General features: G+C 58.9%; 49 protein-coding genes and 3 pseudogenes (1 of these 52 running past the window's edge). 32 read left to right on the forward strand and 20 right to left on the reverse strand.

The annotated features are described in order from the left end of the window. Positions 1-467: 467 nt before the first annotated feature. A complete protein-coding gene (locus NKI25_RS26595) occupies positions 468-938 on the forward strand; it encodes a phospholipase D-like domain-containing protein (RefSeq protein ID WP_352827724.1) in 471 nt (156 codons plus the stop codon). A 727-nt stretch (positions 939-1665) separates the two neighbouring features. Here the strand turns inward: NKI25_RS26595 and NKI25_RS26600 are convergent. From NKI25_RS26600 to NKI25_RS26660, 13 genes are all read right to left on the reverse strand, one after another. After that, positions 1666-2784 carry an MBL fold metallo-hydrolase gene (locus NKI25_RS26600; protein WP_352827726.1) on the reverse strand — a complete coding sequence of 373 codons (1119 nt, stop codon included), beginning with the start codon at positions 2782-2784 and terminating at the stop codon, positions 1666-1668. Between the two features lie 28 nt (positions 2785-2812). Then, complete coding sequence (locus tag NKI25_RS26605; protein WP_352827729.1) at positions 2813-3934, reverse strand: hypothetical protein; 1122 nt, start codon at positions 3932-3934, stop codon at positions 2813-2815. Beyond that, positions 3927-4913 (reverse strand): AAA family ATPase, encoded by a 987-nt coding sequence (locus tag NKI25_RS26610; protein WP_352999847.1) that lies wholly within the window; start codon positions 4911-4913, stop codon positions 3927-3929. Before NKI25_RS26610 ends, NKI25_RS26605 begins: the two co-directional genes overlap by 8 nt. Before the next feature lie 2 nt (positions 4914-4915). Next, positions 4916-6814, reverse strand: coding sequence for a hypothetical protein (locus tag NKI25_RS26615; RefSeq protein ID WP_352999849.1), 1899 nt, complete (start codon positions 6812-6814; stop codon positions 4916-4918). Next, positions 6811-10002, reverse strand: coding sequence for a hypothetical protein (locus NKI25_RS26620; protein WP_352999851.1), 3192 nt, complete (start codon positions 10000-10002; stop codon positions 6811-6813). The genes NKI25_RS26615 and NKI25_RS26620 overlap by 4 nt, the downstream gene beginning before the upstream one ends. Positions 10003-10075: 73 nt before the next feature. After that, positions 10076-11275, reverse strand: coding sequence for a ComEC/Rec2 family competence protein (locus tag NKI25_RS26625; protein WP_352999853.1), 1200 nt, complete (start codon positions 11273-11275; stop codon positions 10076-10078). Position 11276: 1 nt separating this feature from the next. Next, a complete protein-coding gene (locus NKI25_RS26630; RefSeq protein ID WP_352999855.1) occupies positions 11277-13022 on the reverse strand; it encodes a gluzincin family metallopeptidase in 1746 nt (581 codons plus the stop codon). A gap of 12 nt (positions 13023-13034) precedes the next feature. Continuing rightward, complete coding sequence (locus NKI25_RS26635; protein WP_352827742.1) at positions 13035-14348, reverse strand: alpha/beta hydrolase; 1314 nt, start codon at positions 14346-14348, stop codon at positions 13035-13037. Positions 14349-14445: 97 nt separating this feature from the next. Next, positions 14446-15678 carry a hypothetical protein gene (locus NKI25_RS26640; protein WP_352827745.1) on the reverse strand — a complete coding sequence of 411 codons (1233 nt, stop codon included), beginning with the start codon at positions 15676-15678 and terminating at the stop codon, positions 14446-14448. Positions 15679-15734: 56 nt separating this feature from the next. After that, positions 15735-17090 carry a hypothetical protein gene (locus NKI25_RS26645; protein WP_352999858.1) on the reverse strand — a complete coding sequence of 452 codons (1356 nt, stop codon included), beginning with the start codon at positions 17088-17090 and terminating at the stop codon, positions 15735-15737. Between the two features lie 22 nt (positions 17091-17112). Then, a complete protein-coding gene (locus NKI25_RS26650) occupies positions 17113-18300 on the reverse strand; it encodes a DegT/DnrJ/EryC1/StrS family aminotransferase (protein WP_352827749.1) in 1188 nt (395 codons plus the stop codon). Positions 18301-18600: 300 nt separating this feature from the next. Then, positions 18601-20229 (reverse strand): AfsR/SARP family transcriptional regulator, encoded by a 1629-nt coding sequence (locus NKI25_RS26655; protein ID WP_352827752.1) that lies wholly within the window; start codon positions 20227-20229, stop codon positions 18601-18603. An 85-nt stretch (positions 20230-20314) separates the two neighbouring features. Continuing rightward, positions 20315-20683, reverse strand: coding sequence for a hypothetical protein (locus NKI25_RS26660; protein WP_352999889.1), 369 nt, complete (start codon positions 20681-20683; stop codon positions 20315-20317). Between the two features lie 10 nt (positions 20684-20693). On the opposite strand from NKI25_RS26660, the gene NKI25_RS26665 reads away from it, so the two are divergent. The 8 genes and pseudogenes from NKI25_RS26665 to NKI25_RS26700 form a co-directional block, all read left to right on the forward strand. Further along, positions 20694-22667: an N-acetylmuramoyl-L-alanine amidase gene (locus NKI25_RS26665; protein WP_352999884.1), complete on the forward strand. Its 1974-nt coding sequence runs from the start codon at positions 20694-20696 to the stop codon at positions 22665-22667. A 300-nt stretch (positions 22668-22967) separates the two neighbouring features. Continuing rightward, entirely contained in the window at positions 22968-23420 is a 453-nt protein-coding gene (locus tag NKI25_RS26670; RefSeq protein ID WP_352999861.1) for a hypothetical protein, read from the forward strand. An 11-nt stretch (positions 23421-23431) separates the two neighbouring features. Beyond that, positions 23432-24133 (forward strand): M12 family metallopeptidase, encoded by a 702-nt coding sequence (locus tag NKI25_RS26675; protein WP_352827758.1) that lies wholly within the window; start codon positions 23432-23434, stop codon positions 24131-24133. 3 nt (positions 24134-24136) lie between these two features. Then, positions 24137-26743 carry a hypothetical protein gene (locus NKI25_RS26680; protein WP_352999863.1) on the forward strand — a complete coding sequence of 869 codons (2607 nt, stop codon included), beginning with the start codon at positions 24137-24139 and terminating at the stop codon, positions 26741-26743. Then, complete coding sequence (locus NKI25_RS26685) at positions 26744-27292, forward strand: hypothetical protein (protein ID WP_352827762.1); 549 nt, start codon at positions 26744-26746, stop codon at positions 27290-27292. It abuts the gene before it with no gap. 176 nt (positions 27293-27468) lie between these two features. Next, entirely contained in the window at positions 27469-27804 is a 336-nt protein-coding gene (locus NKI25_RS26690; RefSeq protein ID WP_352827763.1) for a hypothetical protein, read from the forward strand. Between the two features lie 577 nt (positions 27805-28381). Continuing rightward, a pseudogene (locus tag NKI25_RS26695) lies at positions 28382-28563 on the forward strand (aminoglycoside adenylyltransferase domain-containing protein); the annotation flags it as partial. A gap of 33 nt (positions 28564-28596) precedes the next feature. Beyond that, positions 28597-28817: pseudogene (locus NKI25_RS26700) on the forward strand (transposase); the annotation flags it as partial. Positions 28818-28966: 149 nt separating this feature from the next. Here the strand turns inward: NKI25_RS26700 and NKI25_RS26710 are convergent. Both NKI25_RS26710 and NKI25_RS26715 read right to left on the reverse strand, forming a co-directional pair. Further along, the gene (locus NKI25_RS26710) at positions 28967-29323 is read right to left on the reverse strand and encodes a hypothetical protein (protein WP_352642639.1); all 357 of its coding nucleotides are present in this window, start codon (positions 29321-29323) and stop codon (positions 28967-28969) included. Positions 29324-29406: 83 nt separating this feature from the next. Beyond that, complete coding sequence (locus NKI25_RS26715) at positions 29407-29643, reverse strand: hypothetical protein (protein WP_352827765.1); 237 nt, start codon at positions 29641-29643, stop codon at positions 29407-29409. 297 nt (positions 29644-29940) lie between these two features. On the opposite strand from NKI25_RS26715, the gene NKI25_RS26720 reads away from it, so the two are divergent. Next, on the forward strand, positions 29941-30192 hold the full coding sequence (locus tag NKI25_RS26720; protein ID WP_352827768.1) for a DUF982 domain-containing protein: 252 nt from the start codon (positions 29941-29943) through the stop codon (positions 30190-30192). A 361-nt stretch (positions 30193-30553) separates the two neighbouring features. Here the strand turns inward: NKI25_RS26720 and NKI25_RS26725 are convergent, their stop codons facing one another. Continuing rightward, entirely contained in the window at positions 30554-30733 is a 180-nt protein-coding gene (locus tag NKI25_RS26725; RefSeq protein WP_352847902.1) for an IS3 family transposase, read from the reverse strand. A gap of 1121 nt (positions 30734-31854) precedes the next feature. Here NKI25_RS26725 and NKI25_RS26730 point away from each other — a divergent pair. Further along, entirely contained in the window at positions 31855-33072 is a 1218-nt protein-coding gene (locus NKI25_RS26730; protein ID WP_352642647.1) for a D-arabinono-1,4-lactone oxidase, read from the forward strand. On the opposite strand, the gene NKI25_RS26735 is transcribed toward NKI25_RS26730, so the two are convergent. Next, complete coding sequence (locus tag NKI25_RS26735) at positions 33069-33896, reverse strand: MurR/RpiR family transcriptional regulator (protein WP_352642649.1); 828 nt, start codon at positions 33894-33896, stop codon at positions 33069-33071. The two genes, NKI25_RS26730 and NKI25_RS26735, sit on opposite strands and share 4 nt — an antisense overlap. A gap of 365 nt (positions 33897-34261) precedes the next feature. Between NKI25_RS26735 and NKI25_RS26740 the strand changes: the two genes are divergently transcribed. From NKI25_RS26740 to NKI25_RS26805, 14 genes and pseudogenes are all read left to right on the forward strand, one after another. Next, a complete protein-coding gene (locus NKI25_RS26740) occupies positions 34262-35134 on the forward strand; it encodes an N-acetylglucosamine kinase (protein WP_352798488.1) in 873 nt (290 codons plus the stop codon). Continuing rightward, positions 35131-36144, forward strand: a complete 1014-nt coding sequence (locus tag NKI25_RS26745) for an SIS domain-containing protein (protein WP_352827773.1) — start codon at positions 35131-35133, stop codon at positions 36142-36144. The genes NKI25_RS26740 and NKI25_RS26745 overlap by 4 nt, the downstream gene beginning before the upstream one ends. Before the next feature lie 138 nt (positions 36145-36282). Further along, complete coding sequence (locus NKI25_RS26750; protein ID WP_352999868.1) at positions 36283-37161, forward strand: carbohydrate ABC transporter permease; 879 nt, start codon at positions 36283-36285, stop codon at positions 37159-37161. A 121-nt stretch (positions 37162-37282) separates the two neighbouring features. Then, on the forward strand, positions 37283-37990 hold the full coding sequence (locus NKI25_RS26755) for a carbohydrate ABC transporter permease (protein ID WP_352827774.1): 708 nt from the start codon (positions 37283-37285) through the stop codon (positions 37988-37990). Between the two features lie 24 nt (positions 37991-38014). Then, a complete protein-coding gene (locus NKI25_RS26760; RefSeq protein WP_352827777.1) occupies positions 38015-39316 on the forward strand; it encodes an ABC transporter substrate-binding protein in 1302 nt (433 codons plus the stop codon). Positions 39317-39396: 80 nt separating this feature from the next. After that, positions 39397-40875 carry a sulfatase family protein gene (locus NKI25_RS26765; protein WP_352999870.1) on the forward strand — a complete coding sequence of 493 codons (1479 nt, stop codon included), beginning with the start codon at positions 39397-39399 and terminating at the stop codon, positions 40873-40875. Between the two features lie 145 nt (positions 40876-41020). Then, on the forward strand, positions 41021-41851 hold the full coding sequence (locus NKI25_RS26770) for a MurR/RpiR family transcriptional regulator (RefSeq protein ID WP_352530973.1): 831 nt from the start codon (positions 41021-41023) through the stop codon (positions 41849-41851). A 74-nt stretch (positions 41852-41925) separates the two neighbouring features. Then, entirely contained in the window at positions 41926-43074 is a 1149-nt protein-coding gene (locus tag NKI25_RS26775) for an ABC transporter ATP-binding protein (RefSeq protein WP_352827781.1), read from the forward strand. 1 nt (position 43075) lies between these two features. Beyond that, positions 43076-44026: a carbohydrate ABC transporter permease gene (locus tag NKI25_RS26780; protein ID WP_352530969.1), complete on the forward strand. Its 951-nt coding sequence runs from the start codon at positions 43076-43078 to the stop codon at positions 44024-44026. A 2-nt stretch (positions 44027-44028) separates the two neighbouring features. Next, a complete protein-coding gene (locus NKI25_RS26785) occupies positions 44029-44862 on the forward strand; it encodes a carbohydrate ABC transporter permease (RefSeq protein ID WP_352827785.1) in 834 nt (277 codons plus the stop codon). A 40-nt stretch (positions 44863-44902) separates the two neighbouring features. Further along, complete coding sequence (locus NKI25_RS26790; RefSeq protein WP_352530967.1) at positions 44903-46159, forward strand: ABC transporter substrate-binding protein; 1257 nt, start codon at positions 44903-44905, stop codon at positions 46157-46159. 60 nt (positions 46160-46219) lie between these two features. Further along, entirely contained in the window at positions 46220-47029 is an 810-nt protein-coding gene (locus NKI25_RS26795) for a phosphodiesterase (protein ID WP_352625356.1), read from the forward strand. Then, positions 47026-47736, forward strand: a complete 711-nt coding sequence (locus NKI25_RS26800) for an HAD-IA family hydrolase (protein WP_352530963.1) — start codon at positions 47026-47028, stop codon at positions 47734-47736. Before NKI25_RS26795 ends, NKI25_RS26800 begins: the two co-directional genes overlap by 4 nt. Positions 47737-48362: 626 nt before the next feature. Further along, positions 48363-48736 (forward strand): annotated as a pseudogene (locus NKI25_RS26805) (IS630 transposase-related protein); the annotation flags it as partial. Between the two features lie 502 nt (positions 48737-49238). On the opposite strand, the gene NKI25_RS26810 reads toward NKI25_RS26805, so the two are convergent. Beyond that, positions 49239-50096 (reverse strand): sulfotransferase domain-containing protein, encoded by an 858-nt coding sequence (locus tag NKI25_RS26810; RefSeq protein WP_352529071.1) that lies wholly within the window; start codon positions 50094-50096, stop codon positions 49239-49241. A 521-nt stretch (positions 50097-50617) separates the two neighbouring features. On the opposite strand from NKI25_RS26810, the gene NKI25_RS26815 reads away from it, so the two are divergent. The 7 genes from NKI25_RS26815 (at position 50618) to NKI25_RS26845 (ending at position 56166) form a co-directional block, all read left to right on the forward strand. After that, on the forward strand, positions 50618-50998 hold the full coding sequence (locus tag NKI25_RS26815) for a hypothetical protein (protein ID WP_352529069.1): 381 nt from the start codon (positions 50618-50620) through the stop codon (positions 50996-50998). Beyond that, entirely contained in the window at positions 50947-51546 is a 600-nt protein-coding gene (locus NKI25_RS26820; RefSeq protein WP_352529067.1) for a transposase, read from the forward strand. The genes NKI25_RS26815 and NKI25_RS26820 overlap by 52 nt, the downstream gene beginning before the upstream one ends. 465 nt (positions 51547-52011) lie before the next feature. Continuing rightward, a complete protein-coding gene (locus tag NKI25_RS26825) occupies positions 52012-53280 on the forward strand; it encodes a DegT/DnrJ/EryC1/StrS family aminotransferase (protein ID WP_352529065.1) in 1269 nt (422 codons plus the stop codon). A 36-nt stretch (positions 53281-53316) separates the two neighbouring features. Further along, complete coding sequence (locus NKI25_RS26830) at positions 53317-54072, forward strand: amino acid kinase family protein (RefSeq protein WP_352529063.1); 756 nt, start codon at positions 53317-53319, stop codon at positions 54070-54072. Further along, positions 54069-54899, forward strand: a complete 831-nt coding sequence (locus tag NKI25_RS26835; protein ID WP_352999875.1) for a nucleoside-diphosphate kinase — start codon at positions 54069-54071, stop codon at positions 54897-54899. The genes NKI25_RS26830 and NKI25_RS26835 overlap by 4 nt, the downstream gene beginning before the upstream one ends. Continuing rightward, on the forward strand, positions 54896-55576 hold the full coding sequence (locus NKI25_RS26840; protein WP_352529059.1) for a methyltransferase: 681 nt from the start codon (positions 54896-54898) through the stop codon (positions 55574-55576). The genes NKI25_RS26835 and NKI25_RS26840 overlap by 4 nt, the downstream gene beginning before the upstream one ends. Next, on the forward strand, positions 55573-56166 hold the full coding sequence (locus NKI25_RS26845; protein WP_352788744.1) for a hypothetical protein: 594 nt from the start codon (positions 55573-55575) through the stop codon (positions 56164-56166). The genes NKI25_RS26840 and NKI25_RS26845 overlap by 4 nt, the downstream gene beginning before the upstream one ends. Positions 56167-56441: 275 nt before the next feature. Here NKI25_RS26845 and NKI25_RS26850 read toward each other — a convergent pair whose 3' ends face one another. Next, positions 56442-56711: a DNA -binding domain-containing protein gene (locus NKI25_RS26850; protein ID WP_352579573.1), complete on the reverse strand. Its 270-nt coding sequence runs from the start codon at positions 56709-56711 to the stop codon at positions 56442-56444. 845 nt (positions 56712-57556) lie between these two features. Then, a protein-coding gene (locus tag NKI25_RS26855) for a MurR/RpiR family transcriptional regulator (protein ID WP_352529055.1) crosses the window boundary here: on the reverse strand, positions 57557-57671 show its 3' end. 659 nt of this gene lie beyond the right edge of the window; the window shows 115 of its 774 coding nt (coding positions 660-774); the start codon falls outside the window, past its right edge; it ends in the stop codon at positions 57557-57559.

The following is a 57671-nucleotide window of genomic DNA, read 5'->3' on the forward strand; positions in this document are numbered from 1 at the left end:
CGGCCTGTGACGAAAATCTCCCCGCCCGAACGTGGATGAAAGGCGTAACGGACAATCTTCTTTGCCTCGCCATCCTGATAACGGGCATTATGAGCCCAGTCCGACGTCAGTGTGAAATACCCATTTCACCTTGTTGGAGGCCTCGACGATTTTTGCCGGCCGGAGCGCTGACTCGAAGGAGGGGTGAACGGCGGCTTTGCGCCGCATGTCGGCCATAGAGGCAAACTCGCCTCCGCCCAGAAGTAGACATCACGGATGATGATGCTGCAGGTCCCCGCGCAGAGGCACGGCCAAGCCGGACGGTACCAACCGGGATTACTGCATTTATCATGCCGCGCACGGCGACTACACGTTCGCCTATGCATGGGTCGAGTATCTGGTCCATAAGATTGCACGGATACTGGATACGCTGAAATCCGAACCACTAAGCTCTAATCGGATCGGGGTGAGCAAGCGTAGCAAAAAGCATGAATGACAAGAACGAAGCCGAGCCTTCTATTTCCGACATAGTGCGAATGCGCCCTTGGAAGCATGCGCTCCTCACGACGTACACCCTGAGTCTTAGCTATTTTGAGTCAGAAATTCTGCGGCCCCTGCTGCGTGGAGGCTGCTCGGACATTTGGCTAGTCGCTGACGCGGAAGGCTATCGATCGTCACTGCTAGAGCGCCGTTCCATGCGCGTCGGGCAGGAGTACCGGCTCATCCCCGTCGCTCTGCCGAACGGGGTGTTTCATGCAAAATGCATTTACCTTGCGGGCGATGAGGGCGATCTGCTCCTGGTCGGCAGCGGCAATCTGACCTTCGGCGGACATGGCAAGAACGCTGAAGTGTTCGAGGCCCTTTCGCCGGGTTCTGCGGCGAGCGCCTTCCGCGATTTCGCCGACTTTCTGGAAGCTATCGGTTCGCTTCGCGACATCAAAATCGCACGGTCAGAATGAGTTGAAGACTTTGCCGGCCGCGCCAGAGCTGCGGCGGATCAAGGGACCGATCAGGGTGGCTCTCCCCCGCTACGGCTCGTGCATCCCGTCGATGTGCCCGGGATCAGTTGCCGGGCCTACTGGCTCCGTACGGTGCCTGCACCGAAGCTGTTATCATGTCTCCTTATCCCGACCACGACGGACTTGCGGTGCGGACCCTCGCCGATCGGTTGAGATTATCCTACACTGGCGTCGCGGTCACGAAGGCGGGCGGTAGCCCTTTTCCGTTTGCACAGACCGTTGCGTGGCCGCATCCGGTATCGCCCGTAAGACCGTCCCGCAAAGACAAATGCTTCGTCCACGCCAAGTGGTACGAGTTTCAGACGGAGACGGTCAGGCGAGAAGCAGCCTTCCTGAACTGACGTAGATAGGCGGCGAGCACTTAGAGGATGGCAATGCGCAGTGACTTCGGATGCCCAAGAGTCTAGGCTTAGCTTAGCTGAGTCTCGATGCCCTGATCGGTCACGAGGATAGGCCAATGGGTATAAGAAGGAGTGCTTAGACCGCAATAGCCGCCTCGACTGGCGACAGCACGGGATCAACCGATAACCGTAGGATAGACAGGACAAAAACGCCGCAAACTGACCTACAAAGCCTACAGCCACCGCAGCTCACAGCTAGCTAACGCGCTTCTGAGTGAGGACACCGTATTCATGGGACAATCGAATCCGAAGATATCTGGACCGCGTCAAACCCTGATCGTGATGGCGGTCTCACCGTCGCCATAACAGGTCGAATACTTGAACTTTTCCTTCAGGTCAGCCTTGTCCCAGTCCAAGTTGATTTTCGAAGGGTAATTGAAGATTAGCAGTTTTTCCTTGCTGAGCGTCAGCACGATGCGGGCGATAGCGGAGGAATCCGGATGGCCATGGCCGGATCCGTCGGTCGAGATCAGCCAGCGTGGCGATTGCAGCCTGTCGATCAGCACGGATATGTTGTTCTTGGCGCTGCCGTGATGCGCGACCTTCACGGCATCGAAGGACACACGGCCCTGACCGCCATAGCGCTCGACGCCGCTCGCCACGTCGGTGGGATGCGCGTCTGCGGTGAAGAGGATGCGTTTCTTTTCGCCGGCCTCCAACACGAAGGCGATGCTCGCGCCGTTCGGCCTGGTACGATCCGCTGTTTCCGCGTCCCCTGCCAGCTCACCGAGATTCTCCACGGTCGGCACGATCCGCGGTTCGGCCGAGAGGACCTTGTCGGCCTCGCGTTCTTCTTCAGCGGCGAACTCCCTGATACAGTCTTCCCAATCCGGATAGAAGTCGGCCAACTTCTGCCTGGGTGGGCCAAGCAGGACGAGATCGAGGCCGGGCGCCAGCGTCACGCGCGGCAGTTCGCCATCCGGCAGGACCATGACGGCCTCGCCCTTCAGTCTCGTGTTCCACGCTATGCCGAGTTCCTTGACGCGGGCATCGAACTGTAGCGCCTGCTTCACGCTGAGCGTCTTGAGGTCGTCAGGATCCGCGTCGGGTACATCCTCCGGCGACGGCGGCTTAACAAAAAAGTCCGCGGCGCGTGCGTGATGCTCGGCGCCGTTAAACCACACCTCGCCGATGGTCAACCCGCGAGGGTCGGCTAGAAAGGTCAGCACACCAGCTATGTGGTCGGCATCGACATGTGTCAGGATCATTAGGTCAATGGTTGGCTTGCCGGGGCGCGCAGGCAAGGAAGCGAGAAAGGCTGGCAGTACAGTCAGCCCGGTCTGCGGCCGCCCACCATCGACAAGAAGGCGGAACCCGGCCGCCTCGACGAACAGGCAGTCGCCGTCCCTGGCCGGCAGCATGGAAATCGAAACGGCGTCGATCATTTTCAGATTCCTTGAAAGCTGTTCGGATTTAGAAAGCCGCCGCCGGCGAGCGCGCTTCGGGTATCAGCAAGGGCAGGACGAGGATCGCCAGGTTGATGGCCAGCAGGAAGGCCAGCAACCTCGGGTCGAGCAACCAGCTTTCGATGCGCTGGTCCTCCAAATTGGCGATGAAGCGCTTCAGCTCTACGATGCGTTCACGCTGCTGGCGTGCTTTTTGCGCGGTCGCTCCCTGCCAAAGTACGAGATCGGCGTTCGCCTGCCGAATCTGCTCTTCCCTGGCGTGGCGGCCTGCAGTTCCGCCGCTAAGTTCGGCGACGCGTCGACGGAAGCTCCAGGCGGGCCAAATGCCGGCCGTGATGAAGAGGCTTATCGAGACAAGCGAGAGAACTAGGAACTGGGTTCGCCACATGCTTTCGTATTCGAGCCCGTAGCCCAGACCCCAGCTGATCCACCATCCGGCGAACCAGAAGCAGAGCACCGACAGTGCGATGATGGCGAAGGCATGGACGCTCTCCAATTCGCGCAAGGCCGCGCGCGCCTGCGGCGTCGAAAGGCCTGCCAGTGCGATGCCATTGCGGCTCATGATGCGGACGAACTGGCCGTAGCCGAGCAGCCGACCGAGTAATGTGCCGATGGGCAAAGCGATCGCCGGCACACCGACGATCAGCAGGAAGGAGATGAAAAGATGGGCGGAATCCAGATCGTTGATTGAGGTCAGGAGAATGACGCCCGTCAGCGAAATCAGGAAAATCACCGCCGAAATCAGCTTAGAGTACCAGCTGATCGTCCTTCTCAGGTCGCTCATGAACTTCTTCATGGCGCCGGCCTGGCCGGCGGGGAACACGAAAGCCGCACCGTCGTCGAAATTCCCGATCGCCTCTTCAAGTCGGCTTCCCAGCGCCACGGCCCGCCAGCCGACGATGATGATCGGTACGCCGGCGATGAGGGGCATGACATCGACGGGAAAAGGCGCGGCCTCGCCAAGGCCGGGTATTCTCTCCAGTGCGACGGTCAGAACATTCATGACAGCGTACCACACCAGTGCCCAGACAAAGGCGGCGAAGATGTAGGCCCATTTTCGGCGGGCGAAATGGCTCGCGACACGCCCCCACCAACTATCCGCCTGTGCAGGTTGGACGGGATCAGACACTGGAGATAACCCCCAGGTCGGCCGGTAGGAACAGGCTGTTGATGCGCGGCAACTTCGCTATATCCGCGCCACGTTTCTTCTTCAGCGTCTCGATCAGGTTCACCGTGGAGTCATCTGGAAATTCGCTAGCCAGGACCAGCCATTGCCAAAATTCGGCGACGGTAGGCTTGCGGCTGAACCTGCCCTCCAACTCTGTTAGTCCACTCCAGAACGCGCCGCCGGCCTCGATCAGCTGATTGTCCTGGGGATTGGCCGGCGCGTCGCCGCGATAGGCTTCCAGGCGCGCCTTGAGGATATCCAGGACGGTTTCCGGTTTGATCTCGATATGGTGCGTTACGCAACGGCGCAGGAACGGATCTGGCAGCCGCCGCTCGGAGTTCGAGGTGATCACGATGATCGGACGCTGCCTCGGCGGACCGATCGTCCTTCCGGTTTCGGCGATGGTGAACTTCATCTGGTCGAGTTCGAGCAGCAGATCATTGGGGAAATCACGCGGCGCCTTGTCAATTTCGTCGATCAGCACGACATGAGGCTTCGCATCCTCCTCGCCATTCCAGCCGAAGGCGATGCCCAACGCACGTGGGCTCAGGAAGGCTGATTTGTCGACCTCCTTCTGCGCGATCTGGCTCTGGCGGAACCAGGAAACCGCATCGAAATCATAGCAGATGTCGCGTGCCCGGGAATCAGAGCGCACCTGGTATTCGTGGAAGTGGCCGTCGTCCAACTCGAGCTGCTGGGCGAGCCAGAACGCGGCCAGCGTCTTGCCCGAGCCCGGTTCGCCGGTCAGCAGCAGCGGCCGGCCAAGGGTCAGCGCGACGTCCACGGCCGTTGTCAACTCGGGCGAAGCGACGTAGCTCCCGGCGCGGTCCTTGTTGGTGTCGAAGAAGCGGTTCACCCGCTTCTGGCGTTCGTCGAGTATAGCGGTTGCGCCGTCTGCCAGACGGTCGATCAGGCGAAATAGTTGCATGTCTGCCTCCAATCCTAGCGCCTGAAACCGGCTTTCTTTTCCAGCTTTTCAAGCAATGTCCTGAAACTTCCCTCGGTATCGCGTGCCAGCTTGAGGCTTTCGGTCTCCAGATCGGCGGGTGCGATATTATAGAAACGGCGGTAGCGGCCGAGATGCGTCTTGATCTCGGCCGGCGGGACAGCCCCAAGATGGACGACTTCATCCCCTTCCGACGCCTCAAACGTCTCGCCCTGTTCGGCATCGAAGCCGAAGGCCAAGGCGACGCGCGGCGAGTTGGGACTGTCTTTGAGGTCGTCGCAAAGGCTCTTCCAGATGCGCATATAGGCCTTCACCAGATCGGCATCGGATGCGGCGAGCGGACCGTGCAACAGCATCAGCACGCCGTTGCGGCCCGGCGACTTGTTGGCGATTAGCCGCCGGATGCGGCCAAATGAGGCATCTTCCACCGGAACGTCGGCATTGTTGCTCAACCCCTTGAAGATCGCCACGCGCAGTTGAGTGTCCAGCTCGTCAGGATCCTTCGGACGCGCAGCCGCCTGAAGTTCCACCTTCAACAGCACAGGCTTGTGGCCTGGAAAGCGCTCGACAACGACGTCGCGCACTCGCTCTTCGAAGATCGCCGGCATCTGGTCAGCCGCCCCGCTCCAGAACAGCACTGCCGGATCGTCAGAAGCCGCAGGCGCGACGAAGGAAGCGTTTAGCCGGCTTTCGATCATGCCAAGCGCATCGACGCGGTCGACACGGATCGGGAAGTTGCCGACAGCGTCGTCGTCCTCGGCCACGCGCTCGTCGTCGTTGCCGAGAGCGGTCCAGTCGGCAAACTGGGCGGCAACCACCGTGGACGCCCAGTGGCCGCTGCGCATCCAGTCTGTGGGGCAGTTACGCAGCACCTCGCGCACGGCGATAGGCGGCGAGAAGCGGTCGACGATAATCGCTTTCAACGCCCGTTCGGCCAGGATGCGGCTGGCGTCCATGCGCACGACCGTACGCATGGCGACGACGCAGGAGGCTGTTGCGGAGAAACTGCGCAACGCGCTGTCCTGGTTAGCGGCGGCGCCCAAGCAGGCATTGAACCAGATGAAGGGCGGATTGCCGTTGGCGTTGACGACCTGGGTGATGACGAAGGCGATGTCGCCGACATCCTGCCAGTCCTCCTTACCATTGTTATCGAACTGGAACTTGGTGCCCTTGGCGCCGGGCGTGGTGCCGTGTCCGTAAAAATAGATGATATGCGGATCGAATCGCTCCGTCAGCATGGCGCTTTCGAACTCAGCGAGACTGCGCACGCATTTGATGTTCTGCGGGGCCTTGCCGGCCTCGTAATGTGGCTCAAGGATCTTCTGCAACGCTTCCCGGTGTGAGGCCGCACCGGTGTTCTTGGCTGCGTCGGTGTGGTTGACCTCGGGCATGACGAGCAATAGGCGCGGGGTAGGCGGCTGGAGGATGTTGTAGTTTCCACGTCGCTCATCGGGTGCGACGGCACTGGCATCGACGGTGATGGCAACGGGATCACTGCGGTCTAGCGCCATGAACATCGGCTTGCCGAGCGCGCCGCGCGTGAGCATGGTCCACGGTACCTTGCATATGAAGTCGATGAAGTCCTCGCTCGACTCGCTGACTTCAGGAATGAAATGTAGCCACGAGCCGGGGTCGAAATCGACGCTTTTGCCGAACACGCTGTTCCAAAGTTCCGCGCCGATCTTCGATTGCTCAGTGACGCGCATGTCCCAGGTGTTGTTGGGCAAGTAGTCTTTGTCGAGATAGTTATCGAGCAGGGCTTTGATGTCGGGGATCGACCGATTGTCGAGCTTCATGTCCCGCGAGAGCGTCGTATCCTGCCAGGTCCTGGTAGCCGGATGCAGGATCTGGATGTTGTCCCCAGCCTGCTTGATGCGAATTTCGGTGCGCCTCATGCTGGCACCGTTTGCTGCTCTTCGCCGCTAAAGGCCGGTCCCTGCGCCGAGGGTGGCGCTTCTTGCTCCTGCGTGGCGGCCTTTGCCTCCTCGGGTTCAGGCAGGTCATACAGCAGGGGACGGACTTCGAGATAAATGCCATTGCGCACAACGACGCGGCGACGTTCGGCATTTATTGCAAGGATGGCGACGCCGTCGCGCGACGGGTCGACGCTTTCGCTGATCAGCGATTCCGCCCGGTATTGGTAGCCCTCGTTGTTGAGCGGAAACCCGGCAATGTCGAATTCGCCCTTCGAACCCGTCGCGGCCAAGGAAAAGCCGACGGGAGTGTTGTCGACCAGCGCGGCCTTGCGGTCCGGGAAGGGGGTGAGCCATCGCGGCCGCCACGGCAACGCCAGTTCGGCATTGCCGAGGGATAGCCCTTCGCCGAATATGATCCTCCCATCGGAGAGCGCGACGACGGTGGCGGTTCGATTGGAGTCTTCCGGGACGATTTCTGCCAGGGCGGTGATTTCAAGACCGAAGGACCCTATGCTTTCGGGCGAACCTGGGCCGGAGAGCGACTCGCTGGTAGAGGACGGTCCGAGTCCAGAAGGCGACGCCAGGTCGGCCACGCGGAAAATGTTGCCGTTTTCCAGACCGCACAGCACGGCGCCAGCCTGCGAGAAGGCGAGTGCGGTGATGGCGCCGGGCAAGCTGAAGTGCTGAGGCCTGTTTCCTTCGTTCAGATTGGTCACGATAAGGGTATCCGCGCGCCGGCCACAGCAGGCGATGCGGTTTCCCACTGTGCTCAGCGCGACCAGGGGCGAGCCGCCGATCTCTGTCGTCCCTAGCGGCACCTCCACCAAGGACAGGTTGGCCAGCGGTTCCGCAGTAGTCTTGCCGGCCTCTCCGGCTTGCTGGAACGAGAAAAGGCGTCCGGACCGGGTTGCCAGAACCCCGGCCTGGATGTTTGGGAAAACCATCATCTCCGAGAAATCGTGAGGCACGGTGTCGGCTCTGGACAGCGGTTCGCGAAGGCTGACCGGTTCACGGGTGCCAAGCACGGCGTCGATACGGCTGAAGATGGCCTGCGCGTTCGTAGCGTCCGGTTCCATCACGAGGACATTTCTGCCCCCGGGCAGGAAGGCGACAAGCGGGGTGGCATCAGCGCTCAGCCGGACGCGAACCTCGGAAAGGCCGAGCGACCAGGTTGCGGATGCAGTCTCCGGTTCCTCCGCGGTCTCCTCTTCCGGCCCGGGCTCGGTGTGCGGACGGCCGGTCAATGCGGGAACCCGGGTAGAGTGTTGCGGCAGGAGCATCGTTCCTTGTTCGGCGGATTGGCCGGGCTGGCGCAGCCGCTGGACAAAATCCACGAACTTGCGCTCGTCGATCAGCCCGCCCGCTTTGATGTCAGCGAGATCCTGCAGTGCGCGTACCTGGCGCGGTGTGAAAAGTTCGGCCTGAGCCCGCGTGTAGCGCCACAGTTCGGCGGCGGTGATCGATGTCGGCTCCTCTCCGAAAGCCCCGTCCAGCACGCTCAGGAAGGCGAACTGCTGATCGCGTGATGTGACCGAGGACCGCGATAGCAGCCGGCGGCGCATTTCGGCCGAAAAACGCAGGCCTTCCGGGCCGATCCAGCTTCCGGGCAGGCGCACGAGCAGGGAAAAGGCAAGTCCTTCCCCGTCGCCACCAAGCTGAGGATGCGCCCCTCGCAGTTTCTCAGCGAGCGCGAAGGAAACCGGCTCCACCATAGCGCAGGCCGAAGCCCATTGCGCGTGAGGCTCGGAAAGAGTCTCGAAGACGGCAACTGCGACCTTTGGAGCTCCAGCCTTACGGATCGCTGCGCGATCCGGCGCAAAGGCGGAGGCAAGAGCCCGCCGCAAAGCGTGTCCAGTCGCAGGATGCGGCCCGATGCCGAGACTTTCCAGCACTTCGTGGCGACTGTCCCATAACCGCGGGTCGTAGTAGTCGAAGGTCAGCACCGGCCCCTGCTCGCGTAGGTCGGCCAGCAGCGAGGCATCCCGGCGTGACAAGCGCCTCAGATCGCCGAAGACGGCGGTGAGCATCCAGCCACTGCCCTCGGCGATGGTCTCCAGCGCCGAGGCGACAGTGCCAGTTCGATACGGGTCCGACCGGTTGATCCCGGACAACGAACCGGAATAGACAAAGGTCTCTACAACAACGCCGCGCCGCTCAAGCGCGATCTGGAATTCCGCAGCAATCGTGTTCCAGTAGCTGGCGTCGCAGGCCCTATCGGTGAGTATGACGACGGTCGGCAACTCCTTGCGCTTCTCGAAAACGAGGCTGTCTATGGCACCGCGCACCCGGCGGTCGACGGTGGCGCGCAGATCCAGCTCCGGCCTGTCGCTCTCGGTCAAACGGTAGTTCAAAAGCTCGACGATTTCGGATGCGAGCTGCGGCGTGAGGAAGCGTGGCGGAGGCCCTCCAAGCGAGCCGACCCGAAATACCGAATTGTCACCCTTGGCTAGAGGCTGAGGGATTTGCGGCTTGTCCTTGGGAAGTTCGCTTTTGATGTCGGCCTTTTTCCTCAGCCCGAAAATGAGCAGGACGGCGACGACACTGGATGCGACCAGTGCCGCAACCGTGCCGTGGCGAACCAGAAGCGCGAAAGCCAGGCCCTGCGGGTCCTCGTGCTCGGCGATGAGTTCGCCTCCGACCGGGTCTGTGAAGACGCCGGACAAAGACATAACGACCAGCGCCAGCCTGTCTCCCAGATTCGAGAGAGCGTCCGGAAAAAGAATGATAAACGCTGTGAGCAGGAAGACAGCAACAAGCAGCCAAAGCACCCGCGACATCCATTTCGGATTGCGAGCGATTTCTAGGAAACGGACGATCCGGGCCTGGAGCTTTTGCCTGAAGCCCGGTTCCGCCTGCGGCGGCTCATCGGGCCTGGGATCCTTTATTTTGGGCTCGATCGGATCGACGTTTTCCCTGGCCGCCTGCCCGGATGGAGGGGAAGGCGGCGCCAGCAACTCATCGATCAGCGTCGAAACCAGTTCGCGCTGTTCTTGACGCTTGCAGAAGATGGGAAGCAGCGCCAGCCGCAGCTCCTCCTTCGTCCATGCTTCCTGAGTGGAAAGCACGGCTGCTGCCTGCTCGATCTCGAAGATGCCGGCCCGGATGCGCATGTCGCGTAGCCGCCAGGTCAGCGCTTGAACGAGGCTATTGGCGGCCGCTGCGTGCATACTGTTAGCCCCTTCCGCTCGCAGGGCCGGCTGGTAACAATCGGAGCATTTGCACCTCCTAACCAAAATCGCGTTATGGGCCTGGGTGTGATTCCGGCACGCCGCCGTCATCGGGAAACGTTACATCGAACCAGCCACCTTCATTCAGCGCGCGCGTATCCTCAAGCTTTGCTCGTCGCGCCACCAGGGTCAGCGTGTCGGTGTCGGGTACACCGGAGTAGGCGCCCTCGCGTGTTGACACGACGGCGAAGCGGGGGCGGCCGTCCGGCGCCTGCTCGGGCAGCACCTTGTCGAGTTGATGCAGCGGCGAGCCGTTCTTGCTGCCGTGATGGCTGACCTTCAGGAAATGCACCGGCTTCAATTCGTTTTCCCGATCCATCATCTCCCAGCTCTTCTCTTCCGCGTCGCCGGGGAAGAGCAGCCGCCAGCCGTTCCATTCGAGCTCGATGGCTATGCTCGAATTGTTGGCGGCCTTGTCGATCGTGCGCAGATTGGCGGCCATGCCGCTGGAACGAAACTCGATCAGATCGAAGAAGTCCCCTGCAGAGACGCCCGCCGGGGGCGTGATGGCTTTGGCGTCGAGCGACAGGGGTGCAGCGCCGTCGAACAGGGCACCCAGCGTGCGGGGCGGCAGCGCGCCGTAGTAGATCGACGTGTCCTCCTCCGGCGCGAGTAGCCGGACCTTCGTGCGGCGGAATGGGTGATGGCCCGAGACGTCGGTCGTTCGATGCACGTAGAGCGCCTTCACGCCGTCAAGCCCGAGTTCGCTGATATGCTTGACGCAGTCCTTGGTGGATCGCGGGTTGTTGATGTCGAGGAGGGCCTGGATCCCGAGCGGCACTGGTACGGCGCTCTTTGCGAGAAACGCAGCGACGCTGTCGTAGGCGGCGAGTGCAGCGAGTTGCTTCCGCTTCGCCTTTGGGAAGCGGTTGTAGTAGGACGCGCCTTCCGACGAGGCGGTCATCCACAGGTGTCTCGCCTTGAACTCGATACCGAGCTTCCTGGCGCCATGGAGAAGCCCTTGCACATGGTCCATGTGCTCATGAGTCATGATGTAGAGATCGATTGGCTTGCCGCCGAGTTCGTCCCTGATGTTTTCAAGCACGGGCTTGAAGACCTCGTCGCGACCCGCCGTCCCTGCAAGCGCATTGCCGACATCGACTAGCACGTTGAGCATGACCTCCTGACCGGCATCGTCGATCTCGGGAATGGTCAGCAGGATGGCATCGCCAAACAAGACATTGTAGATCCTGATCCTGAGTTTTCTTGCCATCTCAGTGCCCCATCATGTGCAGCATCTGGCCCATCGCGCGAATGCGCAATGTACCATTCTGGATCTGGACATTTGGCGAGCCGAACTCGAGGACCCCCTCGGCGATGTTGGTGGCAAGGAATGCCTTCCTCATGGCATCGTTGCGCAAGGTCGACGCGTCACGCTGCGAGGGATGATCGGGGCTGGTCGACAGCAGCGCATGCACCTTGCGCGTCTCCCAGTCGACCGCCAGCGCCGTGCCGCGTGTGACGGCCACCTCGTTAAAGAAGTCGCCAATCTGGAACGTCTGGGTGGACTGCCATGCAACCTTGAACAGGAGTGCCCGCATCACGGCCGGCTCTCCGTTCTTGCGCCAGGTCTTGCGGCTGACGTCGAGCCGCGGCCGCACTTCGAACGGCATGTTGGCGGGGATCAAAAGCTTCTGGCGCCATTTTTCTGCGAACTGGTAGGCTGCCCAGTCGCTGCGTACCAATTGCTCAAGGTCGAGGTCGGCGGCTATGTCGAAGCCTGCATCGACAGGATCGAGCGTTCCGGCGTCATCGACCATCCCCCGTCGCAAAAATTCCGCTTTGATAAAGTCACGCGGTTCGGAGTCTTGCGGGTTCGAATAGGTGTCGGCAACGACCATGGCGCGGCCGTAGTCGGCGAAGGAGATCTCGCCCGGCGGCAGATAGTCCAACGCTCGGAAGGCGATGCGTTTGAACTTCTCAGTCGCCTTGAACAGCGCGAAACCTGACACGGAAAAGCGGATCTTGTCCTTCTCCTCCTTCGTCGGTGCCGACAGGCCCGCCTGCTTTCGCTTCTGCTTGTCTTTGGCAAGCTTCTCCTGAAAATCCTCCTGCCTGATTTCCTCGTATTCGGCGACAAGCAGGGCATAGAGCGCGCCGGTGAGCACGGTGCTGAGGTCGTGCGGCTCATTTAGATCGAGATCGCCAGGCTTAAGCATCGACGCTTTGTTGTTGAGGTCACGCAGCGGGCGCCCTTCGCCGTAGAGGGCCTCACCGAACTGCCGGGCGATCTCGTTGAAGGCTTCGGCTTTCCGGAGGTCGCCGCCAGTGTCGATCATCACCTGACGCAGCAGGCGATCCGTGCGCACCGCGAGCATCACCGCTCCGAGGTCGGCAATCGCCTCGTGCATTGCGAGCGATTGCGGAGACGTCGCATTGTAAAGATCGGGCGCGATGCCATCGAGGATCGCGTGCGTCGTTTCGTGCCCGACGACGTCCGGCGACAGGCAGGTGTAGACGAACTTGCCGGGCTTCTTGGGGTCGGGGTCGTCGACGAAGAAGAACTGCAGGCTGCGTGAATCGCGATGGTAGAAGGCATTTGGCATCTTGCCGGCGCGTGGCACGACGAGCAACTGCTCGCCGTCGAAGGCCCAGCTGAGCTTGCGGCCGAGTACATCCTGCCCCTCGAAGATAGACATCATCTTCATGACCGCCGTGAACACACTGACCTGCATGAAGTCGGCGGCCTCGAAGTCCAGTTCGTCGTCGACCTTGTAGTTTCCTTGCGTCCGGCCCTTCGGCGGCACGAAACGCGCACCTGGCATCACCGCGCCAGTGTCGGGATCGAGGTCGATCACCGCCACGCGCCGTGACACCGGCCCGTCGAGCAGAGGCTCTGTCGCCGCATACTCCCAGCCCTGCATCCGGGTTTTCGTACCCTTGGGCGCAGGGCCTGGCTCGGCGTCCATATATTTTAGCTTGACGACGTTGGTGTCGGGAACCGTCTTCTTCTTCGCCACAGGCGTCCTCTCCTATTTGTCGGTCACCACGAACTGCACTGGTTTCTCGCCGGAAGGCTTGCCGGCGAAGCGCGCCCGGTAGAAGCCTGGCTTGCCGAGGGGCGGCAGGCGCAGCTTCAGCGAAGGGATCGGTGGACCGGAGTAGCTTACCTTCAGGGCCTCGCCGGCGGCCGTGAAAGATTGGTCGGGTCCGTCCGTGCTTTCCAGCACTACCTTTCCCTTGACGGTGTCGACCGGTGCCGACGGTGCGATGACTAGTTCAATCTCATCTGTCTTGCGGATGGTCAGGGACTGTACGGAAAGTGTTGCGGTCTCTGTTCCCTTCACGCCAACGGGCGGAGTCGGAAAGTTCTTGCCGAAGAGGCGGAAGAACACGGCCTTGAAGGTGGTTTCCGTGAAGAAGCCGGCATGCTCGCCGACGACGAGCTGCTTTTGCGCCGAAACCGGAAGCGCACTCCACAACGGTACCGTGCCGTCGCCTGCGTCTTCTGAACGGGTCACCTGTCTGGAGCTCGTGCCGACGTTTATGCGGGTTGCGGTCTTGTGGCCGGTTCCGGCGAAGTAGAAATACCGGATATGCTGGGGTTCCTTCCCATTCCTGAGCGTCTCGTGAACCCAGGCGGCACGGGCGACCAATGCCGGATTCATTCCAAGGCTGGTGGCGACAGCCGGGTCATAGATATCAAGGTCGCCCAGCGTGCCGCCTGCCTTGATGTCCCAGCAGGCCGCTTCACCTGGTGCGGGAAGAAGCTGGTAGCCGGACGGATAGCGCCTGTCCGCCGTGATTTCGCGAAAGTCGGCCGCGCTGACGCCCATGGCGCTGTCGAGGCCGAGTATCCGCGCCAGTGCGAGCGGTGCGCCGAGATGCGGCGTTGCCAGCGTCATGAACGCATTGATCTTCCCGAACCAGGGTCTTGCATCGAACTTGCCGGCCTCGAGCATCAATCGGCTGATCAACCCGCCCATGCTGTGGGCAACGATGGTGATCGACGTTGTGCCGGCGGGCAGCGTGTCGAGCCGGTCTGCCAACCGATCGGCAAGGACTTCAAGATCTCGCCGCCAGTCATAGGGGAAGACATGGAGGCGGTCGCCCGGCCCGCTCTCCTTGAAGCCGATCGTGGCGAACGTGTTGATGAGCGGCTTGTAGACGTCGAAGCAGGACACCGCGCGCACCACATCGCCAACGACGAGGTCTTCCAGCAGCAGTTTCTGTTTACGCTTGTAGCCGAAGGTGACCTCGAGCGGTGTCGGAGGCCAGACTTCCTCGCCGTCCGGCAGCGACAGGATCGAGCCCATGATCCCCGGCACAAATACCACGCACTTCATGGCCTGCTCTCTTCTTTGGATTGGGTCGTCTACTGTGTCGGGTCGAGCGTGCAGCCGCAGCTGCAAGTGTGGTGCGGACCGCTGTTGCCGGTCCAGTTCAAGCGAATGTGGCCGAGACCTTTGGTCCCGCCCACGATCTTGTTGCGAACCTCGGTGCGCCTCTCATCGATACAGGCCGAGGGGGTGCCAACTTTCCAGTTTGAGTTTGTGAGACTCTGGATCGAGACTGCCAGCGGATGCGTGTAGCTGTTGTTATGGCCGTAGGAGAGCGCGACGCGCGGGGTGCCCGCGCCCGGCTTCGGCGGAGCCGCACCCGGTGCATGGCCGCCGTGGTGAGCGGCGACGGGGCCGGCAATTGCCTTGGCTGGGCGAAGCGTTGGAATGTCACTATAACCTGCGTCTCCGGGCAGCAGAATCGGGTCGATACCGGCTCTCCCCGGACCCACACCGCCATGCCGGACCTGTTCTGGTTGGTCGCTGGCCCGACGCAACGCTCCAGATCCACCTTGCCGGCCGAGAGAATTCCGCCGCCGCTCCAGACCATCAGCTTGCCCGTGGTCCCAATGGCGCTTGCCATCGCCGACTGCGGGCCTGGGCCAAGCGTCTGCAGTGCCGCGATCCAAGTCATCCCCTGCGCAGCCGGATAGATGTTTGCCGCATGGAAATGATCGTAGTGCCAGTGGGTCAGGATGACCGGAGGATCATGCAGGAGGCAGATCCCGCGCATGGACGGTGGCCAGGTTCCGACATCGGCAAGAACGCCCGCGCCGAGATCGACGTATGCCACAACCTTACCGGCGGCTGCCACCAGCGCATTGGCTGATCCTTGGCCCACATCGAGGGCGAAGATGTGTTCGATCGGCGATGCGGGCAGCGCCAGCTCGATCTCATCCTCCGGCCTGACGTCCGGCGCAAGGTCAGTCGCCAGCGCCAACATGCGCGCGAGCTTGTTCGACGCGGGCCGCACCGAAATCCTGGCTCGACGCGGCGGGCCAGCGATACTATTGTAGACGGCGGCCTCGCCCTTGTCGTCTGGAACCAACTCGATCTGCGACCACTCAGGCAGGGCATCGTGCGGATACTTTGCAAGCCACTCGCCCCCGGCATCCGACGCATTGATTTCGATCGCGTAAATCGGCGCGCCGTCGACATGGTTTCGCCAACTGCCCGGTTGAGGGAGTGGGCCGGACACCGCATAGGTCCGGTCGAAGTAATCCGCGTTGACAGCGTCGAAAAGCACAAACTCGCTACCGGCCCCGTCGATAAGCAGGGCGTATGCGCGGCTGGGAATATCGAAGACCGCATCGCGCGGTCGGAAGAAGTCGTGCATGCTTCCATCCCCTTCCCCGAACAGAGTTTCCTGCGCGCGTGCAGGCGCGATCCGACCTACCGCTTGAAAAGTTCCATGGATGGTTCTGTCGGAGCCAGCGGTACGGCATCAAACGGATCAGTCGGAAAACCAAACTTCGGCACATCGGTGGCTTGGTCCGCCATCTGTGGGTAGTTGGCAAACACCCAAGCCCGAAAATTCTTTATGCCCAGGGCTACTTGCAATGAGTAATCAAGCGGCTGAGTGCCGTTGACAAACGATGCCGTACCGAGATTGAGGAAGTAGCGTCCCACAACGCCATCGTCGTAAGGATCCTGCGGCGGCCCCGGCATAAGCAGGCCGGCCGACACCTCAGCCAGGCTTCCCCTCGTGATGGCGCGTCCCCAGTCGAGCGCTTGTCCGTGGCAAGCGATGCATGATGATTTCGGATTGTCCACCGGCCCGTTCAACCGGCCAAAGAGGCCAAGGGTGTGCCGAGGCAAAGCGAAGAACTTCTCTGCAACAGCAGGGTTGACCCAGGATTCACGCACCGCCTTGCCACGCTGCTCATACTGAAACGCTGTCAGCGTGGGGTCATTGCCCCACGTCACGCCGACGGGCGTCAGTCTTTCATAAGGTGTATTGCCGGGCGTTCCGGCATCATACATGAAGGTACCGAAGAACCACCCCGACACACCGTTGAGTCGATTGTCCTTGACCGCCACATCGACCTGCAGCAGGCGCATCCTGGTGACCTCGCCCTTTTCGCCGATCGCGGCATCCCATTCCAGTGACCCAGCGAGATATGGCACCTCCGAAGGGGCGGCAGCCGTGAAGAGCAGCTTGATCGCGTAGCTGCCATCGGGAAAGGCGAAGTCCTTCGTCTTGGGTGAGGCGGGGTCCTTCCACACCAGGGCAAGCCTTCGGCAAGCAACGTCGTTATAAAAGCCGATCGCCCAGTTCTGACTGAATGCCTGTTGCCTGGCATGAAGTTCGAACGGGCGCGATCCGCGCTCCAATGTCATGCCGCGCAGCCGTTCACGCAGATCCTGAAACCAGGGCGCGTGGCACCATGTGCTTGCCTTGTTGTCTTCAATGCGCCAGTCGACCCCCTGATTGTCTTTGATGCCGTACTCCAGCAGCGCTTTCGCATAGCGGGCCGGTTCTTGCATGGGATCGATCTGCTTCCAGGACAATTTCGGGGTAGCGATCGCTGCCAGCGCCCCCAGTTTGAGAGCGAACTCGCGGTGACTTGCGCGTTCCGTCAGGGGTCTCGTGCTTGAACATGCGAATTTGATGTGCGCGGCCTCATTGAATGGCGTTCCTTCGTGCACGGCGCAGGGTGGCTCGTCCGCAACCTGAGCAGGGCTGGCCGACAAGAAAGCCGCGAAAAATACGCTCACCAGAGAAAACAGAAGTGCACGCTTCGCCATGGCCATCTCCCCGAAAAGATTCTCAGCGATTGCGTTCGGCGACTAACTTAATCGCTGCGATATACGCCTCGATGTCGCTATTTTCGAACCCTTCGTTCAGCGGGATCGAGATCCCCGTCGCCACCGCTTCTTCGGCGCCGGGTAGAGAAATCTTAGTGTAGTCATAAACCCGTCCCGATACGACCTCAGCGGGCCACGCTCCGGGAAAGAAGGATTTGTTCAAGAAGTATGGACTGCGGTAGATCGGCCTTGGCACGTAGGCGCGTGAAAATTCCAATCCCAGATCGCCAAGCTGCGTAAGGAACTCATCCCTCGTGCACTTGATGACTGTGGGGTCGATCCGCAGAAGAAAGAAGAAGTAGCTGCATTCGCCGTCCGCCGGCTTTCCCTGCGGGATGATGCCTGAGATTCTCGCTAACTCCTCGTTCAGCCGGTCGCCCAGTTCGCGCCGCTTTTGAACAATGCCATCGAGCTTCGGCAACTGGGCGGCTGCCATTGCGCCGTCCAGTTCACTCATACGGTAATTTGGTGCGAGCGCGTGCAGCCGCACGTTGCGACCGTGCCGGTCATAGTACTTGTCGGCGTAGTTGTGGCAGAGATAGAAGTCATCGTCCGAGCCTGTCAGGACAAGACCGCCTTCGCCGCTGGTAATGTGCTTTTGATCGTTAAGGCTGAAACACCCGAAACGCCCGAACCGGCCAACCGATTTTCCTTGGTAGATAGCTCCCAACGCCTGAGCGCAGTCTTCGATGAGCACGATCCCCTTCTTGGCGCAAAGCGAGGCGATGGCGTCGATCTCGGTGGGGCGGCCCGCCAAGTGCACAGCAACCACCCCTTTTGTCCGCTCGGTTATGACCGCGTCGATGTGCTCTGGACGGGGCATGGCGGTGTCGGGGTCGACGTCCGCGAACACGGGGATAAGATTCTGGTAGAGGATTGCATTGATTGTACCGATGTCAGTGATCGGGGTTGTGATCACTTCCGACCCGGTGGGCATCTGCGAGGCCGCCACAGCCACATGGAGACTGGCCGTCCCTGATGACGTGGCGACGGCGCGGTGAGCGCCGAACTTCTTGGCATAAGCCGCCATCGCGCTTGTAACGACCGACTGATCCTCAGGCCAGTACCACAGCCTGTTCTTGTCGAGCGCAGCACTCAGCGCGGCGAGTTCTTCAGGGCCGAAGCGATCGGGACGTTTTGGCGCTGCCAAGGGACTCTCCTGATTGAACGCGTTTGAAACTCCCTTAAGTAAATCGGCCCCACAAAGATAAAGATAGTGGGACGGCACTGATCCACCCGACCGCGTTGACGAATTCACGGTGATTTCACGGGAAGCAGGGGAATTGCTCTAGCACCCACAATCTTAAATTGGCCGCGACAAGAATTGAATATGTGTGCCGTGCTTGACACGACGGGGCACAACGGATCTCGGCGAGCGCTATACTCTGGCGCGTCGCGCTTTTCGGACTGCAGTTCTCCTCGTGTTTCCCGCGCGGTCGTCGACCGCCGTTCACGGCTCCAGCAGATCGTTGATCCGGCCCGCAACTCTCCTTTGTACAGTCTCCATGATCGGCAGACGCCTCAGCGTGTTCACCGGATAGGTCGGATCAAGTAGGGCAATTGGGCTGAAGCCTGGCTCCTGCTGCCGCAGGGCCTTAACAGCTTGGCGAAGCTGCAGCGCCTCATCGCGGCGAAGGTGCAAGGCCACCTCATAACGCCGTGTTGAGACAAAGTCTGGGCGGAAGCGAAGGGCCGTTCTAGCGTGCAACAGCGCCTGATCGTAGTCAGCCAGAGCGGTTGCGGCCATGCAAGCGAAATGCTCGAAATAGAACTGAAACGGACTGTGTTTGGTAAGTTCCAGCGCGCGCCGGGCTGTTTGGTATCCTTCTTCTAACTTGCCGTTTGTGCTCAGGGCGTTGGAGAGCAGCGCCCATCCCAACGGGTCGGTGGGATTGCGCTCGACGCCGCGCTGCGCCATCACGAGCGGCGTCCGCAGATTGCCTTGATGAACATACTCGATCTGCGAACTGATCGTCTGAACGACGGCATCGTCGGGCGAGTGGCGGAGCGCCTCCACAGCGAGCTCAGTGACCGACACAGCGTTGTCCAGGAATGACATCGTTCGATGTTGAAAGAATGCGGCATTGCGCAAGAAGCCGCGCCACACCAGGTACCGGCCGCGCGGCTCAATCTCGAACGCACGCTTGAACAGGCTGTCAGCGGCAACGAGGCTTTTCTTGTCAAGGCGAAAAAACAGGTTCCGGGCTTGGTGCGCCAGGACGGATGCGCAAGCATCCGCTCCATCAATCGATGCCGCTTCGGCGAAAGCATCGGAAACGTGTTCGACAGTGTTGAGTGCAAGCCTGTCCAAATCGACCGACTCGTGCATCGCGCCGATGGCGCTAGGTACGCATGCATTGTCGGACCACAGCCGTCGGTCATTATGGATTTCGCAGGACAGGAAAACATCATTACCTACCGCAACGGAAAGCACTCGGATCAAGAGCATTGCCTGCGGCTGGCCTCCGGGCGCATCGAGATCATCCGCACCGCCGGCCCCGTCCGCACTCATGATCTCCAAATCGTTCATCTGCCGCAATGCACTCAGAATCCGATTCTGCAACAGTCGTGCGCCGACATCGGCCGCTGGCGCTCCTCGTGCATCGCTACGCACCAGCACGATGCGTCTTCGGCGCGGCGCTGCCCTACGCTGCTGCATCCATCTCTCGAGGACTTGGCTGCGCACGTCGCGGATAACATGTTCGAACTCATGGTCGTGCACGTCAACGTCTTCAAAGGCCTCGACCGTGCCTCCCCGCCTCATGTCGACGGACGCTTCGTACACGACCTTGAAGCTCGCGGGGTCTAAAGTCACAGCATGCCGCGAGGCCACCAGCAGTTGACCGTGCGATCCCAACGCGCGGCGTATCTCACTGAGGGCCGCTCGCAAACTGCCTGACGCCTGTTCCGCTGCCCGGTCGCTCCACAAGCGCTGCTGCAGCCATGCCCGCGTGCGCGTGTGGCCGGGCGCGACGGCCAGAAGCGCAATCGCCCCGCGCGCCTTGCTGCCCTGTGGCGCGAAATCACGCCCCTCCTCATCGGTGAGGGTTAGCCTGCCGAGAGCATTTAGCTTTAGCATGTCCGCCCCGCAGAAGTATTCTGTTCTCTATTATTTACTTACTGCAATTTTCGGCGTTCCGCTATCCATTAGAAGACGCAAATGTTCATGCGCCCTTGCTGATCCTCGCGGGGAAAGCAAAATCATGTGGCTGAAGAGAGCGAAGTCCCTTCGGCACGAGTTGCTTCGTAGCCGGCGCTGACAGACGCGCAATAGCGGCTACATTCCCGCCCCTTAAACTCACATCGAAGTATTTCACGGTGTTTTCACGCCCACGATTTTTCTCCTGGTCTAGGATTGCGAGCATCTTGTCCGCACCAATTTTGCAAACCGGTTTGGTGAGGTCGTTCGAACGATTGAGTTGCCCGTCGAAGGAGGATGCCTTGGATAACCTGGTACCGAAAACAAAGGTCAGATCGAATGCCGGCTCGCGCGGGGAAACCGGTGCGGCATCCGCCAATCCGCTGGGCATCATCGTCGACCTCTTGCCACCGGGTTTCCCGACGCGGCCTGGAACACGGATACGGCCGACCACTATTACCATTCACAACACCGACAACCCCGGTCCGGGCGCCGATGCCGCAGCGCACAATCGATACATTCGCGGCAGCGACGCAGTCGCCCGGAGGGTATCGTGGCATTTCACGGTGGACGACAACGAGATCTACCAGCATCTCCCGGTCAACGAGATGGGATGGCACGCCCACGCTGCCGCCAATGCATCCAGCATTGGCGTCGAGATCTGCATGCATCGCGACATGAATGAAGCCGCCGCATATGACCGGGCGGCGCGGCTTTGTGTGTTTCTGGGTATGCAGCTCGGCATCACCGTTCCCGAGGGTCTGCGCCAGCATCATGACTGGACAGGCAAAAACTGTCCCAGCGTGCTGCGGGGGCGGCCAAATGGCTGGCGGACGTTCCTCGACCGCGTCGCCTTCTACAGCAGGGGATCGCGCGGACGCGCGCCGAGCGACGTCAACTTTATCGCGGCGGCAAAGGCGGGAGTCGCGAGCAAGCAAGCTCCAGAGGCAACAGACGACGCGCTCGCGTCCATCGATTATCACTTTGCAGCGCACGCCGACGCCGGCACAGCCGCCGCCGAGCAAGCCCTGCCGATCCCGACCGGGGACCCGATTGCGTTCGCCACGTCCACCGCAAGCACATCCTATTGGCCTGTTGTGACACGCCATCCGCGCGCCTTGGAAGTCAACACGCGTCTGGTCGGCGGCGGCGCTTCGGGTGCCAATGCCTCCCGCCGCTTCCTTGCCGACCGAAGCGGCGGCGCCCGCTATCACTGCGCGATCGATCTTTATTCTTCCGAAGGGGACGCGGTCGTGGCCGTGGAAGACGGCAGAATCGCCAATTTCTACCCCTTTTATGAAAACACCAACGCGCTCCTGGTGCAGCATGATGGATATGTGGTCAACTACGGCGAAGTCTCGCCCAACTCGCTCTCATCGCTCGGCCTGAGCATCGGCGACCGGGTGAACGCCGGGCAGCGGATCGGCACTGTCGGCCGATTGAACATGCTGCATTTTGAGACCTATTCGAGCGGCACGACCAAAAACTATTCCTGGCCGAAGGCCAACCCCCGCCCGAGCCGGTTGCGCAATCCAAGCCAGCTACTTCTCGACCTCGCTGCGTCCGCCGTGCGGCTCGATGCCGATCAGGCCGTGGCTCCCCTCAGTGTTGCAAAATCGGACCGCATGCAGACCGTCAGCGCGCCCTCGATTGCTTTTGTACCGGCGGCCGTACCGCCGATGGATGAGAAGAATTGGCATTCGTTCGGCAACGGAACAAGGGAATGGCGGTACGACGAGCGCGGCTTTGCCACCCGCGAGAACGGCACTGTCGAGCGCCAGCGTTGGGAGCATGGCCTCGATACTATGCGCAAGATCATGGAGTACATGGGTTCCGAGTTGCTCGCCGCGAGCGCCAAACACGGCATACCGCCGGCGCTGCTCCTGATGACGGTGGCGACCGAGACGCACATCTATAAAGCCGACAAATTCACAGGCCCGAAAACATTCCGCTGGGAGGCGCATGTCGAGAACGACGACGTCAATCCGCCGACGCTCGGGGACTATTCGGCAGGCCCCGTGCAATCGCTCGGCACGACGGCGCGCTGGGTCATCCGCTCGAAAGGCACGGTGTTCGACCTCGACTACGATCCCTTCGCGGTCGCACCGGTGTATTCGGCCAAACCAGACCCTAAGCCGGCTAATCATCCGTTGTATGATTTTGCGACCAATCTTGATCTTGGCGCCGCGGAAATCCGGATCCGGCAAAACAAGAGCGGCTTCGATCCGATCTTCGTCGCGGCCGCGTTCAACGCCGGCGGACTCTACAGCAGTGCGCATAGCCCGTGGGGTCTGCGTACTTATGGCGACCATCTCGACCGGGCGGCAAAATGGTACGGCGACGCCTGCGCGCATCTGATTGAGATCGGAATCGTCTAGTTCTTCATCAATGCTGCTGCTCGCGAGGAAAGAACGTATGCTCGTTTGGGGAGGAGTTCTCTTAAGCATCCCATGCGGGTGGCTTATTGGTCTTCGGGTCAGGGACCAAAAGCGAATTTATAATACACTTATATCGTGCTCGGCGACCGTTGTTTCCATAACGTTATTTACACCTAGTGGTTATATAGAGGCGATATTGGGAGTATCATGGGGTCTGACTTTGCACCGAGGGTTTTATGTTTGGTGCGCCGGCATGTCGCGACGACTGGCACCTGGCCCACAACAGGAGGACGAGTTAGCATGTTAGACATCGCCCATCTCGGGGCAGCCAGCTTCGGTGCGATCATCGGCTGGCTGGTCTACTACATCAACCGCTATCGCAAGGCCGACGTCCAGTTCAGCGATCTGACCACGATCGTAGGTATCGTTGGCGGTGCTGGGGTAACCTCGCTTTTTGGCGACGGCGACAAGGCTCTTTTCGGCGCCTATGGCATCGGCCTGTTCGGCGGGTTCTTCGCCTATTTCCTGGCCCTCATCATCATGGTGCGCAATTCAGGCGGGGTGTTCGGCGTCGCGTGGTTCCTGGACGGCCGCCGCAAGAAGCTCCTGGCCGACGAGGAGCTGCAGGGCGAGGCGCCGGCCGGCAATCGACCGATGGACGTGAATTTCGATCTCCACCAGCGCGTTGCCGCGATCGAAAGTCGACAGGTGGCTGTCGAGACCGCAAGCAGAAGAAAATCAAGCCAAGCATAAGGAGATAAGCGATGGCCGAGAATCCGAAACACTATTGCATGTGCCTTGCCGGTGCGCCGAAGACGGGCGCAGACAAGACGGGGGTCTCATTCCGCAAGGCTGCGGTGCTCAAGGAGGCGATGTGGGACGATGGCGCCCTGATCACCTGCCGGTTTGTTGGCGGTTCCGCCGCGCTTCAGGCCCGGGTCCGCGCAGTCGCCAAGGAGTGGGAGAATGTTGCGAATCTGACACTGGATTTCCGGGCTACGGGGCCAACGGACGTTCGCATCGCGTTCGTTCAGGGCAACGGTTCGTGGTCTTATCTCGGCACGGTGTGCCGTCAAATCCCCGAGCCCCGAGAAACTATGAACTACGGATGGCTGGACGATGGCTCGAGCGAAGATGTCTTGCGCCGTGTGGTGCTTCACGAGTTTGGCCATGCGGTGGGCCTGATCCATGAACACCAGAATCCGCTCGGCGGCATAAAGTGGAACCGCGACGCGGTGATTGCCGATCTCAGCGGACCTCCCAACAATTGGGATCTCGCGACCATCGAGAACAACATGTTCCACCATTATCCAGACGATACGGTGATTGCTTCGCCAGTCGATTCGCTATCGATCATGATGTACCCTATTCCGAAGGCTTGGACCCTTGACGGGTTTTCGGCGGGTATGAATTCTGAGCTTTCGAAAACGGACAGGCAACTCGTCAGCCAAGCATATCCCAAGTGACCTATGCCGAAGCACGACCACTACGCAATCGCGATCGGTCTGAAGACCTATCCAGGTCTCACGAACCCTCCAGCTGACCTGCAGGGGCCGGAAAATGACGTAGAAAGCATCTGCAATTGGCTGCTCGCATCCACCGGCGGCGATCTGCCGCCGGACAATGTCAAGAGGATCGTCTCTTCCGACTTTCCGGCACCGCCGTCCGATGAGCCTTGGGCGGAGCACCTTAATCGGCACGCCTTTATGTGGATCGAGGGCCTCGCCGAGAAGAATGTCGCAGCAGGCATGGGCCGGACCGTCGGCGAACGTCTCTACATCTATATGTCCGGTCACGGCTTTTCGACTGTCCAGCGCATGGGCTGCCTGCTGACGGCTGATGTGGCACCTAACAAGGTCAATGCGAACATCTCCGCTTCGGCATGGCTGAATTGGTGGCAGGATGCTGGCTATTTTCAGGAATTTGTTCTGTTGCTCGACGCCTGCATGAACCGCATGTCGATCGCGGTGCCAAATCCGCCACCGCTGGCGGCGGTCAGCAATCCCGTTCCGCCTGGCGCTGCCTTCGCTGCCTTCGCCGCCAAGCGGCCTTTGAAAGCCGTGGAAGCGCCCGTCGCGGAGGACGGCGGAAAGTTCCACGGCGTCTTCACCTGGGCGTTCCTCGACGGAGTTAAAGGCGCAGCGGTTAATGGGGCGGGCTCCGTGACCGGGCAAAGCATGGCCAATTGGCTCCGAAACGCCCTGCCTCATCGTCTTGGAGAGGCAGACAGGAAAAATCTCGAGATCTCGCTCGAGCCCGAAATCGTCGCCGAGCATCCGCAAATCGTGCTCGCGAAGGGCATCGCGCCGATGACGTTCGACATTGAGCTGCAGTTCGAGCCGGACGCCGTTGGAAAGTCCGCCCGCCTATGGTCTGGCGCGCCGCCCCAGGCCTCGGCGTTTGAGACATTGGCGGCCATGACCGCCAAGCTGCCCGCAGGCCTCCATGTCATCGAGGTTCCCGACAGTGACTATCGTCAAGGTTTCGAGGTGACGCGAGCGGGGACGGTGAAGGTAACGGAGAAGGGACCGAGGGTATCGCTTACCCCGAACACTTTCAATCTGTCCCTCGACGAAGGCGACTCGGCAAACCAGATCTCGATCGAAACCGCGGAGTTCGAGACGGCCGACAACGGCAAAGGGCGACTTGACGCAAGATTGAGATGTGGCATCTACCGCGCCCGCATCCGGGTAGCCAGGGATCTTGTGGATCAGGTGTTCCTTCTCGACCGAGACCTGATTCTGGGCCCCGGCGCTCTGCCTCGAATTGCGTCCGCGGTCCCATTTCGCGACGCACCGCTTTCTCACGAGAACCAGTCAGCTTTGGTTGATCACCTTGCGGAGCGACTGGCTCCCGGGCCCGGAAGAGCGCAGATAGCGGTTGTTGCGAGAAGTTGGACATCCGATACGGTCGCCGCAATCGCCAATCCCTGGGAGGGTGTCAGGATCGTCGACTCACACGGCAGGGAGATCGCCGACCTTTCCAAGACCAGCACGAAAGACGAGGCCTCGAAGGATGGGAGCGCACACCATACCGTTGATATCGAGCCCACAATCGCATTCCTGAGGTTCCACAACCCATCTGCCGGAACGACCGAGATGACATTGCCGGCAGTTGCGGGCTGGCGTCTTGAAGCCTATCTCTTGCGCTTCCAAACCGGCGAGCAAGAAGGGCCTCCACGGATATCGTTCATCATGCGGAATGGAAAGGATGAACCGCCGGACCGCAAGGTGCTTTGGTCGGTCGCAGAAAACGACAGATTCGAGAAGGCTTCGATCGCACTTGCCGAAGAGCGTCCCATTCTAAACGACAGGCTGGAGGAGTTGCTCCTGCAGAAGTATAAGAACCCGCTCGAAGGCATCGTCGGCGCGCATCTCTTACTTGTTCAAGACGAGGCCGACCACTCGGTCGACCTCAACGATCTCAATATCGTGGTCGCCAACCTACGCGGCCTCGTCGGCAGTGAGCACCCAGATGTGGAAGCGCTCTCGCTTCGCTGCCCTGACGTGTCTTTGCGCCGGACGCAACCTTTCACGGCGCCGCCCTTATTCGAACGGAGTTGGCGACTGATGGTCGAAGCGAGCCAGCAAAACCGGGCGCTCGTTCCACTTGCTCTATGGAATCGCGTCGCCGCGCTTTCGACAATGCCGCCCTATCTTGCATGGTCGGCGAACCGCGAAGTGAGGAAAACTTATCGTTCGACACTTCTGGAGAATCTCGTTGCGGCGGCTCCTCTTGCGTCGCCGGTGCCGCAGGAGATGATCGGTTTCGACCCCGTCGCGTCCAAGAAGCTTGCAGCCCCCGCGTCGAAGTCCATGAAGGCGGCCAAGCCGAAAACCGGGAAGAGCGCGGCCAAATTCTCGCCGAGCGGTTCGAAGCGCGCCGCATCCGGGCGGACCTCCGTTCCATCGGCTGCGAAGTCACTGGCTTGTGCGGAACCGAAGCCTACGGGATTCGACGCCGCCGACGGCAAGCTTGGCGTTGCGTCAACAGAGGCGCAGGCGCGCCGCTTTGCCCTCACCTACCAGCTCCCTGCCTCGGCTCTGAAAGCCCTGCAGAAGAAACGGGGAACCTAGATGGAGCGCGGCTGGTCTCCGGGTGAAGCGGGCTTTGGCTTGCAAATCGGAACGCTGACCATGTCTTTTCAACGATTCGAGCTGCCCAATACTGGCGTTGTCCGTGTCGCCCCGCGAAGCTTGGGAGCGCTCCCTATCGCAAGAGCGCGCAACGGACGATTGCTTCTTCCCGTTGATGACAAGGAAGCCTTTTGGATTGGCCTTTCATCACGGGAGGAAGTCTATCTCGTACAATTGCGGGCGCTTCTCAACGACGGGACGGGGACGCAACTCGGTGAAGAAGCGCAGGCGGTGCCCCCGGACACCCGGATCATTGGCTGGTCGGCCGCTGGAACCTCGTATTGCGCGTTGTCAAGAGTCGCTACAGGCAGCGCCTTGGGGGTGGAATCGATTTACTTCGCGGCGCGGAGGGTCGCTTCACGAGATGCCGGACCGATCGAGGACAACGTCTTCTTGGTAGACTATGCAGAATATTCCGCCGCTACGTTGCGGCCGCCGCCCGAACGAATCGACCCTTCGGCCGGATATGGCGGCCAGTTGCTCCCTTGAAAAATGGGCGATAGACCGGTGCATTCGCGGGCTGTGTCAACAACATCAGGTTCGATCTTTCGCCCTCAGAGCCGCCGATGTTCATTGCAGAGCGATTTCCGCCATCTAATCCATAGGCTTGTAGACGGCGCCCGATCTTTTCCAATGGGGCGCCCGAGAGCAAAGTAACTGGTCGGTTGAACGATCCTGCCAGTTCTTTTGACTTACTCGACCAAGCGACGGCTCAATTGCTGTCCAGCTTTGCAACAGCTCTTGTATCGCAGGAACGGCTGGTATGGGTCGCTTCTGAAGGGCAGCTTCCCGGCCGTTCGAGCGCAAACCTGTCCGTCAGCAAACGGCCCGTTGCGGCCACTTTTGAACTCCCGCATTTGGCTTTTTCCAGCGCGAAACTGGCCTTAGGCGATGAATGGAAAACGCCAAATGTTCCTGGTCTGTGCTCCGAAAGTCGCATAAATGGCAGTGTGGAATGCACAAAGCAGCAGGAGGAGTGGGACCCCGTTCATAACGCGTAGGCCCCGCTAACATCGGCTGAGTCCGCAATTCAGCTATTCCGGCCGTGCTTCCGATGCGACAGTGTCCAGGAGCAGGGTAACCTCGACATTGACGCTGGTAATGGCTTGCGAGTGAAGGGGCTGATTGGCCCAACGGGCGATGGAGACTACCAATGGGTAGTCCTCACCCGGCACCTCGTGGATCTTGATCGACGTCCCCGTACGATCCAACAGCAGAAGCAGAGGAGTCATCCCCCCGTCCGATTTGCTCGCGATCGCGACAACTCGCTGACATCCGCATGGCTGTCAACGCGAACATTGAAGAGTATTCGGCCTCCAGATTTATCGGGGCCGTCGCCTGCTACGGAATCGAAGCTGGCCGTTGGAAAATCTGCAGCTTGGACAATCATCTCGATCAAAACCGTTTCAAGTTGTGGCGTGCTACCCATCCAGCAACGTAGTCGGGAGACTCCTGCATAAATCAAGCAGGCGTCGTGGCGTATCCCCGGAGATCATCGGCACAGGCGGTCGGGCAATGAGTTTTTGTGTTGGTAGGGGAAGCATTCCAAGCAGGCGAGGTTCTACAGCTTGTCTCGGCCCCGAACTCGCTCTGGTGTTGGCGCAGGCCCGGCAAGAAGCTCGCCCCTTGCTCGGCCCGACCGCAACCAAGAGCTTCTGCCGGAAATCACTGCGGAGCACGTTCGCCGCGCAATGTGCGATGCATTTCCTTCACTGCTCGATAAGGTGACAGGTGACGAACGAAACGTCCTACTGACACTCCACATCGGGCCGGATTCTGATTCAGGGCTTACCATGAGCCGATATGGTCTGACAGAACTTGAATGGTGATCGAGCCGCTGCTACCCAACAAACCAAGAGGTGTGCCGCGTGTTAATGATCGGCGCGTGCTGAACGGCATCTTCTGGGTGCTGCGCTCCGGTGCCCCATGGCGCGACCTGCCTCAGCGCTATGGCCCGCGCACCACCGGTTGCAACCGCTTCGTCCGATGGCGAAAAGCAGGTGTGTGGCTGCGCAGTAATGAGTCTACGGCCTAAGGTTTGCGGAGCCTCACGCCGGCGCCGCCGCCGTTCTCCGGGATGAACTCGACGCCGGCGGCCTAGAGGGCGATGCGCAAGGCAGCAACGGGGTTCGCTCTTGCGCTCGCGACTCCCGACCCTCAGTTTTAGCAAACGTAGGTGTGTTCAAACTCCGGGCGCCAAATCTCGACGCTGGTTTTGATCTCGCAGGTCCGGCCAGTTTGAGCGAGGTACTGCAGGGCGACAGCCTGGTGCGCCGCAACGACTGGATCGAGCTTTACCAGACCGACCGTTGCTCCGCTGATGATCGCCGGCGCGGCGATTGTCCCTGGCGACGGCGTTGTCATGATCTTGCCAAGGTCCGGACGATCGAAGACCCAGAATGAGCCGCCAGCGGTCTGGACGACGTGCTTGGGCGCGACAGAAGCGCTGTATGTTTTGAGCAAGTACCCGCTGTTCTGGCAACCGGCAATCACCAGAGCTGCGGCCAAAACCGCGATCATTCTTCCCCTGCCCATAGCGCTTTCCCCCGTCGCCTTGGGATAGAAGCATAGGCTATTTCCCAAGTCGATAGAACGGTTGGGCGTCAGCCGGGACAGGCCCCAAGCGCCTTGCAAATAAGCGAGACCAGTCTGTCGCGCGCCCGCTGGTGGAGAGCATCTTTTGGGCGCCGTGCAAGGAAGTCGTCGAGGCTCGTCCAGTCGACGGGATTTGTGCCGGCGCCTGGCCGATTGAACTCCACATAGAGATGCAGCTCTTCAGGCAAGAAGACGACCCGCCACATTCCGCTGGGGTCGCTGGCGAGGCCATGGGCAACGGTCATGACGATCACTCCTCTGGCCCAGCTTCGCCGATCTGCACGCGAGATTTCCATCCTCAGAAATGAGTATTGACTTCCGTCTGCGGATGCCTGCGCCGGCAAGTGGCCGGTAGCGATAAGGACGGTTCTCGCTAATTTGAGGACCGCAACGCGTTCGCGAGTCTAGTCAGAGCGATCAAGCCCGCGCTCTGGACGAGGTCCCATCCTCACAGAATGTTCGCCCACCGGGACAAACGTGACGCAACGGAATGGAGGTTTCGACCGTAAGCTCTTGTGGGGATTGCGGAAGGAGACCTGTTTATGACCAGCGAACGAGACGTCGGCACGTTCGAAGAGCCCGTGACCGTTTTGCTGTCCTCGGGCAAAGTCAGTGTTTCGAGCACCCGCGAAGCCGCCGAAATGCTGCTTTACCGCTGGCCCATTGGAGAAACCGGGCGCCGCATCCAGGCTCGCATGGCGTGCCTGAAGTTGCTCGGCGGCGGCAGCGCACCGGAGGTAGCGCGCGTGGCATTTCTCAACGCCGCCAAGGAAGCGAAAATCCTGAATGCTTGACATCTCGTCAACGCGTGCCCCACCACTGTCCATCGTGCATCACTCTTGCAGCGGCCATTACATTTGTGCAAACATCGTGCGTCGATCATGCGGAGACGCCGAATGCTTGCGCGAGAAGGCTGGAGCCGCGGATCTGCACTCTACGTCGACCCGCGAGTTGACGCGCTCTGTGGCGAATTCGACGTAGAGATCGTCCCCAAGGGCCGCTATCCGTAAGAAGGCCAGACGCGCGCCGTCGGCTCCATCCGCCGGCTGATCGACAATCATGGCGCTGAGAGACTATCGCAGCGGTGCGCCGAGACGGGCCACACCTGGCGGAAACTGACTGCGAGCTGGAGTGCGCCCCTCGGACCGGACAGGGTCAAGCCGCAGTTTTGACCATCTGCCGGGCGTGTTGGTCCTCGAACTGTTGCGGGCTGAGATAGCCGAGCGCTGAGTGCAATCGGCGGGTGTTGTAAACCTCATCAATGAAGCGGGGAAGGTCCTCAGCGACGTCGGCGAAGGTTTCGTAGGCCATCGGATAGACGGCTTCGACCTTCATCGATCATCTTCGATTTTGACGGGCACCCTTGCGGAGACGAAAATCATAGCATCCGAGGTGTTCGACAAAACTCGCCGCAGAAGGTGTCCCGGTACATCCGGGAGGAATCAGGCAACGCTCTCCGGAATTGAGCGATACGATCAACAACCGCCTATACTAAGCGTCATGGCGTGTAAGCTGGCCGGAACACTTAATGGAAACAGTCGAGGTTGAGATCCAGCTGGCCCCTCGATGACTGTTGGCGACACCTGCTCAATTGAACTGCTCCACTGGCTTACCCATTCCCTTTGTGTCGTATCGAGTACATCAGTTTCGACTCATCCACCGCATGAGAGCCGCTGACATTGGGGCTTGTAGGCTCACGGCTCTTCTCCTCCGATAACATCGGTGTCCGCAAGCCCCACCCTTCCGTGCTGCTGATAGCCTCGAAGTTATGGGCGTGTCTGCGAGCGAGCGCCTTCTCATTCAGGACGGCTTCATCGGCCTTAATGCCGCGCGCCTCCGCGCATAATGCGAGCAGTCTGCTGTCCCAGAGGTTCCATGCTATCGACGAGCCGGGAATGCACCTCCAACCATCTGCCGTCGGACAATTCTTCGCGCTCTCAACGTACGTGCCGGATTCGCGACGCATGGAACCTCTTGACTGCAACCAATGGAGAGCCAGCCACTTCGCCCAGGTGATAGAGGATGTTTTTATCTCTACATCAGGATGGCTCCATCGCGCCAGTTCCGAAAGGCGGGTGCGTACCCTTTGATGGCAGGGGATACCGGCAACAATTTCGGGTTGGTAGCGGCACGGTCTTTTGCGGCGGGCTCTAGTTTCCGGGCCTGAGTTCGGGAGCCATCAAGGCTTGAGATGAGCAGAGCCCGGCTCCGATGAGGCCTGGAAACCGTTCAAGACGGTTTTCGATTGGTGACCCGCACGAGAGTCGGATTTCCGCCTCAGTGCATTCGATCAAGAATGAAAAAAATCGTCTTTTATATACATCGCGATGATGGTATCCATCATACCTATGGTCGCTACCGCCAAATGCCTGAGAACACATAGCAGGAGAACTCCATTGCATTCTTCAGAAACTAGTTCGCCGACACTCGGCCCGAGCTTGATTTGGCGGAACTGGGTGAGCAATCAGGTTTGTCGGGTAAAGCATTTCGCGATGCCAAGTTCGGACGATGACGTCTGCTGTACGATCAAGGCAGCAGCCTTGAACAACCTGCGCGTCCGCGTCGTGGGTACGGGGCACTCTTATACGCCAATTGTCCCCACGGACGGCGTTCTGATCTCCGCGGAGCGCCTATCCGGGATCGAAAACATCGACCACGCCAACGGCAAGGTGACGCTTCGCGGCGGAACGCGGATTTGTGACGTCGGCTCTGAACTGCGCTCTGCAGGTTGGGCGTTGCCGAATCAGGGTGATATCGATCTGCAAACCATAAGCGGGGCCGTATCGACGGGTACGCATGGCAGCGGAGATAGTTTAAAATGCTTAGCAGGGCCGATAGTTGGAATGCGGATAGCGACTGGCGACGGATCGATCGTCAATGTCGATGCCTCACAAAACCCGGATGCCCTCAACGCTGCAAAAGTCTCCATCGGAATGTTCGGCGTGGTACTTTCCGTCACGATGAAGCTTGTTCCCGCCTTTGATCTTCATGACAAAATATGGCGTGAGGATTTCGAAGAATGCATGGATCACCTGGATCAGCTATGCCAAAAAAATAGGAGTCTCCGCGTTTTCTGGTGCCCGACCGAACACTCGGCCTCGTTATACAGCCTGCCCAACACGTTTGGCATGGGACGTACTCGCAGCAAATCCGATGTCTGCGAACTGAGGACGCTGAACGTCACGGCTCAATCGCCGGAGTCTGTCGAAGATCGGGTCGGCGAGAGAATAGGGCCGAGCTACCGGATATTTCCGGGTTCAATTCCGATGCCGAACCATAATGAATGCGAGTACGCGGTGCCCTACGGGGACGGTCCGTCGGTATTCCGCGAAATCCGGAAGCTCATAAAGACAAAGTATCCGTCGCAGATATTCCCGGTGGAGTATAGAACCGTAGCGGCTGACGCTATTTGGCTGAGTCCATACTTTGAGCGAAAGACTGCGATGATATCCGTGTCCGGCGCAGCAGGAGAGGACTACTGGGATTTCATCCGTGATTGCGAGACGATCTTTTCCTCAGCGAACGGTCGTCCGCACTGGGGCAAACTTCACAGTCTGGGGCGGCCGGAGATCGAAGGCTTGTACCCAAGGTACCGGGATTTTGTTTCCCAAAGGGCTCTCTTTGATCCCGACGGTCGTTTCCTTAACGACTACCTGCGCGAACGTTTCGGTTAAAAGCTTTTATCTATGGTGGCTTCTGCGGTTCGCTGCATAGCCGCCTGGAACTTGCTGCCATCTTTAGCGATCATGTTGGCGAGGATGTCGATAATCAAATATTGTCCAGCGACCCGGGAGAATGCTCCTCGCATGATGGGGGTGTCCGTCGAGGATGCTGCCAGCACAGCGTCCGCCTTGGCAGCGATTGGACTGCGTATGTGACATGTGATTGCTATGGTGAACGCGCCAGCAGCCTTGGCTGCCATGAGTGAGTTGATGGTATCCTTGCTCGAGCCAGATTCCGAAATTGCCAGTGCCACGTGCTTGGGTCCGAGATTCACCGCACTCATGACGGCGAGATGCGGGTCGTCCAGCACGCGCGACATCAGTCCAGATCTAATAAACAAGTAATGCGCATATCGGGCCACATTCGCAGAGCCGCCCAAACCGTAGAGATCGATACTTTTCGCTCGTATGATATGTTTTACCGCCAATTCGAGAGCGGCCTGGTTCAACAGGTCCTTTGTCTGACTGAGTGCCGTGACGGCCATGGACAGCGTATCGTCGATGATGTCACCGGACGGGCTGGCATGTCTGATTGTCTGGTTAGTTGAGAGTTCGATTCCCAATGCCAGTTTGAAACGCTGAAAGCTCGAAAATTTGATGTCTCTGCAGAACCGCAAAACGCTCGCTTCGCTCGATCCAGATCCGTCAGCGACCTCCGTGATGGTCTGGTGCACGACCTTCGCGGGATCCTTGAGGACGTACTCACTGATGCGAAGGAGTGCCGGACTGAGGCTCGGCTGAGACGATCGCAATCGCGCTAAAATGTTTTCCTGCATTAAAACGATTCCCTTGAGATCACGGGGCTCCAGCTCCTCTGGGTTTGATTTGACGCGGGCAGCGAGAGCAATAGGAACTTTTCAGCACATTGCCAAGCAGTGAACATAATTTTCGTTAGGGCTCTAGCGCCTGCCTCCCTTTTTGCAACTGACATCCGACATCCCTTCGTCGACGGCAAGATAACTCGAGATGATGAAAAAAACCATCTTTTGTGAATGAGAAAATAGTGATATTCCTCTAAAAATAGACTGGAACCGCGGCCGCTACATGCTAATGCGAACAGAGTGAAGAGATGGGTTCTATAACAATTGGTGTCGATATCGGTGGCACCAAAACGCATTTGAGGACTTGCCTGGACCAGGGTATGGCCCGCGACTTGGTCGTGCGAACCAGTGAATGGCGTTCTGGCGCCTATGACCACGATATCCCTGGACTTATCGCGCTAATTCGCAGATTTGCTGCTGGCGCCACGCCCAACAGCATCGCGATTGGCTCTCATGGATGCGATGATGAGGAAGAGTGCGCCGTCCTCCAACAGCCACTTTCCAATCATTTTGCCTGCCCCTTAAGGGTCGTCAATGATGCAGAACTTTTTCCCCTCGCCATGGGGCTTTCCAGCGGAATTGGTGTCGTCGCGGGCACTGGCTCAATCGCCGTCGCTCGGGACCAGAAAGGCAAGATGCATGTCGCAGGCGGTTGGGGCTGGGCAATCGGAGACGAAGGGAGCGCTCCAGGTTTAGTACGCGAGGCCGGCCGAGCAGTGCGATTGCATATTGACCTGGGAGGGGCGAGGTCAGAGCCGCTTGTCGAAGCGCTTTGTGAGGCATTCGGACTGAATAGCCCCACGAACATCGGCACCGCGATTGCGAAGGAAGGCAGCGCCTCGGCTCTGGGGCGATACGCACCCGTTATCTTCTACGCCGCCAATGAAGGTTCGTCCTTGGCTAAACGCGTTATTGACGAGGGCGCAGCGGCCCTGACTCAGTTGGTCCACCATCTGATGTTAGGCGGCGTGCACGACAAACATGTTGTGGTGGGCGGCGGGGTCATTCTTGCTCAACCCCTTTTAGCCAACGCATTTTCTCACGAAATTGCCAGCCGCTTCGGGGCCACCCTAGCCGTCACTTTCCTTAACAGGCCGCCGGTCTTGGGAGCCTGCGTCATGGCGCAGCAACTTCGCACGGGTGGCGCCAGCACCGAAGGTCCAATCATGCCTCAACACAAGGATGTTCAATGACTTACAGATCGGCGATCGCCCGTCAGCCTGATCAGTTTCGCCATGCGTTGGAAGTTGTCCGACCGCAGCTCCGGAAACTTGATCTTTCGCAATTCAAGAACGGAACTGTGGTCGTCACAGGCATAGGCGCGAGTTACGAAGCTGCGGCGGTGGTGACCGGCGAACTTCAGCGTCGCGGTAGGCGGGCAAATACCTGGCGCGCTGTCGATCTCGTTGAGCCTGGAGATCCTGGCGATGCCATTATCGTGCTTTCTGTCGGAGGAAGGAGCGTCGAGCCCATTGCTGCGCTTAACGTGCACAGTCAATTACCGTCCCTTGCAATCACGAATGAAGGCAATGACCCGCTATCGCGCGCCGCTTCAACGGCAATTCGGTATGAGTCCGGGCTGGATTCGCTGCCATCAAGTACCGGCTTCACAGGGTCGCTTTTGGCAGGCGGGCTGCTGGTTGATGCTCTTGGCGGTGGAGAGAGCTTTAATTGGAACGACATTCCCCAGATCGCAAGCGAGGTCCTGAAGACCTCGGCGAAGAAAATGGCTCGTGCTGGCGAAATTTTCCGTGACCAGCGAGCCATCGACTGCGTTGGCGCAATATCCGCCTTTGGTACAGCGGGCGAAGCTTGTTTGCTTATTCGTGAGGCTGTCAGGGTTCCGGCAGGCGCCAGCGACACGCTGCACTACTTGCATGGTCCGATGGAATCTATGGATGAGGCGACCGGGATATTGATATTCGGCGATGGTCGCGAAGTGCGGTTGGCGCAGGAGTTAGCCGAAATCGGCTGTGCAGTTCTTCTAGTAACCGCGAGCGAGTTGCCTCACGACCACAAAACCCTGACAGTTGTGAAAGTGCCTCCACTGCAGAACCGGGTTGCCCGGGCCATCGTAGACATTCTGCCCGCCCAGCTGCTGGCGGCCGAGCTGTCCGACGCGGCCGGACTTACGGATGTCCCGTTCCGTTATAGCCAAACGGACACAAAGGTTGCGATGGACGAAACGGAAACGCAGATCTGAGCTCGCACGTCCGGACATAACAACGTTCCGGACCTCCTTCCTAGCCGGACTTTTGACGCACTCGGTCCCATTCAGCTCGCCAATGCCAGCCAGACCAGGCTTTCAACATGGGCATAGACATCAAGGAGGAACGGACCCATGGCATATTCCCGGCGTAATGTGTCCTGGGCGCTGGTTACCCCCGCGATCGGGTTCCTATGCCTTGCGACGTTCGTCCCGATTGCGGCTGTCGTTGCGCTCTCATTCGTGGATTTCAACATCGCCTTCCCCGGAAAGACGACCTTCATCGGCATTTACAATTACACACGCTTCTTGTCCGACGGCCGATTTATCAACGCTGCTTTCGTGACTTTTGCCCTAGTCGTTATGCCCGTCGCGCTTCAACTCCTGTGTGGGTTGGCGCTGGCATTAGCTCTGAAGGAGAAGCTCATCGGTACACGGTGGATGCGAGCAGCTTCCCTGCTTCCCTCCGTAGTTCCGCCAGCGGTAGGCGGAATTGTGTGGAAATTGTTTGTCATTCCTGGTGTGGGCGGCCTGTCTTATTTCGCAAGCTTCTTCGGACACAATTTCGACGCCGACTTGCTGGGAGGCAAGGCCTCAGCGCTTGCTACCGTGATCATCGTGTCGGTTTGGTTTGGGGTTCCTATAGTTGCTTTGCTGCTTCTTTCCTCCCTGGATTCAATCCCCGACGAGATTTATGAGGCGGCCAGCCTCGACGGTGCAAGCTGGGCTCAGGCCCAACGGCATATCTCCATACCGCTTGTCTTACCTGCAATGGGAGCCGTTGCAGTATTTCAAGCCTTGGAGGTCCTCGGCATTTTCCCGGTGATTTTCGTGCTGACTGGAGGCGGGCCTGCAGGGGCGACTGAGCCACTTAACTTCTACGCTTTCCTGACCGCATTTACATATCTTGACCTCGATTATGCCGCCTCAATTCTCGTGGCGTTCACAGCCACAATCGTCGGCGCTTGCTTTTGGTTCGTTCGCCGAATCTCGGCTGGCCGAGTTGGCGGCTGATCTCATGCATCGAGACCTTGGACGATACATCTACGGATATGTCATCTGTGCTGCGTTCGCGCTATTCCTATTCTCTCCAATCCTGTGGACACTTTCGACATCTCTCAAAGAGCCGACAGAGATGTTTCAATGGCCGCCGGTGATCGTGGGAGAGCCGTCCATTCAGCACTATACCGCGATAGTCGCCGACAAGGACTTTTCTTCGGCGCTCATAAATTCAATTGTGGTCTCATGCAGCACCATTGTAGTGACCATGGCGCTTTCGGTCCCGGCGGCATTTGGCATCTCCCATCTGCAGAAGACTTCCATGCGCAGGCTGTTGACGTTGGTATTGGCGCTCCGGGCTGCGCCAGCGATGATTTACATCATCCCCTATTTTCTCTTTTTCCGCCAAGTAGATTTGGTCGACACAAAGATTGCGCTGATCATCGTCAACACCATGTTCGCTATCCCGCTCGCGATTTGGTATTTATCGTCGTTTTTTGACCAAGTTCCTCGTGAAATAGAAGAGGCCGCTATCATAGATGGCGCGTCAACACTGCAGGTGATGACACTTATCTCGATACCTATTGCCATGTCCGGCATCTTAGCAACAGCTATCTTAGTCTTTATCGGTTCTTGGAACGAGTTTCTTTTCGCGCTGACGCTAACACGCGATAACGCAAAAACTGCAGCCGTCGCAATACTGAATTTCATGCCGTTTGAGGGAACTGATTGGGGCAAAGCGGCAGCCGCCTGCGTGCTTATGCTGGTTCCGATCGTAGTTTTCGTGCCGTTCGTAAAAAAGTACGTCGCCGGCTCAACAACGACCGGTTCCGTGAAAGGGTGAAACGTTAGCTCAAGGAGAGAAGCAATGAGGTACATCGGAATTATTGCTGTTGCATTAGGTGTTGCCATCGGCGGGGGAGCATCGGCTCAGCAGCGGTACGACGGCGTAAAAATAAAGATCCTATCGACAAACTCAGCATACGATCTTGAGCTCAAAAAATTTGCGCACGAGTTCACAGAGAAGACCGGCGCTGAAGTGCAGTTTGATCTCTTCGGTTATGCGCCGACCGTTCAGAAGGTGTCGGTCGAGCTCTTGACACGTTCAAATAGCTACGACGTGGTCTACTTAGGGAGCGAGGAGTTCGGGCGATACGCATTTGGCGATATCCTGGAGCCGCTCGACAACTACGTCGACATGAAGAGTGCCGATGTACAGGATTTCATCGCTCCCGTGCTTCGCCTGTACAATAAGGACGGCAAACAACTGGCATTGCCGCATTTCGCGGCGACGCAGCTCGTTTACTATCGTCCCGACTTATTGGAGAAGGCCGGTATCAAACAGCCACCACAAACGTGGGAGGAATTCCGCGATGACTGCGAGCTGTTGAAAAAGGCTGATATTCAGTGCACCGCACTAAGAGGGCAACCCGACACCGGTGAGAATATCTGGTTTTGGGGCCAGGTCCTGTATGCTTTCGGCGGCAAATATTTCGCGCACGAACCGGCGGATCTGACGCCCACGGTCAATACACCCGCCGCTGTGGAGGCGCTGAAATGGTACACAGACGTGATGACCAGGTTCACCGTGCCTGGCAGCACCTCAGCAACGTTTGACGACGTCGTCATTGCGATGCAGCAGGGCCGCATTGCAATGACGGTGGAAGGCGCTCCAACTGCCGGCCGCATTCTCGACCCCAAGCTGTCGAAAGTCGTAGGTAAGCTTGGATTCGCTTTGCCGCCCGGCGGAGTAAGTGGGAGGTTCCCGCCATTTGCGGGACAGGCCTATGTCATCCCGGCGGCATCAGAAAACAAGGCAGCCGCAGCCGCATTCCTTCAGTGGGCGACAAGTAAAGATGTGATGAAACGCATTTCACTCGATAGCACCTTTGTCGCGATCACGAGATCGTCCCTGTGGAACGATCCGGAGATACTTGCCAAGCACGACTACAATTATGGCCACGGGTCGTTCGCGGCAACATATGCTGAAACTCTTCGGGTCGCGCCGGAGTGGTATTATCCTCGAATCCCTGAATTCAAGGAGATCGGCGACCGCCTCGGTCGAGCCCTGCAGGAGGCGGTTGTTGGCAGCAAAAGTGCCCAGGCCGCTTTGGATGATGCTCAGACTGAGGCCGTGGATATCTTAAAACGGGCTGGATATTTGAAGTAGTCTTCACGCACCCGGCCACCGGCGCGATTGACGCGCCGGTGGCGAACGAATTAGACCTCTATTGCGTTTGAGGATCAGAGTTGGGCAACTTTAATATTGTCTGGATTTGCAGTGATCAACAACGTTGGGACACGCTGCGGTGTCTCGGGTTCAAGGGCACGCAAACTCCCAATATCGACCGTCTGGCCGCGAGGGGTACAGCATTCGCTCGTGCGTATTGTCAAAGCCCGATCTGCACGCCGAGCCGAACGAGCTTTCTGACGGGGTTGTATCCGATTGCACACCAAGTGCATCAAAACGGCGCCGGCACGTTTCCTTCGCATCTCGTTTTGCTCCCAAAACTGATGGCGAATGCCGGATACTACCCGGGGCACATAGGGAAGCTGCACCTATCTGCCACTCGTGGCATGATAGAAAAGCGCCCCGACGATGGATTTGCCGAGTTCTACTGGAGCCCTGAGCCATTTCCGGAGTGGTCAGGCAACCATGACTATCATGCGTGGATGTGGTCAAAAGGGGTCGATCCCGTAGCCTACTTCAAACCGTATCTTGACCAACATTATGGCCCGGGACCGGCCGCAGAATATCGGCAGGCGCGTTGGGCAGGCGATCGGGCAGAGCGTTTCATCAAGATGCATTCTGGTCGTAATTGGTATTTAGGCATTAATATCGACGCACCTCATCCGCCTCTCAATCCCCCGCCTGACTACCTCAGGCGTTTCAACCCAAGTGATATGCCTGATCCTGTCTTCACGCCGATCGATCTCGAGCATCAGAAGAAATTTGAACGAGTCGATCAGCAGGCAAAATTCGCGGTGGATCCGTGGCAGGCCGCAGCAGCCGTCGGTCAGGCGCACAATGACGAGATCGCCGGGCCTACGCATGAAGCGCCACCCACGAACTTCGACATTTGGGAGATGAGAGCGGCATATCATGCGGAGGTGGCTCAAGTCGACGATCTAGTCGGCCGGGTACTGGACGCTTTGACGGAAACCGGCCAGCTGGATCGCACCATCATTGTCTTCATGAGCGATCATGGTGACATGATGGGTGACCACGGCCTGCTCTACAAAGGCTGCCGTTTCTATGAGGGTCTGGTGCATGTCCCGCTTATGATTTCCGTGCCCGGCAGCTCAGCCCAAGGCTCGGTGTCGAATGCACTCGTCGAGTTGGTTGATATTGCACCCACATTGCTCTCGTTGTCGGGTCTTGAGATCCCCAGCGCTATGCAGGGGCTGTCACTCGACCAGATGCTGCTTGGCAACACCTCATTGGAATACCACAAGCCGTACGTGGTCAGCGAGTATCACAATTCTCTCCGATTCCACGGGAGCCGGGGGTCACGCGCATCAATGTACTATGATGGACGCTACAAGCTAAATGTATATCATGATGTTGGAATAGGAGAGTTGTTCGATCATCAAGAAGACCCCAATGAGCACTATGATCTCTGGGATAGCGCCCATCAGAGGGGCTTGAAATGCGACCTTTTAGGGCGCAGCTTTTCCGCTATGATGCTCAGAAGTGGATCCGGCCCGAACAGAATTGAGGACTACTAGTCTTCCCAGATCGGGCGAGCACTGGCTAGTCCTGTTCTCCCAATCTCGAAGTCGGCCCCTGGTCGCGCGCGCTTCGGAAGCCAATCGTCGGACGGGTCGATGGCATCTGGCTCTCTTTTCTGCGGCTTCATAAGGTATGGGTATCATGACGATGAGCATTAACTCACCCGCCGCGACAGCGGCAGAGCGCGAGAGCATCTTATCTGGCTTGCAGGAAGACATCGATCATCTGCCGAATGCGCTCGCTCGGATCGCCAAATACATCCTGGAAAATCCTGAGAAAGTGTTGCACCACTCGGTCGGGGAACTAGGCGAATTCGCGGGTAGTGGGGAAGCCAGCATTTTGAGGCTTTGCCGCCAGATCGGCTTTTCCGGCTTTCGCGATTTCAAGCTGGCGCTGGCGGCAGAGATTGGCCGCCCCAGGCCTCCATCCACCGCCGCGCAGCAGCCCAACGCCGCCCTGCAAACCTTGCACGACACGATGGCTCGGAATCTAGGGATCGCACACAGCAATGCCGATCTCGAGGCCCTCGAGAAGCTCGCAGAAGTGATTGCGGCGAGCAGAAGGATAGATCTTTACGGAGCAGGAATGTCGGGCGTGACGGGAGAACTGCTCGCCTATCGGCTCTTGCGAGTTGGGCTTACGGCGCTGGCGTTCAGAAACTCAAACATGGCTCACGAAGTGGCCAACGGACTCAGTCCCGGATGCGTGGCGATCGGCCTTTCGATCTCCGGCCTGACAATTGATACCGTTCAGTTCCTCAAGGGCGCCCGCTCCGCGGGGGCACTGACCGTCGCCATCACCAACCGCGCCCGTAGCCCGCTCGGCAAGTCAGCGGACTTCATCTTGCAGGCCTCCGGCCTTGACGACCATCCGATCGGCGGCACGCTGACCCCGATGATCGGCAAGATCTTCGTGATCGAAAGCCTGATGCTGGCACTGGGAAAGGCGATGGAGAAATCGGTTGCGAAATGAAATTAAACTCCGTATGTCATGAAAATGAAATAAAGCTCCATTAAGCCCTGTCGCCAACCGAAAGGGAACTCGGAATGGCTGCGTTGGATCTCCACATTGACAATGTCGGCAAGCGGTATGGCGCGACTGATGTGCTTCGCGGCGTCTGTCTAAGGATTGCTGCCGGGGAATTTGTGACACTGCTCGGGCCCTCCGGCTGCGGCAAGTCCACGCTTCTTCGCATAATAGCAGGGCTGGAGCGGGCGGATCAGGGCCACGTGCGTGCAGGGGGCAGGGCGCTGGATACCGTGGCGCCGAAGGACCGCGACCTGGCCTTCGTGTTCCAGAGCTACGCCCTTTATCCGCATCTAAGTGTGTACGACAACATCGCAGCCCCGCTGGTCATGCGCGAGCTGACCAGCTTGGAACGGCTTCCGGTGATTGGCGGCCTGCTGCCAGGGGCCGGCCAACGCAATCGCTCGATCGAGGAGCGGGTCCGTCAAACATCGGCGCTGCTCAAGCTCGATGCGCTGCTCGACCGCCGGCCGGCGGAGCTTTCGGGTGGACAGCGCCAGCGCGTGGCTTTGGGACGCGCTATGGTGCGCAAGCCGAAGATCTTCCTGATGGATGAACCCTTGGCAAATCTGGACGCAGCGTTGCGCATTCATACGCGTGGCGAAATCGCGCGGCTCCACAAGGAAATGCAAACGACGACTATCTTCGTTACCCATGACCAGGCCGAGGCGGCAGCACTTTCCGACCGTGTCGCCGTCATTTTTGGCGGCGAGCTGCGCCAAGTTGCAGCCCCTGCCGATCTTTATCGCGAACCCGTCGATCTCGATGTTGCCCGGTTCCTGGCCCAGCCATTCCTGAACGAGGTCGAGGTGGCCGCCCCTGTCGGCGGCGCGCTCATCATCGACAGCAGTAGGATCATCATTCGCGATGCGCTCGGATCCGGACAGGCCGGAACGCTGGCCTTTCGGCCGGAGCATGCATCCCTCGTCGACAGGGACCGACCGGGCGCCCTGCCGGTTTGCGTCACGCGCATCGAGCATGCAGGGATGGACGCTCACGTCTTTGTCCATGCCGGGGCAGGCGCTGAGTTCGTCGCCCGGATTTCGGCCGAGCGAGCACAATCACTGCGTGGCGGCGACAACTTGGGACTGACCATCGACTCGGAAAAGGCATGGTTCTTTCCTTGGGACGGCTCGCGCCAGAGTCGCGATCACAGCAGGGTAGCCTGATATGGCCGTGGTCGACGACAATCCGATCGGTCGCTTGGCTCAGAACATTTCAGGCGGCTACCGCCCTGCTCGCGCCCAGGCACAAGCCGGAATGATCCTGGCCACACCCGCGACGCTGCTGCTTGCCGCTCTTGTCATCGCTCCCACCGTTCTAGTTTTCTTTCTGTCTTTTACAGATGCTTCGCTTGGTTTGGCCGGTGTCCGGTTCATCGGGCTTGCGAACTATACGCGCATGCTGACGGACCCAGGCTTTGCTCAGAGTCTGCGCAACACCGCGCTCTATGTGGTTGTGGTCGTGCCGACATCAATCGCGTGGGGCCTGCTGGTTGCTCTCTTGATCGCTCGGTCACGATTTGCCATCGTCTATCGCACCGCCTACTTCCTACCGGTGGCCGCGACCCTGGTCGCTCTCGCAACCGCGTGGGAAGCGATCCTGCATCCAAGTCTCGGCTTCGCCAACTCATTGCTGCAGCTTTTGGGCGCATCGCCGGTCAGCTTCCTGTCCGATCCCTCGACGGCCATGTATGCGCTCTCGGCGATCGGCGTCTGGCAGCTGGTCGGCTTCAACATGATACTTTTCGCGGCCGGTCTTTCAACCATTCCGGAGGAGCTCTACGAAGCCGCGGCGATCGACGGAGCGGACACGGGGCTGAAGCGCTTCCTGCTGGTGACTTGGCCGATGCTGGCGCCGGTGACGCTGTTCGTCACCGTAATGACAATCATCCGCGCCTTTTCGGTCTTCGAAACGGTTGCAGTCCTCACACAGGGCGGCCCGATGAAGTCCACCTCCGTCATTCTCTACACATTCTATGAAGAGGGCTTCCGCTTTTTCCGGGTGGGGTATGCGTCAGCGATCTCCGTGTCTTTCTTCGTCTTCGTGACTTTCCTGTCGCTCGTCCAGATGCACGTCTCCGAGCGCCGGGCGCGCTGGAAAGCAAGTGGAGGTCGATGATGATGATCCTGGCGCAATCTTCCGCATCCCGCATTGCCTTGCATGCCGTGCTTGTGACCGGCGCGATCATAATGGTCTTCCCTTTTGTGTGGATGATCCTTGCCTCTATGACTCCACAGAGCGAGATTTTCGACGGCAGCCTGCTGCCAACCCCGACCCTTAACGGCGCGATTGACAATTACAGCACCGCGCTTTCGGCAATTCCGCTTCTTCGGTTCATGGGAAATGGCTTTGTCGTGTGCCTGACAATTCTTGTGTTGCAGGTCGCGATCGCCATCCCGTGTGGCTATGCGCTGGCCAAGCTATCCTTCCCCGGCCGCCCAATTCTGCTTGCGGCCGTCCTTCTCGGTCTTCTAGTGCCGGTGCAGATACCAACGATCCCGATCTACATAGCGCTGGCGAAATCCGGGCTGCTCGACAGCTATGCCGCGCTGGTTCTGCCCTGGATCATTTCGGTATTTGCCATCTTCCTGTTCCGGCAGTTCTTCGTGACTTTTCCCGACGAGGTGCTCGACGCGGCGCGGCTGGACGGTTTCAGCGAGCTCTCGATCGCCCGGCGGATCATGCTGCCTGCAGCATGGCCGGCCGTCGCTTCCTTCTCGATCTTCTCTGTCGTGGCCCATTGGAACGATCTCTATTGGCCACTGGTGGTGATCACCACTCCCGACATGATGACGCCTTCCCTTGGAATTGCCTATTTCCGGCAGGCGGGCGAAGGCGCCGGTAATGTCGGTGCGCTTATGGCCGGGGGCGTTCTCGTGACCGCGCCCTTAGTCGCTCTTTTCCTTCTCATGCAGAAACACTTCATCCGGGGCCTGGTGCTTGGCCGACACTAGCTCCGTTTCCAAACCTCGTCTCGAACCTCAGGAGAGCAATGTGAAAACCCTTGCAATGATCCTCGCCGCCGGCATCACTGCCGCGCTGGCAGCCATGCCGGCGCAAGCCGACACAAAACTCGATGTCTATTACGCCTGGCCCGAACACGAAGTAATCCATAAGCCGATTGCCGATCGCTTCATGAAGGACCACCCGGACATCAAGATCAACTTCCGCGTCGCCGCGCCGAGTTATGATGAGGCTGTCCAAACGTTGATCCGCCAGAGCATGGCGGGCGAGTTGCCGGACGTCCACTACGTCGGCTTCAATGTGTTGCGTCCGCTCGTGGCGCGTGGGCTCGTGAAGCCCATCGACGATCTCGCTGCCGCGGATCACCTAGCCGAGAAAGGCTACACGGATCAGGTCCTTTCTCTCGCAACAATCGACGGCCATCTCTACGGTCTTCCGTTCGCCATGTCGACGCCGGTTGTTTACTACAATGCCGATCTCGTGAAGAAGGCGGGTGGCGATCCTGACAAGATCCCAGGCGACTGGGATAGCTTCGTCGAACTTGCCGGCAAAATTGGAGCGCTCGGCAATGGAACGTCCGGCATGTATTACCAACTTGGCTCGGACGACTGGACCACGCAGAACCTGGTGCGCAGCTTCGGCGGACGGATGATGAACGACAAGCAAAGCGACATCGCTTTTGACGGTCCTGCCGGCCAGGCCGCAGTCAAGCTGTTCAAGAGATTCCATACCGCTGGTGCTCAGCCGACGATCGACTCGCGCGCTGCCCAGCAGCTCTTCACTTCCGGCAAACTTGGTTTCTTATTCGCCTCTGCCGGCAGTGTGAGTGGCTTTGAAGCTGATGTTGGAGGCCGGTTCAAGCTCCGCACCGCCAAGCAGCCGCTAGGCGTTGAAGATGCGACGATGCCGACGGGCGGCATGGTCGCAGTAATCCTCACCGACGATCCCGCCAAGCGCGCCGCCGCCTGGGAGTACGTCAAGTTCGCGACTGGTCCTGAAGGCCAGAGCATTGTCGTACCTAATACCGGATATATGCCGACGAACACGCTTGCCCTCGACAAGGATCATCTCGGCGCGTTCTACGACAAGCATCCGAATTGGTACACCAGCGTGCTCCAGACGCCCCGCGCCCGCCCGTGGTTCTCTTGGCCCGGTGACAACGGTGTTCAGATTGGCGAGGTCCTACGCGACGAAATGACGGCCATCGCGCTTGGATCCAAGGAACCGGAGGCCGCCCTCGCAGACATGGCGTCCCAGGTTCGCGCACTCCTGCCGAAAACCAACTGATCGTCTCGTCCGGGACGCTGCACGCCGTGCGGCGTCTCTCCCTTTTTCGCGGATTTACCAATGAAACTGATCCACTTGACTGATCTCCACCTTGTGCCGGCCGGCGCTATGCTCTTTGGCTTCGATCCGGCCGAGCGAATGCGCAAGACCATCGAGCGCATCAACCGCGATCACGCCGATGCCGAGCTTTGCGTGGTGACCGGCGACCTCACCGACGAGGGAGACTTCGCTTCCTACGAACTGTTACGCGAATTGCTTCAGGAGATGCGCGTACCCATCCGGCTTCTGCTCGGCAACCACGACAGTCGTCAAAACTTCTTACGCGCTTTCCCCGGCGAGCCGCGCGATAGGAACGGTTTTGTCCAGTCAGTCCATGACACCTCGGTCGGGCGCCTCATCTTCCTCGACACCCTGGTGGAGGGTCTTGGGCATGGCGCGCTGAACGAGGGACGACTGGAATGGCTGTTAGAGCGGCTCACCGAGAGGCCGCAGGCGCCGGCGTACCTCTTCGCCCATCATCCGCTACAGCCGATCGGCCTGCCGCACTTTGAGCCTTGGAATACGGAGAACTGGCGCCAGACTATGCGGGCGATGGTGGGGGCCGGCAATGTGCGGCACGTCTTCCATGGTCATGTGCACGTCGATGTCAGCGGCACCTGGAGCGGCATTCCGTTCAGCGCAAGCCGTGGGGTTGCACATCAGATCATACCACACTTAGCGCGCAGGGATGCGGATTTTGTCGAGGACGCCCCGGCTTTCGACGTCGCACTGATCGACGATGATAGCGTCCTTGTGCACCGTTTCGAAGTCAACGACCGACATGTGGTTGAGGTCTCCGTTGCGGGCCCGGTTCCGAAGGACGTGCAATGAAACAACAGAACCCTTATGAACTGGTCATCTTCGATTGCGACGGCGTTCTGATCGACAGCGAGACGCTGGCAAGTCGCATTGATGCCGAGGAACTTACCCGCATCGGCTATCCCACGTCGTATTCTGATGTGGTTCTGCGCTTTACCGGCCTGTCCTCAGCCACCATGCGGAAGATGATCGAAGAAGACTGGGGCCGCCCTCTCCCCAGCGACTTCGACACCATCGTGCAATCCCGGATCAAGGAAAGCTACCGGACGGAACTGCAAGCCATCAGCGGTATTGACCGGCTCCTGCATCAGTTGTCGTTACCTCGCTGCGTCGCCTCAAGCAGCGCCCCCGACAAGCTGCGACTGGGGCTTGAACTGACGGAGCTTTGGCCGCACTTGCATCCGTACGTGTTCAGCTCCGTCATGGTAAAGGCGGGCAAGCCTGCACCGGACCTGTTCCTGTTCGCTGCGGCTCAAATGGACACTGAGCCGGCGCGCTGCGTCGTGGTGGAGGACAGCATTGCCGGCGTCGGAGCCGGTGTGGCCGCTGGGATGACGGTGATCGGTTTCACAGCGGGCGGCCACTGTTTCGAGGACCACGGTCAACGATTGCTCTCAGCCGGCGCTGCTGTCGTCGCGCGATCAGCTGAAGAACTTGGCGTATTGCTGATGACGAGCGAGGTTCAGCCGCGTTCAAAGATCGCAGAAGGGACCCGGTAGTAGCATGTGCTGCAACGCCTTCGTGGCTAGGGAACACACTCGGCCTCCACGAACGTCCACCTTTCGACGCTCATTGCACCCCGGAACGGCTAATAAGCGCGACAGGATGAGGCTGGACCATATCTATTATTCCCGAGCAATGTTTTTGACGCGCCATGTGAGCATCGCGGCAACGCAGATCTGAAGGTTAGCGTAGGGGAGGGGAGGAAATATCCAGATCCCCGTTCGCCACCGCCGGACAAGCCTGGTAAGTAAGAATGAGCGAGGCGGCCACGAGCGGCACATCCCAAACGAGCAGCCAGCGGTCTCGAATGCGGGCATACCGGTGTAGTGCGTCGCCGCGATGCCGCCTACCAGGAGCGCACCACCCATGTGGACGCGTGGCGAGATGTCGATCGTGAGACCCCAGGGATCGCGACCAGCAACGACATGAACTCGAAGCGATCTTATAGCCGCTCCCTAACGTGGGCCAGGAGGCCGACATTAGCAAATGCCTCGCCCAAATGCCAAAGCCGGTGGCGACCACTGCGACTAGAGCGAAATGAATTGAGGCTGAATCGGCGGGAGATTCCCTTAGACGCGCAAATCTGATTCAACCTTCTTGCTGGGCAAGGAGGTCAGCATGGATGGGCAAACCTTACTCGATGGATCTTCGCGAACGGGTTGTTGCATCGGTTGAGCAGGACGGGCTGTCACGACGGCAAGCCTCGGCGCGCTATGAGGTTGGTATCAGCACCGTGGTCAGATGGGTGAGCCGGTTCGCGAGACGAACAGTCTTGCGCCGGGCAAAATGGGTGGGCACAGGCCGAAGAAGATTGCTGGCCCGCATCGGGACTGGCTGCTGGTGCGCTGCCGAGCCGCCGATTTTACGCTGCGTGGACTGGTGGCCGAATTTGGCGAGCGCGGCTTGAAGGTCGATTACCGCTCGGTGTGGGAGTTCGTCCACGCCGACAAGCTCAGTCACAAAGGCGCAAAGCTGCCAAGCGAACGGTCGAGGCCGTCTGCGATGCCATTGGACATATCCCCGGCACCGGCACTTCAACCGAATGCAGAACTTACTTCATCGAGGCCGGCTATGCGCCAACCTAAATTCATCCCGGCTAGCCAAAACCGTCGCACTGCGGTCGGCGTCTGACGCCGATGAACGCCTTTCAATTAATCCTGTTGGAGTGATGCGACGCCTCAACATTCTTAAGCCAGCCAGGGTCCAAAGCCTTTCGTGCGTGTCCTTGTGTTGCTCGCGCCGACCGGCGGCACTGAGCTATCAAGCCAGGCTTCCATGCCCGCCGCCCATCCGGGTCCACGCCGCAGAGAGTATGCGCAGTCGCGTCGTTTAGTCGAGGCTCGTAAAGGGTGAGCGACGCGATCGAGCCGCAGCGTAGGTGCGCGGTGATCGTTCCGGCAATCGTCGATAAAGATCATCAATTAGCCGGGCCAGCAGCAACAGGCCACCATGGTTCTCCCAAGGAAAGGGGTTTCCATTTTCGTCGGCCATTTCCAGATCAAAATCCGAATCGCTCGTTGAGTCTTGACCCACCGAGCGCGGTAAACCGCGCCTCAATCTCCGGACTCCAGCAAGCCTCCCACGAAGTTCGCCTGCCGGAGAAGGTAAAGGTCTGCTCTCCAATAAGTTGGTTCAAGATCAGCTCCGGCTTCTGCGGTGACTGGATCTCGCAAAACTCAGCAATTTTGCGAATGGTCTCGAGCTGAACTTCGTGCCCTTGGTCACCTATGATCTGCTCATAGGTCAATCCAAGAACATCCTCCTCATCTGCCCACGGCACCAACGGGTGACAGCGTTCGTTGAAAATGAAAGGCGCAATCTCATCAAAGTACTTCAGCATTTTCTCGGGCCCGTTCGGCTCATGGCGCCACTTGATCTCAGCCCTCCCAGGCGGGCACCAGTCGCTGTTCCCGACATATCGCATCTGCGACACAATTGCCGCACGCATTTCACGCGAAAGGAAGATGACTTTGAAATCCGCCAAACAATGGCGAATGCCCATGTCGCACGGCAGATGCCCATAGCCAAACTGACCGGGCTGAATAAAGCGAGATGATATCTCGATCGGTATCCACAGGATGTTTTCAGAATGAGTGAACCGAGCTCTCTCGACATCCACAAAGCGGAAGTCTCCCAGATATTCTTTATTAAAGAACACATCGGACTGTTCAAGCCCGAGCATGGTTAGCAGACGGGCATATAGGTGGGTGCCCGCCTTCGGAATGGAACAAATCATAACCCGCGCGCTTGTGGCGCCGCCCGTCGGCTTAATTGACCAAGCTTCATTTGAGCAGGGGTAAAGCGGAAAATTTTGACCCGCGATAACGCGCAGCTCTTCTGGAAGCGGGTGGACCATTGCGTATCTTCTCACTTTTGCAAGGTGTTAAGCAATCAAGGTAGCAAATGCGGACTGTGGATACATTCGGAGACTGCCAGCTTGGCCCCAGGCAGTCGCGCCCTGTTGTCGCCGCCCATGAGTGACGGAATTATTGAGAGCGTCGGCCATGTGCGACGATTCTGGCCAGCTCGCTGCGCTGGTATTCCGATAACTGAGAGCGAAGGAGATCGGCACGCCGTTGGCTCGCCCCGCTTGGCGATCGTCGCTGAGAGACAATCATACGTCATGTCAAAACTCAGAGTCGCCCGAAGACGCCTACGAAAGCTGCCGATGAGCTAATTACCGACGACACTTCCGCGTTCACTAGGGATCTAGCCGGCTTTTCATTGTCCTGCCTCTGTCTTGGATCGGACCGTGAACTTCTTTCCAGGAGAAAGCAAGCAATCGGTGAATCTTGCCCGCCGAGTAGATGCTATGGGGGGAGCGGCGAGGGTGTGGCATCCTTCGCTGTTTCAACCACCATCAGAAGGAGGCGTCCCATGTCGCAATCTTTTGACACGAGCCGCTCCCTTACCGCTCTTGAACAGGATAACACGATCATCGCCGTCATCGAAATGAGCAAGGCGAAGTGGCTCGTCGCCGCGCTTATTCCAGGTCTCAAGCGCCAGCCCCTCAAGAAGATCGATGCCGTCGCGCCAGCACTGTTGAAGCTACTGCAGCGCTGGCGCGACGAAGCCGGCCGGGCTGGGCACACGGTCCAGCGGATCGCCGTCGCCTACGAGGCGGCCGGCGACGGCTTCTGGCTGGCGCGCTGGTTGCGGGCGCACGGCATCGAGGCCTATGCCATCCATCCCTCAAGCGTTCCGGTGTGCGCGAGCACCAGCGCGCCAAGACCGATCGTCTCGACACCGAGCTTTTGATGCGCGCTTTTCTCGGCTGGCTGCGTGGCGAGAAGCGCCATTGCTCCATGGCGGCAATCCCGACACTCGAAGAGGAGGACGCGCGGCGGCCGAACCGCGAGCGGGGGACCCTGGTCGGCGAGCAGACGCGGCTCATCAACCGCATCAAGGCGATCCTCGCCCGCTTCGGCGTCCGCAGCTTCCGGCTGAGCCTGCGCCAGGCGGCGGACAGGCTGGAGAGCATCCGAACGGCGGAGGGAACGCCGCTGCCGGACAACACCCGCGCCGAGCTCTACCGCTTCCTTGAGCGGCTCAACCTCGTGCGTGCGCAGATCCGCGCCATCGAACAGGAGCGCCTGCGCCGGCTGGCGGCGGCTCCGGCTGCGGCGAACGGCCCGCACGCGATGATTCGCCTGCTCGCGCGGATCATCGGCGTCGGCGTCGAGACCGCCGACATGCTGGTCAACGAGATGCTGTCGCGCAAGCTGCGCGACCGCCGCGCCGTGGCGCGCTACGCCGGCCTCACGGGGTCGCCGGACGAGAGCGGCAATACCCCTCGGGTCGGTTGAATACCCAGAAAATCAACGGCCCTCTCCACCAGTCGAGCCCAAAGTGCTGACTTCGCCGAGAGTACCAACTTTGAGACAGAGCCAGTCAAGGTGGCACGAGTTTTGAGCTGCCCGGGTACAAAGCAAGGGAAGCTGCCGAATAGCTTCCTGTGGTGCGAAACGCAACGGATGAAATGAAGGAAAGCAGACAGCATGTCAGATCTGATACGGATCCTTGTGAGGATAATTCTCACCACACAAACGCCGGTCACGAGTTTGAAGCCGCCTTTCTGAACTCAACGTGCCGAGGGTGTCACGGCACCCGGTTTTCCTCTCAGGGGCGAACTCTCAGCTCTTGAGCGTTCCGCCGTGGGCCGAGCCTCCGCTCGGACGCGTAAAAGCGATCGAAAGGTGGGTTGGTTCGGCTCTGCATTCGCGAGTGGCCGATGGCCGACACCACGATGAGGTTGGCGTCTGGAGGACTATATGAACAAGCATGGAAGCTTAGTCTCGGAAGCAAATGCAACGCGCATTCACCAGAACGACACTTCTCTCGCCCTCTTCGGAGGGATTCCTACAGTGCCGGCCGGGCGAGTTGTCCCTTGGCCAGCCGCCAAACGCAAGCATCTGAAGGCGCTCGCCAGTGTTGTCAAAAGCGGCAAATATCATCGAGTTAATCACCCTATTGTCACTGAGCTCGAAAAGCGCCTAGCGGAGTGGTCGGGCAACTGGTCTGTGCGCGCTGTTGGAAGCGGCACAGCCGCTATTCACGTGGCCCTCGACTACTACCGGAATCGAGGCCGCCGAGCTGTCACCTCGGCTTTGAACTGGCCAGGAGCCGTCGGCCCCATCGCGATCAGCGGACTCGAGCCGGTGTTTGTCGATGTAGAGCCAAACCTTGCGGGAGTTGATCAGAAGATGGCGGCCGCTCTCATCGAGCCCGGCGACGCGGTGGTGCTCATAACTCATCTGTTCGGAAATAACATTTTGGTTCCGGATCTTAGGCTGGCTGCGCGAGCGAGTGACGTGGCCATTATTGACGATGTTTGTCAATCGATTGGCGTTGCGAAAAACATTGTCAATGGATCTTACTTAGAGACCGACGCACTTGCTCTTTCAGGAAATGGGGCCAAACACCTCGGAGCGGGTGAGCTTGGGTTTGTTCTGACAAGGGACCCTGCTCTGATTCACCATGTCGATAAGGTTTCGCTGACAAGCTCGTCGCGATGTGGAGCTAGAATTTTCTCCCCGAGTTCGAAAGGCTACAATTACCGACCCAACGTATTCTCTGCTGCTATAGCCAATCACAGGCTCAAGCGCCTAGACCGGCAGCTCAAAAAGAGGCGAAGCAACGCAATGTTCCTCTGGCAGGAAATTGGCCATCTCTCAGGGCTTCTGCCTCTTTTCGATCCAGCAGTTGATCAACAATCAATGCTTAGTCTCCCGCTGCGTCTTGAGCCGGAAAAGCTCGGTTTTCTAGCTGGCCCTTCGGCCAGGGATTTCATCGTTAAGCTCCTTCAAGCCGAGGGAGTTCCGGTCATGGTTTGGCTAACGAAGCCCGTTTTTGACTATCTCCCGGATGTCAGCAAAAGATGGTCAAGGACCGATTTCCCAAACACGATGATGCTACTGAACACTATGTTTTGCGTGTCGGAGATCGCTCCGCCAAACGGCGCAGAAGTGATGAAATTGTACGCAGCCGCATTTCAAAAGGTCTGGGCAGCGCTTCCAAATCTAACCTCAAAATTCCCTTAGATCGTGTGTTTGGCCAGAGGGCAGGAGGGCGAGACGATGGACAGCTTAATAAAGGGCTTTCTGCCATATGGCTTTTCAATTGTTGTGAAATTCGGCGGGAGCATCATGCGTGATCTTGCGGTGTGTAAGCTTGCACTGGCTGAACTTGAGCGTCTCGCCGGTGACGGCCATCGAATACTACTTGTTCCGGGCGGCGGCATCCCAGACAAAGCAATTGAAATGATTGATGCGGCCAAGCCATTGGAGTCGTCTACGGCGCATCATGCGTGTGCGCTAGCACAGGACCAAACGGGGTATTTGCTTGCGGACGCCGCCTTCTCTTCCAAGCTTGTTCCATCGGCCAGCCTAGGTGAGTGCCGAACTCTCGCGAGAGTCGGAAAGATTCCAGTCCTGCTACCTTCCCGTTTGCTGTTTGCAGCTGATCCAGTGGAATGGAGTTGGGATGTTACATCCGACGCCGTTGCCGCGTGGGTCGCTTGGCTCACCGGAGCACCACGGCTGGTGATTTTGACAGATGTTGATGGCGTGTATCGTGGTGGAGCAACCGAAGATCCCGCTGCACTTATAGAGCAGATCGCTGCTCAAGATCTTGTCCTTCTCGGCCACACGTCGGTTGACGCGTGCGCGGTCCAGTTCATGGCACAGAAACGCCTCCCCGGCGTGGTGATTAACGCTCGTCATTCTTCTCGTCTCTCCGATTGGCTCGAAGGGAAGCGCGTTAAAGCGACCAATATCACCGTCGGAAGCAGGAAAGCCTATATCGGAACCGAGGATCTGGGGGGGGCGGCATGATGCCCTCCACGGCACTAGTAGTTTATGGCCCAGAAGTCGCTCGCTCCGGAATCACGTGGCTGCTCGACGAGTTTATTCGCAGGCGAACCGGCTTGGAACTCGCGGAGCGATTCTTTTCAACCCACAATCGTAGATCGATCGATGCGTTTTATACCCTGACACATTCCACCGGCGGGAACCATTGGCCATTGGTGCTGGACTTGTTCGACATGCGTCCGGTTTGCGCCACAATCTGGAGCGGACCTAATGCGCTGCACCTATCGCAAGGACTAAAGGGTAATACACAGCCGGCCCATGCTAGAAGCGGCACCGTACGTAGTCTCTTTTTTTGCGACAATCCCGTGACGAACCTCCTCCATGTGAGCGACAGTCCAGAAGTAATGCAGGCCGAGCTGACAATACTTCGGCGCCAATTCTTGGGCAACGAAGTAGCCGCTTGGAATTCCCTCGATACCGGCCAAATCGCCCATTCATCTTTCCAGATGTTGTTACACGTTCTTGGCGACAGGGGATCTGTGCCGATGCCGGACAATGGGGGTGATGGTAGCGCCTTTGCTCACGCGAGATCAAGTTACGGCAAAGCACTCCTACTCGCATCAAAGAGGGGCCTGACAACGGCCGTCCACCGGTACCTTCAGGGGGATCGAGCCGGTCTAGAAGGTATTGTTCAGCATGCGTCTGTCCGCTCATCTTGGGATCGCCTCGTTCTTGAGGCCGGTCTGTTTTCAATGCCTCTTTGGCATTCCCTGCTGAAGCGAACCGTCGATGCCGTCGAGCCGGAATCAGGTAGCGACGACTACCGTATCCATCTGGGGGAGCACATATGAGCGAACTCGATAGTATCAGGACAATGCTTCGGACAAGCCAACAAGGCAACTTTCCGCGCCATTTGCAGGAATTCGGGCTTGATCTGATCGTACTGGAAGGGGTTTTTCCTCCTGAGAGTTTCGAGGGTTGGCGTTGGATCAGCGAGAATTTCCCCCCATTCGCCGGGAAGACCATATTGGAAATCGGCTGCGGCTTCGGTCTTCCCGGCCTTCTGTTGGCAAAAAGTGGTGCGCGGTCGTTAGTAGCTTGCGACATCAACCAGAGGGCGGTCGCGAACACATTGGAGAATGCGAAAAGAAACGGCATCAAGAACGTGGAAGCTATCGAAAGCGATTTATTCACAAACATCCCCCGTCGCAGGAGATTCGACATTGTATTTTGGAATTACCCGTCGAACTTCGCTGCAGAAGACTACAAGTATGTGGATGACATCGAATGTGGCGCGATTGATCCAGGGTATAATTTGCTCAAGCGCTTTTTGTCGGAAGGCCCAAATTTCCTTACAAAAACAGGTCGTATCGTTCTAGGATTCGGGACTAATGCCCGTGACGATCTCCTTGAACACATTGCGGCTTCGAATGATCTCACAACTGTGATGCTGCGGTCCGGAACCTATCCCCACGTGAAGGTAGTTTACAGGCTGTTCTCAATATCCAAGAAGGATATAAGGATATGATTTCCGACCTGATGCACACTGGATTTGTCGCTATTTCGCCCAATCGGTGCAAAGATAGTTGGGTGGCCGGCAGCAGCGTCCTTTCGCAATTCATCCATCGTGTGCCGAGTGATGTTGACATTCATCATGTCAATTTGGACGCATTTACGGAAGCTGTGGACAAGGATACAAGGGCTCTGGCGTACGCCGGGTTCTCCATCGCTTCACAGCGACCTGCCGGCGCGGAGTTGGAGATCGTGTTTTTGAGGTCGAACGGGACCTTGGCGCTGAATTGGGTTCTCGAAGAGGAACGACCGAGGGCGTTAGTTGATGATCCGCTTCTTGGGACACGGGCGAGCTTCGCGGACGTCATCGCGCGAAAGATTGAGATGTACTTGGAGGACCATCATTCGAAGCATCGGGATGATCTGCTTGCACTCCTGGATCATTCCGCCTTAATGGCTCCCGAAATCAGCCGGGACAAATTGGTTGCTATGATTTCCGCGCTAATCCAGGGCTCGCAGGACACGGGTCAAATCCAATCTTCTTGCCCGCACAGATGGATATCTGACCACATTTGGCCAGTCGCGGAACGATCTTTCATAGACTAGACTAAGACTATACATGTGAACCTAAAGGTCGGCACATGAGGTCTGCTCGGCCGCTCTGACAGATCTCCTGACGGACGAGAGAACTTCGTCCACGGCTTGATCCGATAGCGGAACCTTCATCCATCATGTCGCTCACCGAACCATTCATTGGCTTTCCGGCTTTCCGCAAGCTTCCGGCTTCGCCAGATTGGGGCGCTCCCTTTTTCGTCGCCTCTTCCCCTTACGCGTGATCATATCTGCCGTTGACAAGAGCAGGGTGTTGCCGCCTGTTCGGCTCAGTCGGCGAACAATTCCCTGTAACCTGCGGTCGCCATCCAGTTCGCTCTCTCGAGATTGCTTCGCGCGGCTTTCCGCGCGCGCTCCGGTTCTTCCACCGGATCGATGCCGAGGATGATCTGAGCCATCTCCTCATAGCTGGCGTTGTCGGCAGATGCATCGACAAACCTTAGATAGGTCCTGAAGTGCTCCCTATCGTAGGTGGTCAGGCTGTCGGACCAAGGGACTTCCTCTTTAAGGCCTGGTTCAACGTCTGGGTATTTCACCATCACATCGGGCTCCGGAAGTAAGAATCGGAAGTCGAGAATTTCCTTCGACACGCGGGCTAAAGCGGAGAGGAAACATCGTCTCCAACACGAGGTCCCGATTAAGGTCCGCAAGCCCCCGCTCGAGGCGATGTGCGCATCTGCGGGGCAAATCAGGCCCAGGTTAGAAAGGAATCGCAAAAGGCTCAATACCATGCGGCTGCACATCTGTTTTCGACGACTGCTCGGACAGGGCTTCGTAAAGAACCTCCAACAGGATGAGAAGCGTAGTCGGTCCTGCGCAACCGCTCCCGCGAACTCGGAATCAGCTCAAAATCGTCTTTTGATCCGCGTCATGACGACGGGGCTTGACCAATCCCCGCTGCTTGACTCGCCGACCCATAGTGCAGATTGCCTGCGTGTTTCGGCAATTCCCGGACACAGCCCTGGAGTGTACCCCACCCCTGTCCGGCTTTTGCGAAATGCGCAGATTGCCGGCAATCGAAAAGGCCCGACAGCAGTTGACACCCTCTTTCGAGCCACGGCACGATCACCAAAGTGGTCGCTTCGCATCCTCGAGCTATTGCGCTGATGATACCGTCTGGACCCAGCACCGTTCCGGCTAGGCCGTGGCTTGCCAAATAGGCTAAAATGTCTGTTGCGGCGGGTGCTCGTCGAGTTTACTCACGCTCGTCCCCCTTGCCTGATCTCATCTCCGGTGCTGGGGGCTGGCAGCAAGCACCAGGTGGCGCGGCTCGACCTTCGCAGGAAACGCGGCGGTTCATGTTCGCCGCCTCTGGCTCGAGCACGTGCCCAAGGTGAGATTCGGGTATGGCGTCGAAACTGGCCGGATTAGCCTAGTCAGGCGTTCAAACTTCCCTCACCTGCAGACACTGGCAGAGATATTCGCTCAGCAATACTACAGGCGGAACATGCATCGCCGACCCGGACTGTGGCCAAGCTCCAGCCGAGGTAAACAAGACC

This window comes from Mesorhizobium sp. M0808 (assembly GCF_040320025.1).
Taxonomy (GTDB): domain Bacteria; phylum Pseudomonadota; class Alphaproteobacteria; order Rhizobiales; family Rhizobiaceae; genus Mesorhizobium.

Excerpts from the sequence above, each read along its gene's own strand:
- NKI25_RS26595 (WP_352827724.1), top strand. The coding sequence starts at position 468 with ATGAATGACAAGAACGAAGCCGAGCCTTCTATTTCCGACATAGTGCGA.
- NKI25_RS26600 (WP_352827726.1), bottom strand. The coding sequence starts at position 2,784 with ATGATCGACGCCGTTTCGATTTCCATGCTGCCGGCCAGGGACGGCGAC.
- NKI25_RS26615 (WP_352999849.1), bottom strand. The coding sequence starts at position 6,814 with ATGAGGCGCACCGAAATTCGCATCAAGCAGGCTGGGGACAACATCCAG.
- NKI25_RS26620 (WP_352999851.1), bottom strand. The coding sequence starts at position 10,002 with ATGCACGCAGCGGCCGCCAATAGCCTCGTTCAAGCGCTGACCTGGCGG.
- NKI25_RS26625 (WP_352999853.1), bottom strand. The coding sequence starts at position 11,275 with ATGGCAAGAAAACTCAGGATCAGGATCTACAATGTCTTGTTTGGCGAT.
- NKI25_RS26635 (WP_352827742.1), bottom strand. The coding sequence starts at position 14,348 with ATGAAGTGCGTGGTATTTGTGCCGGGGATCATGGGCTCGATCCTGTCG.
- NKI25_RS26640 (WP_352827745.1), bottom strand. The coding sequence starts at position 15,678 with ATGCACGACTTCTTCCGACCGCGCGATGCGGTCTTCGATATTCCCAGC.
- NKI25_RS26645 (WP_352999858.1), bottom strand. The coding sequence starts at position 17,090 with ATGGCGAAGCGTGCACTTCTGTTTTCTCTGGTGAGCGTATTTTTCGCG.
- NKI25_RS26655 (WP_352827752.1), bottom strand. The coding sequence starts at position 20,229 with ATGCTAAAGCTAAATGCTCTCGGCAGGCTAACCCTCACCGATGAGGAG.
- NKI25_RS26660 (WP_352999889.1), bottom strand. The coding sequence starts at position 20,683 with ATGATGCCCAGCGGATTGGCGGATGCCGCACCGGTTTCCCCGCGCGAG.
- NKI25_RS26670 (WP_352999861.1), top strand. The coding sequence starts at position 22,968 with ATGTTAGACATCGCCCATCTCGGGGCAGCCAGCTTCGGTGCGATCATC.
- NKI25_RS26675 (WP_352827758.1), top strand. The coding sequence starts at position 23,432 with ATGGCCGAGAATCCGAAACACTATTGCATGTGCCTTGCCGGTGCGCCG.
- NKI25_RS26680 (WP_352999863.1), top strand. The coding sequence starts at position 24,137 with ATGCCGAAGCACGACCACTACGCAATCGCGATCGGTCTGAAGACCTAT.
- NKI25_RS26685 (WP_352827762.1), top strand. The coding sequence starts at position 26,744 with ATGGAGCGCGGCTGGTCTCCGGGTGAAGCGGGCTTTGGCTTGCAAATC.
- NKI25_RS26710 (WP_352642639.1), bottom strand. The coding sequence starts at position 29,323 with ATGATCGCGGTTTTGGCCGCAGCTCTGGTGATTGCCGGTTGCCAGAAC.
- NKI25_RS26715 (WP_352827765.1), bottom strand. The coding sequence starts at position 29,643 with ATGACCGTTGCCCATGGCCTCGCCAGCGACCCCAGCGGAATGTGGCGG.
- NKI25_RS26720 (WP_352827768.1), top strand. The coding sequence starts at position 29,941 with ATGACCAGCGAACGAGACGTCGGCACGTTCGAAGAGCCCGTGACCGTT.
- NKI25_RS26725 (WP_352847902.1), bottom strand. The coding sequence starts at position 30,733 with ATGAAGGTCGAAGCCGTCTATCCGATGGCCTACGAAACCTTCGCCGAC.
- NKI25_RS26735 (WP_352642649.1), bottom strand. The coding sequence starts at position 33,896 with ATGCAGGAAAACATTTTAGCGCGATTGCGATCGTCTCAGCCGAGCCTC.
- NKI25_RS26740 (WP_352798488.1), top strand. The coding sequence starts at position 34,262 with ATGGCCCGCGACTTGGTCGTGCGAACCAGTGAATGGCGTTCTGGCGCC.
- NKI25_RS26745 (WP_352827773.1), top strand. The coding sequence starts at position 35,131 with ATGACTTACAGATCGGCGATCGCCCGTCAGCCTGATCAGTTTCGCCAT.
- NKI25_RS26750 (WP_352999868.1), top strand. The coding sequence starts at position 36,283 with ATGGCATATTCCCGGCGTAATGTGTCCTGGGCGCTGGTTACCCCCGCG.
- NKI25_RS26755 (WP_352827774.1), top strand. The coding sequence starts at position 37,283 with ATGTTTCAATGGCCGCCGGTGATCGTGGGAGAGCCGTCCATTCAGCAC.
- NKI25_RS26760 (WP_352827777.1), top strand. The coding sequence starts at position 38,015 with ATGAGGTACATCGGAATTATTGCTGTTGCATTAGGTGTTGCCATCGGC.
- NKI25_RS26770 (WP_352530973.1), top strand. The coding sequence starts at position 41,021 with ATGACGATGAGCATTAACTCACCCGCCGCGACAGCGGCAGAGCGCGAG.
- NKI25_RS26775 (WP_352827781.1), top strand. The coding sequence starts at position 41,926 with ATGGCTGCGTTGGATCTCCACATTGACAATGTCGGCAAGCGGTATGGC.
- NKI25_RS26780 (WP_352530969.1), top strand. The coding sequence starts at position 43,076 with ATGGCCGTGGTCGACGACAATCCGATCGGTCGCTTGGCTCAGAACATT.
- NKI25_RS26785 (WP_352827785.1), top strand. The coding sequence starts at position 44,029 with ATGATCCTGGCGCAATCTTCCGCATCCCGCATTGCCTTGCATGCCGTG.
- NKI25_RS26795 (WP_352625356.1), top strand. The coding sequence starts at position 46,220 with ATGAAACTGATCCACTTGACTGATCTCCACCTTGTGCCGGCCGGCGCT.
- NKI25_RS26800 (WP_352530963.1), top strand. The coding sequence starts at position 47,026 with ATGAAACAACAGAACCCTTATGAACTGGTCATCTTCGATTGCGACGGC.
- NKI25_RS26810 (WP_352529071.1), bottom strand. The coding sequence starts at position 50,096 with ATGGTCCACCCGCTTCCAGAAGAGCTGCGCGTTATCGCGGGTCAAAAT.
- NKI25_RS26815 (WP_352529069.1), top strand. The coding sequence starts at position 50,618 with ATGTCGCAATCTTTTGACACGAGCCGCTCCCTTACCGCTCTTGAACAG.
- NKI25_RS26825 (WP_352529065.1), top strand. The coding sequence starts at position 52,012 with ATGAACAAGCATGGAAGCTTAGTCTCGGAAGCAAATGCAACGCGCATT.
- NKI25_RS26830 (WP_352529063.1), top strand. The coding sequence starts at position 53,317 with ATGGACAGCTTAATAAAGGGCTTTCTGCCATATGGCTTTTCAATTGTT.
- NKI25_RS26835 (WP_352999875.1), top strand. The coding sequence starts at position 54,069 with ATGATGCCCTCCACGGCACTAGTAGTTTATGGCCCAGAAGTCGCTCGC.
- NKI25_RS26840 (WP_352529059.1), top strand. The coding sequence starts at position 54,896 with ATGAGCGAACTCGATAGTATCAGGACAATGCTTCGGACAAGCCAACAA.
- NKI25_RS26845 (WP_352788744.1), top strand. The coding sequence starts at position 55,573 with ATGATTTCCGACCTGATGCACACTGGATTTGTCGCTATTTCGCCCAAT.
- NKI25_RS26850 (WP_352579573.1), bottom strand. The coding sequence starts at position 56,711 with ATGGTGAAATACCCAGACGTTGAACCAGGCCTTAAAGAGGAAGTCCCT.